This window comes from Paenibacillus xylanexedens (assembly GCF_007676705.1).
Classification (GTDB): domain Bacteria; phylum Bacillota; class Bacilli; order Paenibacillales; family Paenibacillaceae; genus Paenibacillus; species Paenibacillus xylanexedens_C.
Genome location: NZ_VEBF01000009.1, coordinates 115,343 through 163,047 on the forward strand (window position 1 = coordinate 115,343; position 47,705 = coordinate 163,047).

Genomic DNA, 47,705 nt, shown 5'->3' on the forward strand with positions numbered 1-47,705 from the left:
GATGCAATCCCGAAGCCGACTTTCTTCAGTTGCGGACTCAAAATCCAGCGGCGATGGCCGAGTGCAGCAATGTTGCTGGCATCCGAATCATCCATATATGCTTCAACACTTTTGACTGCAATGTTGCCGGCAGCAGTATAGGAAGCGTATAGATTGGAGCTGGAAGTCGACTTGGCTCCCAGATCAAAGAAGTCCTTCGGCATATCTGCCGGACGAGCCGGAAAGTGGGTCAATTCTCCGGTAGAAACAACAACCGCTCCATGTTGGGCTTGACGATTGAGCGCAGTGTCCAGGACAAGATCGCCCTCTAACCCGGAGAGATAACGATAGAAGTTCGCTGCACCTAGCGCCTGTTCCAATGTGGAATCACTTACTACACCAGCAACGTAAGGTGCCTTGGTCGAGGGGTTCTGTGTGAATGTGGCTGTCTGGTCCTTACCACTCATCCATTGCGTCCATTTCTGACTGATTTCCTGCTCACTTCGCTCAGGCAGCAGACTGTCGATAGGGGCTGCAGCGATCTGCTGGGTCCCGAGCAGCATGAATAACAGGCCTGCCAGAGGAAGAGAGAGTAACGAGCGGATGTACCTTTTTTGAATAACCATGTTCTGATCTCCTTTTAGTTAAAAATATTAATATTATGTATTCGATGTATATTATCGACATTAGAGGAATAATTCGTTAGATTTATGAATTGAATTGTTTGTTCGAATTCAGCGATTTTTCAGCCAGAGCCTTTATAATACTCACGGAATCCTGTATTCGAAAAGGAGTTTTGGCATGTCTAAGATGCTGCAAAAATCGTTTTATCTCATTCTGCTCGTGTTTGTTGCGGTGTTTATTGTTTCGTCCTTGTTGGTTCGGGCACAGTACAACTACGCTTTGTATGGGGACAATCCCATTCTGAGCATGCAGCAGTGGAGTATTTTTCTCCCGGTCATTCTTTTGCTTCTCGGTTCAGGTATCGGTCTGTATGCTCTGTGTTTGAAACTGAACCAATACAGTCCGAGGGTTATTATCCCGATCGTACTGCTATGTTCACTGGCGATTCAGATCATCATCATTTTCGTATTTCCGAGAGTGCCCACCGATGATTCACAGACCGTTCTCTCACTCGCCATGAACATGTTGTATGACCAAGACTACTCCACGTTTGAAACGGGTGGTTATCTGCACATGTTCCCGTTTAATTACTCGATCGTGTTGTACCTGAAGACATTGCTGTACCTGTTCCCGGACAATTATCTGGTCATTAAACTATGTAATATTTTGTTTTCAACGTTAACGACATTCATGATTTATCTTATCTACAAACAAGTGAATGACAGATCCACGGAACGTGATTACGGTGTGTTGATTTTTGCAGCAACGTATCTACCTTCCCTGTTCCTGAACAACCTGATCTATAACGATGTAATTGCCACAGCATTTCTGACATCATGCCTATACTTCTTCATTCGTTTTGTACGTGAAAAGTCTTGGAAAACCATCATCATTGCCGCCATATTTCTTGCCATGGGCAACTACTTCCGAAGTATCGGCGTGATCGTGCTGATTGCTGCCATGATCTATATCCTGCTGAATATGCGTAGCATCGGAGCGAAGAAAGTTATCGTTTCCATCGGTGTGGTGGCTATGTTGTTTAATGTACCAACCTGGACTCAGAATGCGGTTCTTCAATCCTCCGGAGCAGTGAGCGAAAACGTTGGAGAGAATGCGGCACCTGTCTATATGTGGCTGAACATGGGGATTAATCTGGAGCGTTTTGGCTTCTGGGACAATATGGAGAGTTATCAGATCTATCAGAGGCAGGCCAACTACAATAAGGCCGAGAGCGCAGAATTGTTCAAACAAGAGATTGGCAATAAACTGTCCGAAGCAAGTGCAAGTGACTTGGTGCAGATGTATTACAAAAAGATTATATGGACCTGGACCGAAGGGACGTACCAGATGGACCGATACGGAATTGGCAATGAAAGTTCCTTGGGTGCAGGAAGAGGAAGGGGAGGCGGAATCGCAGGCTCCTACAGCTATACCAATGCGATAACACAACTGTTTCAGGGGGATTCGGCTTATCGGACAGGTTTGCTCTGGATCGTATATGTGATGAATTTCTTGATGTACTGTTTTATTTTCATCCGGTTGGTCGGTGGAATTCGTCGTAAACGGTATGATGAAGTCTCATTGATTCTGGTCATTCTCGGATTCATCGGATTTTATATTCTGTGGGAGATTAAGTCCAGATACATCTACCCTGTATATCCACTGTTGGTTGTGCTGTCCTACATGGGATTCAAAGATACGTATGATTTCATATTCCATCGTAAAGGCATCTTGGAGAGGTATTCCCTGAGAAAAAGGTGATCATATGCGCAAAAATAGATATTTCACATCGGTTACGCTGCTCCTGCTGCTGGGATACTCGGTGATGCTGACGGCTTGCGATGTTATTACCGCCCAAAATATTACCAACACCGGTTCTGCACAAGGCATGCCGAATGGCGGTGGCCAGGGGATGAACGGAGGAACATCAAGAGGTGGAAGAGGCGCCGCGGGCATGAATGACCGTACAGGAAGTCCGGACATGATGCAGGGGATGATGAATGCTGATATTACAGGTAGGGTCATCTCCGTGACTGGAAACACAGTCACTCTGGCGTTACTTGAGGTGCAGGATACCTCATCTCCAAGCATGGAATGGATGGATACGGGAATGGAAATGAAATTGAATATAACTGATGATGTTGCTATCACTGAAGGCATGGGAACGCCGCGTTCGGGTAATTCCAGCCCAAATGCGAATTCATCCATTCAAGTGTCTGATCTTCAAGAAGAAGGCATCGTTATGGTGTGGTATAAGGACAACACCGAGACGGTCGAACGGATGGCGGTTGTCCAGTAAAAGATGCTGGGAATTTCGTTATTTTGTAATTGCTTACATTCGGTCTATGGGTTATTATGGAAACAGCTGTTTTTGAAGGGAGTGAGCGTCATGAAACGACGGTCTAAGAAGGTATGTTCTATTACTACAATGAAGGTAAGAACGAACTGAATAATTCCGGCAGACCATCAGATGCAGGGTGGAACACATCCAGTTTCCCAGTCGATCTGAGATCTGTCGATATAATAGGGATATAACTGCTCATTTTTTTCTGGCGTATGCGAGGTTTATTTGCTTGTGCAAATTTCTCATACACTCAGAATTTTTTTGAAGCCGCAGGCATAGCCTGCGGCTTTTTGCGCGCAAAAATAGGTATTCGAAGGCTACAAGCAATGCACATGAACGATTAAAAAGGAGAAATGCCCATGTTAACATTAAAATATTTATTTCAAAATAACGACCTTGCCGAGATGATCCTGAAGAATTGGAGTTATGATCCCGAGTCGCTGGACATGTTTCAGTATTATCGCATATCCTCCAATGCCGTGTATCCGTTCAGAGATCAGGGGGAAGTGCGATTGCTTCGTTTTGCCCCGGTAGAGGAAAAAAATCAAATCAATCTTATAGCGGAACTGGAGTTCCTCCGATATCTTCGAACGAATCATTATGGAGCTATGGAGGCTATGCCTTCTCTTTCAGGAACAGAACTCGTAGAAGCTCACACGCCATGGGGAACGTACTATGCTTCTGTATTCAAGCGAGTACCCGGATCACAGTTAGGAGGCATAGAATTGAATGATGCCATTTTGTACTGCTATGGTCAGGCATTGGGTGAGCTGCACCAGCTATCGCGTAGGTTCACACCTGAGCAGGAGGAGAAGCGACGCTGGACCTATACGGATGTGTTGAATTGGATGCAGGAGAACCTGAGGGATTTTCCAACAGAGACGTCAGCTCTGAACGAGGTGGAGTTCCTCCGAACATATTTTGCGACTTGGCCGATGACCCAGCAAAATTTCGGACTCATCCACTACGATTTTGAACCGGACAATGTCTTCTATGACGAAGGAAGCATGTCTTGTTATGCCATTGATTTTGATGACTCGATGTATCACTGGTACGCGATGGATGTGGAGCAGAGTCTGGAGAGCTTACGTGAGGAGATCGAGCCTGAGCAATGGGAAGTGAAGAAGCAACAGTTTCTGAACGGGTACTGGTCCAAGGCAGGAGAACGTTATGATCTGGAGGATATGTTCCCCGCTTGTCGTCGTTTTGCCAACTTGTACGGATATGTGCGTATGCTTCGATCTGTTGCAGAGCAGTGGTCACATGAACCGGAGTGGATGAGCGGACTAAGAGCGAGGTTGGAGAGGAAGATGACAGAAAAGGCAGAGCAATTCGGAAAGACAATAGAATGCTGAGGTTGTCCCCATTTAGCCTAGGCTAGTCGTAATTCATAAGCACAGAAGTTAGAAATAATTCATGTTAATCCAGTTCCGTGATTAGATGCAGATCCTCTGGATCTATCACGGGACTTTTCAGTTTGTTCGAACTTTACCGAACAATGAAACGAAGGTGGATAACTTGTAGAAAGATTGGTTGGGACTTTCATTATTTTCATATGGAATGGGTGATATTGATGTCGGAATATCTACATTTTTGTTAAAAAAACAACTAAAATAGTTATTGATTAAATTGGGATGGGATGATAAGTTGTAATTAACTTATTTTAGGATAAATTATATATAAAGGAGAATTAGATGGGAAATGTATGCGTCGATCTGCATCCTTTAACAGAGCATCAACAACGAATATGGTATATGGAGATGTTATATCCGAATTCAGATGTATGGATGATTACAGCAAAGATAAGCATACCGGAACCGATCAATTTCATCTTGCTAGAGCGGTCCATTAACCGGGTTTTGAAGAATAAGGAACTGCTTCGAACCCGAATTATACTGGATCAAGGCGAGAAGAAACAGTACATCCAACCTTATAAGTACAGATCACTCAAGCATATTCATGAAGGGCCAGCCTTGACGGATATGACATGGACTCAGTATGTAGATAACCATCCGATCCATGTACACAGTGAAGATCTATGCCAGATATATACGTACGAAGGTCATGGACAATACGGATATATCATTCAGATCCACCATATTATCTGTGATGGGTTGGGTTTAGTCCAGTTGACGAATGAGATTACAGAGACCTATCATGCCGAATTGAAGGATGGCAACACAGGCACAGTGGAATCTACGACTCACGATTATGAAAACTATGTACATAGTGAACAGCAATATTTCACTTCGAAACGCTATGCGAAAGATCAGGCCTTTTGGAGAGAGAAGTTTCATACGATTCCCGAATTTATGGAACTGAAACCGCACAATCCCCTTTTAACTCACACCGCAGCCAGAAGAAAAACGATGAATATGGATCACTCCATGTATGTACGTTTGAAAGAGTTCTGTCGTCAGAAGAATGTCAGCGTATTCACCTTTTTTCTCTCAAATCTAGCAATTCTGCTGAATAAACTCACTCACCATACCGATTTGGTCGTTGGAACCAACTACGCGAACCGCACTAGTAAAACAGATAAAGACATGATTGGCATGTTTGTCACAACCATACCTGTCAGGATCGGGGTAGAACCTTCTGAATCTGTGTTAACCTTACTGCAACGTATTTCTAACGAACAAAAAGAAATGTTACGTCATCAGAAATATCCCTATAATCAGCTGATCCGTGAACTCAGAGAATCGCTCTCGCTACCAGAACTGAACAGACTGTTCGGCATATCTCTTGTCTACCGTCCGGAAAGCTTTAACAAGATGCAAGGACATCATATCGACCTGGACAACAAGTTTAACGGACACGAGACGAATGATCTGCTTATCAATATTATTGAAAAAATGAATGAGGATCGTATCATACTCCAGTTGGATTATCGGACAGAATTGTTCAGTGAAACGTATATGGATAATGTGCTCAATCAGTTTCTTGCGGTTACAGAGGCAATTCTGGAACAATCCGAACTAAGAATTGAACAGATTAGCATTGTTAGCGAAGCCGATAAACAATCGATGCTAACCGATTTTAATAATACCGAGGTAGTGTATCCGAGCAATAAAACCGTGATCCAGTTGTTTGAAGAACAGGCTGCTGCTACTCCTCAACATACAGCACTTATCCTGGGGGATAAGGAGATGAACTATGAACAGCTAAATGCCAAAGCTAACGACTTGGCCAGAGTACTAATCAATAGAGGAATTAAGCAGCGAGAACTAGTAGGCATTATTGTATCCCACAGTATGGAAATGGTTATTGCAATTCTGGCAGTTATGAAAGCCGGGTGTGCTTATATTCCGATTGATCCCGAGTATCCCGATGAGCGAATTCAACATATTTTAAAGGACTCTCAGGTAAGGTTTGTCCTGGTAAACCAACAAATAGAAATGCCGGACAGTGTAGATGTCATACATCTGCTTGAAGATCATGGCGGGCAGATCGTAACAGATAATCTGAACTTAACCATAGATATGAAGGATCTCGCTTATGTCATATATACATCAGGATCAACAGGAGCACCAAAGGGTGTATTAGTGGAGCATAAGGGGTTGACCAACTATATATGGTGGGCAAGTGAGACCTATGTTGCTGACAGGAAAACGACATTCTCACTGTATTCTTCCATCGCGTTCGACCTTACCGTCACCTCCGTCTTCACGCCGCTAATCACGGGCAATGCAGTGATTATCTATAACTCGTCCCATAACAAGGCGTTGATTGCGGAGGTTGTCTTGGATTCACGAGTGGATCTGATCAAGCTGACTCCTGCTCATCTGCAACTGATCCAGGATATGAACCTTATGGACAGATCCAATGTCAGAACATTTATTGTGGGGGGAGATAATCTAAGTACTTCACTGGCCGCAAACATTACCCGCCAAAGCAAGCATGAGGTTACCATTTTCAATGAATATGGACCGACAGAGACGGTGGTGGGCTGCATGATCTATACCTACAATCCTCATGTCGACCTAACCGAGTACGTACCCATCGGCAGGCCTATTCAGAACACCTCCATATATGTGCTTGATCAATCCCTTCGATACGTGCCTGTTGGCGTTCAGGGTGAACTGTTGGTTGGGGGAGACGGAGTAACCAGAGGCTATCTGAACCGACCCGAATTGACGGAGAGAAAATACGTTGAACACCCGGATCATCCAGGTGAGCGATTGTACCGCACGGGTGATCTATGCAGGTTAAGGGAAGACGGTCAGATGGAATACCTCGGAAGAATGGACGATCAGGTGAAGATTCGAGGGTATCGAATTGAATTGGGAGAGGTCAAGGCAGCTTTCTTGAAGATAAAAGGAGTCCGGGATGTTGCTGTGAGCGTCAAGACGGATCAGCATTCCCGTCAGCTATGTGCTTATTACGTGAGCGATGTACATGTAACACGGAGGATGATTCGGGATACCCTGGTATCTCTGTTGCCAGAGTATATGGTTCCCACACATCTGATCAAGGTATCGTCCATACCGCTTACAATTAACGGAAAGATTGATTATTTAGCGTTATCGATAGAGAAGCCCCAATTGGATGATCAAGATAATCCATATGTAGCCCCAAGTTCTATCATGGAACAGACGTTATCTGTCATATGGTCTGAGATTCTGGACCTAAAAGAGGTAGGGGTGACAGACCATTTTTACGAACATGGTGGAGATTCGCTCAAGTTGATTCAGATCTATACAAGACTTTCCGAGATAGGTTTTGATTTTTCGATTAACGATATGTTTAATTTCCCTACAATTCAATCCTTAAGTTCACATCTGGATCAAGTCATGGAAGGAAAGGCAGGCAAGATGAGTATGGAACAAAACACAATGAAGAGATCCAAAGTGGACGTATTGAACGGAATTATGGACAAGCCGATTTTCGTGTCAACGGATATTCCCAGAGTGGACCCGGCGCTCAAAGGTGTAATGTCATTCAATCAGGAATCCTTGTGGCTGGTTGAACAGTTCGAAGGGAAGAGCACCAAGTATAATATTCCTGGACATATTATTTTCGAAGGCACGTTTTCGGAAGACGCTTACATCTATGCATTGAATCAGATTGTACAGCGGCATGATGTATTGAGAACATATTTTGTTATAGAGAATAATATACCGGTGCAGCGAATCAGACCTTACGAGCCATTTAATATTGAGGTCCAGGTTTCACTGAGTGATGCTTCCGAAGCTAGTCTGAAGCGTGTGATTGAAGAAGAATCAAGACACCAGTTTAACTTGGAAAAAGGGCCTATGTACTATTTTAGATTGTATCGAATCCATGCACATCAATATTTTGCCTATTTTAATTTTCATCATATTATCTTTGATGGTTGGTCTCAGGATATTCTGATGGCTGAACTGGGGTCGTTCTATAATGCATATCTCAGGGGAGAAAATACAGCAACAGAGGATCTGACTATTCAATATTCCGACTATTCATATTGGCAAAAAGAGAAATGGATTGCTACCGAATTTCCCACGTTACTGGATTATTGGTGCAACCAGTTGGGAAGTACCATCAACCAAACGGTGAAAGTGTTGCCTTATGATCGGGAGCCGTCGCTGAACAACGGAGATACCGGGGATGTGCTCCTCGCGGAAATTCCAATTCAAACCATTGAAATGATCAAAAAGGCGGGTATGAAAAACAATGCCAGTCTGTACATCACTTTGCTCACCGCTTATAAAATGTTGCTGCACTTTTACTCGGGTGAAACCGAGATTGTCGTAGGGACCCCTGTTGCGAACCGGAATCGTGCCGAAGTCCAGAGATTGATTGGATATTTCTCCAACAGTCTTGCTTTGAAGACGGGGATGGACCCGCAACAGTCCATAGACGCCCAGATCGTTTCTGTTAGAAATACGGTATTTGAGGCATTTGATCATCAGGAGATGCCTTTCGGCAAACTGATTGAACTGTTGAACCCGGATCGTACTTCGGCGTTGACCCCCTTCTTTCAGACGTGGTTTGTACTTGATGTTAAAAATACGTACAACATCGAAGGGTTGAATATTTCCCAGAATGAAATTCTGTGGGGACACAGCGGCAAGAGCAAATGGGATCTGACATTGAATCTCATCGAGGCTGATCATGCAATGAATGCTGTGGTTGAATACAAGACGGAGTTGTTTGGTAAATCCACTATGAAGAGATTCCTGCATGACTATATAGCTGTAGTGAACCTGATTGCAGCCGACTCCTCGCGTAGTCTTCAGGCTGTACGTCATGATTGGGAGGTGGTGTCCCACGAGTACAAGATGGTATTGCTGAACAGCAGTAAAAGCAAGAAGAAATTCAACAAAATTAAATCTTAGGAGGAGTAACCATGAAAAAGAAATTTGATAAAGGCGCACAGATGGTCATTCAGAAAGAAATCGTAAAGCAATCGTTTCTGGAGGAAGGGCAGGAGCTGCCGCTGGTAATCAAACCGAATGTAGCCGGACTAGATCTGAATCAATGGTATCTCAACAATAAGGATATGGTGGAAGAGAAGATTTTGGAATACGGTGGAGTCCTCTTCAGAGGTTTTGATACCACTACACCAGAGAGCTTTTATGGGTTTATCGATGTAAGCTGCCCTGAGCCACTGAGCTATAAGGAAGGAGCGACACCAAGAACTCAAGTGCAGGGCAAGGTGTATACGTCAACGGAATTTCCCAATGAGGAGACTATTGCACCGCATAATGAGTTGTCCTACGTCATGACCTGGCCCAAAAAAATCTGGTTCTCCAGTATCGTTGTCGCTGAAGAAGGCGGAGAAACACCGATCGTGGATGTACGGAAAGTATATAACCTCATTGACCCTGACATTCGGGATGTGTTTGCAGAGAAAGGCTGGATGTTGGTTCGAAACTACGGAACCGGATTCGGACAGACTTGGCAGTACGTTTTCCACACGGAATCCAAGGAAGAAGTCGAGCAATATTGTCTGGACAACAACATGGACTGCTACTGGAATGAGGATGGAACGCTGACAACCAAACAGGTGAGACCAGCTATTACGATCCACCCGGATACGCAGGAGAATCTGTGGTTCAATCATATTGCCTTCTGGCATAGCAGCAGTCTGAACGAAGAAGTTCGCAATCTGATGCTCGAAGAATTCGGAGAAGGAGGCTTGCCATACCAGACGTATTATGGAGACGGAAGTTTAATTGATGCCGAAGTGGCTGCCCATATTCGCCAGGCTTATGCTGAGGCCGCGGTTGCCTTCCCATGGCAAGAGGGAGATATTCTTATGCTGGATAATATGCTGGTGGCACATGCTCGGAACCCGTATCAGGGCGATCGCAAAGTATTGGTAGCCATGGGAGAACCCGTGAGTCGTGAAGCCTCAATTCAATCGTAAGGTTATTCTGTCATCGAAGTGGCAAGTGTAACATTCTTTAGTTCACTTTATATAGAACTGAAAATACATTAGAAATGCAGGAGGATTGAACATGGAAAATGTAATGCTGGGTTATCCCCTTTCACCACAACAGAAACGACTGCATGAACTGAATAATAACGGATTAACATCACTGGTTCCCAATGTAATTGCTGTTAACATCGAAGGTGAGTGCTCAAATGGTCAGATTGAATTAGCCGTGAAGAGAATAGCCGAGAAATACAGCGCACTTCGCACTTCCATAGAAGCCGATCCCAACTATGGGATCCATCTTCAGAAGGTAGATTCGGAGACCAGAAGCCGATTCCGTACTGCATATTCAGATGAGTCGATTGTGGAAGAGGATATTCAAGGGTTGATCCGGAAAGAGTTGGGCACTTGGAGAGGCGATTATTCACTGGAAGCCATTAACGTGGATCTGTCTGAACGTTCCAAAGTGTTGATTCTCGCTTTTGATCCGCAGTTTTCAGATATTGAACCTGCCGTTATTCTTGAGGATTTGTCACAATTCATGGTGGCCGACGTAGACCAAGAACTTCTGGAAGAAGAGGTCCCATATTACGCTGTATCCGAGTGGTTGAATGACCTGTTGACTAATGATGAGCACGCGGAAGAGAGAAGTTTTTGGAACAATAAACGCTTCGATCATTATGACAAGCAATTGTCCATGTCATCCGGTAGTGGGTCCCCGAGAATGACGATGGCAAGTTTCTCTGTAGATTGGACACCAGAATTGTGGGCTGAACTTAAGAAGGTAGCGGATAAGGTTGGAAGTACAATAGATGATGTTACGCTTGCCTGCTGGAATCTGACTTTGCATCTGCTGGGCGAGGATAAGGAACTGACGGTTGGCGTACATACGCGTGGCCGACAAGATGAGGATCTGGAGAAGGTTGTTGGTACATTGAATCGATACGTACCGCTGTACTCTGTCCGGAAAGAGGACGATACGCTGGCTCAGTTTATCCAAAGAACGACGAGTGAAGCAAAAGATAGTGTGGAATATGCAGACTACTTTGACTTCAAAATGTTTGGCAGATCGGATTCGAGCCAATCTGTGTTCTCTTACGGATTCGAGAGTGGGGACGCATCATCCATGGTGAAAACGGGTGGATACACGTTCCAGGTCGTATATCAGTCGGAACAGATTGAACCGGTTCACTTAGGTTTGAACGTCCATCAATATCCAGATCGTAGGGATATCATGCTTAGATATAACGAGGAAGTGTACACGCCGACAGAGATTGGTTACGTGGCAGATATATTTACACATATTTGCAACCAAGCCTATGTGAATCTGGACGAATCGGTATGGTCCAACATCATGCCTGATCATCTTGCAGCCACATTGCAATCGATTCTTCAAGGAGAAGTTCGGGAATATGGAACGTCGACATTGGTGGAAATGCTGGATGAACAAGCCCTGAAGACACCAGATCAGATTGCGGTTGTGTCTGGTAACACGCTGCTTACGTTCCGGGAAATCCATGAGAAGTCCAAGCAGCTTGCCCACTATCTGCATCGGACAAGAAGCGTCAGACATGGAGATGTAGTCGGTGTCAGCGTGGAGAGATCTCCTGAACTGGTCATAGCCCTTCTATCGGTACTTCGAGCAGGTGCGGCTTATGTACCGCTGGATCCGGATTATCCGAATGAGCGATTGTCCTATATCCGTGATAATGCTCGCATTGAGACGGTGCTGTTGTTGAATAAAAACAATGAACGGCTCAACTCCCTTTTTGACAATCCTGTGTTCCTTGAAGAAGAAGGTGAGGCAATTGCGGCCGAGTCTACGGACGCAACGGCAATCGGAGTAGATGCCAGAGATACCGCCTATATCCTCTATACATCTGGTTCCACAGGCAGACCTAAAGGGGTCAAAGTGTCGCATCAGGCTATTAGCAACCATATGCATTGGATGAACAGTGAATTTCCACTGAGCGGGGAAGACGCTGTATTGCAGAAAACATCGATAAATTTCGATGCATCGGTATGGGAATTCTATGCACCGCTCACTACGGGCGCAAGATTAGTTCTTGCTGAACCGGACAAGCATGCTGATCCCGATTATCTGCTCGACATCATTCATAAAGAACAGATTACGACGTTACAGGTTGTGCCTACCATGCTTCAAGCTCTGGTGGAAAAGGAGAGCCTTTCTTCAGCACCGTTAAAAAGAGTGTTCAGTGGGGGAGAAAGGCTGGGAATTCCACTCCAAAAAGCTTTCTTTGCCGGATCCAATGCTCAGTTGATTAACTTGTACGGCCCAACCGAGGCGAGTATTGATACGACTTATCATATCTGTGACAAGGATAACGTTCATGAAACGATCGGCAGACCCATTCATAATACGAATCTGCTCGTGCTGGACTCGAACCTTAATCTTGTCCCGCCAGGTGTTGCCGGAGAGTTATATATCAGCGGAAAGGGCTTGGCAGATGGATATGTAGATGAACATTTAAATGACCAGGCTTTCCTGGCACATTTTTATGCGCCGGACAACGTGATGTACAAAACCGGAGACAGGGTCCGTTATTTCCCGGATGGTCATATCGAATACATTGGCAGGGTTGACCGGCAGGTGAAGTTAAGAGGTTACCGGATCGAACTCGGCGAGATCGAGAAGGTTCTGAACGAACACCCTCATGTGCGACTTGCAGCAGCAAAGCTGCTAGAGAAGACAGAACCTTTGCTGGCTGCCTATGTAGAACTGGATAGCGCTGGAGAGATTAAGGATGTCAAACAGTGGATTTCGTCCGCGCTTCCCGAATATATGATTCCTAACGCAATCCAAGTGCTAGACCCTTTACCGCTGCTGAGCAATGGAAAAATTGATTATCACGCTCTACCGGACGTAGATGTAAGTTCCGGGGCAGAATATGCCGCACCAACGACAACCGTTGAGCAGATTGTTGCTCAGATCTGGAGATCCGTATTGAAGCGGGAACAGATTAGCATAGATGAGAATTTCTTTGCGCTGGGAGGACATTCTCTGATTGCAACGCAGGTCATCTCTGGAATCAGACAGCAGGCAGGAGTCAATCTGCCGCTACGTAAAATATTCGATGCGCCAACCATTCGTGAATTATCCGCTGTGATTGAGAATCTATTATTGGAAGCGAATGGATATTCTTCGGAGGGTAATTAAGTGAAAAAATCTGGTGTAGTGATGAACAAAAGTGAACTAATTGATCGAATATTAAGTCAGATGAATGTTTCCAATACAATAGAACGCACTTCTCGGGAAATCAACCGATTTCCCTTATCTTTTGCTCAGAAGAGATTGTGGCTTCAGCAACAGATTGAGCCGGGAAGTACGGCATACAACATGGTTTTTGCCAATGAGATTAGGGGAGAGTTCGATGAGTCGGCATTTGAGCAAGCCATCGGACTGATGGTGGACAGGCAAGAGTTACTGCAGATTCGGATTGATTCCGAAGAGGGTGTACCGTATCAGTATATTTTGAAAGACCAACCGGATTATCAATGGGTTGATCTATCGATGTATCCGGAAGATCAGGCCGAAAGTCAGATTGTCGATGGAATTGAAAGGGCCGATGGCCCTTTTGATTTTACTCGGGACAGACTGTGCAGATTCAAATGTTTTAAGCTTAGTGATCACCGCCACATTTTTGTCCTGATGATGCATCATATCATCTCGGATGGTCAGTCAATCGAGATCATACGAAGAGATCTATTATCTTATTATGAACATTTCCGTGGAGTAGGCCCTTTGCAGGTATACAGCTCTTCCGCGACCCAATATATAGACTACTCGGTATGGCAGAATCAATTGTTGGAAAGTAAAGAGTTTGCTGCTCAGAAGAGGTACTGGCTTGATCAGCTGAAAGGACACTCCTATACGCTCACTTTGCCATATGACCATGAACGTCCGCAGAAACGGAGTGAAGAGGGAATATCCGTATACTTCACGATACCTGCATCTCTTACCAGCAGATTAAGGGAAATCTCGGAGAAGAATCATTCCACGCTATTTATGGTGATGTATACCTGTTTTGCGATTTTGTTACGTAAATATTCGGGTGAAACGGATCTGCTGATCGGTACACCTGTCTCCAATCGGCCACAGTCCGATTTGGAGAAGATCGTTGGTTTCTTTGTTAATACACTCGTACTGCGAAGCTGTATTGATGATCAGCAATCATTTCTGCAACACCTGGATGCTTCCAAAAATACGATTCTTGATGCATTTGACCATCAGGATGTACCGATTGATCTGTTGTTCGATGACCTGATCCAATCTAGAACCACAGGATATTCGCCATTGTTTCAGGTCATGTTCAGTCTGGGGAAAGAGGGCCATTTTGAACAGAAAGATCAACAGGCTGTGTTCAGGGAGATCAAGCTGAAGCAGATCAACACATCCAAATTCGATATGTCACTGGACTTGACGGAAGATGAGGATGTGATTAAAGGTACATTTGAATGTAGTCGGGATCTGTTCCACGTGAGTACGATTGAACGCTGGGCCAGTAATTTTATTGCGCTGCTTGAATATATTGTGGATCAACCAGGGAAGCCAATCACAAGGATTGGAGCCGTTAGTGATGAAGAACGACAGAAAGTTCTATATGAATGGAACGATACGGTTATGGATTACCCTGATCATATCTGTGTACAACATCTGTTTGAAGCATCTGTAGCCCGAGCCCCGGATCAGGTGGCTGTAGTGTATGGGGGAGAACAATTATCTTATCGAGATCTGGAACGTCAAGCGAATCAATTGGCTCATCTTCTGATCGAAAAGGGAATTGGACCTGACAAGGCGGTAGCCATTGGCATACAACGTTCACTGCATTTACCTATTGCCCTTCTTGCCGTGTTAAAAGCGGGAGGAGCCATCGTACCGCTGGATCTGGATGCACCTGTGGAGCGAAATCGTCACATGTTAACAGATTCGGGAGCATCCATCTGTCTCATCAATACGAATACGTTGCCGATCCCGGATGATGTTGCCCTTCTGATCGACGTATCTCAACCTGAAATGTATATGGACAAGCCCATAACAGTTCCCTCGACACAAGTGGGGCCTGATCATCTGGTAGCTATTTATTATACGTCAGGCACTACAGGGAAACCCAAAGGGGTATCTGTGCGGCACCAGGGATGGGTGAACCGTATCTGCTGGATGCAGCACCAATTCAAGCTGGAATCCCATGAAACGGTCCTTCAGAAAACAACCCTGACCTTTGATGATGTCGGTCTTGAATATTTCTGGACATGGATGGCAGGTGCCAGGGTTGCCCTGTTGGAACCCGGATTTCATCGTGATCCGTATGCGATCATTCAAGCTTTGAAGCAATATGAAGTGGCTATCGTCTTTTTTGTTCCGAGCATGTTGAAGATGATTTTGGAGCGAATTGGTGTGGCGGATCTGGAGCAGTTAGCGTCATTACGGGATGTATTCTCCAGTGGGGAGGCATTGAAACCCGAAATGGTTGCAGCGTTCCACAACAATCTTCCCGAGCGTAATCTGCATAACAGTTATGGGGTAACCGAGGTTTCCATTGATTCGACCATTCATATGAATGTGCAGTTGGAAGGTCTCCGCGCACGAAGAAATATATCCATTGGTCGGCCAATCGGAAACAATTTTATATATGTTCTGGATGAAATGCAGAATCCGGTGCCTATCGGAGTTCATGGTCATTTGTATATTGGGGGTGTTGGGCTGGCCAGAGGGTACTACGGAGATCCCGTTAAGACCGAACAGGCTTTCTTCGCGAACCCGTTTACCGATGGACGAATGTACAGGACGGGCGACATTGCTTATTACGACGCTACTGGCAAGTTATACATTGTCGGTCGAATAGACAACCAATTGAAGATCAGAGGCATGCGTGTAGAATTGGGGGAAATCACCGATGTAATCTCCAGACACCCTGATATTCAAGAGTGTGCGATGCTGGCTGAGAGATGGGGAGATGATGAAGAACTGTCACTGAGTGCTTACATTCAACTGGCGCCATCTTCTGAGATTCTCAGTACGGACCTTCGCAACTTTTGCCGAACCCTGCTGCCGAGTCACATGATTCCCTCACGCTTCATTACGATTGATCGTATTCCTCTAAACAGTAATGGCAAGTTGGACAAGGCAGCGCTGAAGCATCTGGACCGTGGCACATTGAAGGATTATGTCGCTGCTCCGCAGGATGAACTGGAAGAAAAGGTTATGCGGACTTTCATGGATATCCTTGGTGTGGACACTATCCATCTTCATGAAAGCTTTTTCGATCAGGGTGGGCATTCCATCAAAGCCGTCCGTTTAATGGATGTTCTGAACAGAACATTCCAGACCCAACTGTCCGTGATTACTTTGTTTGATTACTCCACTGTCACTGAGATCGCGCGAATCATTCGGGAAGGGAATCTTCCCCAAGATCAATCGATTGTTGTATTGAAAGAAGGAGGACGTGCGGATGAAATACCGTTGTTCCTCATTCCTACGGGTGGCGGCAATCTTATCAATTATTATGAGTTGGTTAGCCAACTTGAAGGTCTGAATATATACGGATTTGTGCCAAGAGGATACGAAAATGACGAAGAACCTCTCTATACCGTCCAGGAACTGGCCGAGTATTATTACGATGTTCTTACGCAATTGCATCCGATAGGTCCGTACCGTTTGCTGGGTTGGTCATTTGGCGGCAATGTGGCATTTGAGATGGCACGGATCATTGAAGATGCAGGACAGAAGATGGAATGGCTGATTATTCTGGATGCGCCTGCCAGAAGTCATGAACGGGATATTCGTCCAATAAACAAGATGGAGGCTCTTGCCGAATTAGCACACAAAAATGGACATGAGTTTAAGCTTAGTGAAGACTATGACACCCAGTTACAAAAAGTCATGGATTACTTCCCCGGCGAAAGCACGCTTAGAAGTCTCAAAGTGCGTCTTGCCAATGAAGTAGCCTTTGATAACTACTATTCAGCAGATCCGATTCAATCCAATATTCATTTGTTATATGCAACGGCTCAGGATGAACATAGTCCAGTTCCGTTAACAGATGAACAGTCATGGCACGCCAAGACGACAGGTACATGTAATTCTACTCCCATTCCTGGTCATCATGAGAATCTGATCGACTACAATCATGCCGTGAATGTGGCCCAATATGTGAATCAAATGGTGAAGGGACGGATCAGATGACTTTTGAAAAGATGGAATCTAATGTGAGAAGTTATTGCAGACATTTCCCGGACGTATTTGATAAAGCGAAGGATGATCAACTCTTTACCGTGGACGGGTACCCATATATTGATTTTTTCGCAGGTGCGGGTGCGCTTAATTATGGACATAACAATGAATATATCAAAAACGAAATCTTGGCCTATATTGAATCAGACCGAATTATGCATGGGCTCGATATGTACACACAGGCCAAGCAGGATTTTATTGAATATTTCTCTGAATCCGTATTGAAGAAGAAAGGTCTGGAGTACAAGTTTCAATTCTGCGGTCCCACAGGGACGAATGCCGTAGAAGCAGCGTTGAAGCTGGCACGTAAATATACGGGACGTACAGGTGTTTTTTCTTTTATGGGTGGTTATCATGGTATGTCCCTGGGGAGCCTGGCGGTGACCAGTAATCGGGACAGCCGACAGGGTGCTGGCAGAGCATTAGACGGTGTAACCTTTATTCCATATCCGAATGAACACAATAACCATTTTGATAGTGCTGCCTACATCGAATATATACTGCAGGATACCCACTCGGGTATAGAGAAGCCGGCTGCCATCATTATGGAGACTGTTCAGGCAGAAGGCGGGGTCTATGTTGCAGAGACCTCGTGGTTAAAAAAGATCAGAGAGATCTGTGATCAATACGATATATTGTTAATTTGTGATGATGTGCAGGTGGGATGCGGTAGAACGGGTCCGTTCTTCTCCTTCGAGCGAGCGGAAATCGTACCCGATCTGGTTGTTCTCTCCAAATCGATTAGCGGGTACGGATTGCCCATGTCCTTACTATTAATGAAACCCCATCTCGATATCTGGAATCCGGGCGAACATAATGGAACGTTCCGTGGGAACCAGTTGGCCTTTATCGCAGCCAAAGCAGCCCTGGAATACAGAGAACAGGTCTCTCTGGAGGAGCAGGTGTACGCCAAAGAAACCATGTTGAAGCAGGTATGGAATGATGTGATATTGAAGCAGCATCCCGACATTGATATTCGGGGGACCGGTCTGATCTGGGGGTTGGATTTCTCCAAATTCGATACAAATATTGCAGCAGAGGTACAGAAGGCATGTTACGAGCGTGGACTTATTGTCGAGCGAGTAGGCAGACATGATAGCGTGGTTAAGGTCATGCCTCCATTGAATATTTCCAATCACAATCTGCGAAAGGGATGCGACATCCTGAGGGATAGCATTGCTTCAGTATTGATCTCGCAGGAGGAGAGGGTTGTGCAAAAGATTTAACTTTGCATTGCAGCACCCTCATGGATAGGGGATATAGCATTGGATTGAACCAGGCGAAGCAGGAATGACTTCGCTTGTCTTCATTCTTTAGCCAGCGAGGATGAATTGATGCAGGTCGACGTAGGCGGAGGTGAGCCATGGAGATTTTCAAAAATAAGAACTTCAGTTTGATGTTTTTTGGTAGAATCTTGACTAATATTGGGGATAGTTTGTACGCAGTATCCGCAATGTGGCTGGTTTACAATCTGGGAGGATCATCATTTTATACAGGACTCGCAGGGTTTCTGTCCATTTTGCCGAAAATTATTCAGCTGCTATCTGGACCAATGATAGATCGGATCCCGATTCGTGGAATTCTTGTATACAGTCAGTTAATACAAGCCGTATTGTTATTAATTGTCCCTATTGCAGCCTACTATGATTTTCTCAGCGTAGGATTGGTATTAGTGATCACCCCTATTCTGAACATCTGTAATACCTGGGTATATCCGGTTCAGATGTCAGCTCTGCCAAGAGTCCTGGAGAAGCATCAATTAACGCAAGGCAATTCTCTGTTCTCTATTGCCTATCAAGGTATTGATGTGGCTTGTAATGCCATATCGGGGATACTCATCGTTGCGCTAGGGGCGGTATCTCTGTATTTTTGGAATGCCATCGGTTTTTTTATAGGTGCGCTGTTATTCTCCCAATTACGGATTGCTCCTTATATCATGGAATCGAAAATGAAGAAGGAACAGGATACATACGATGAGATCATTGAACCGGTTAATAGGAGTAAGGCGGCAGGAATTCGTTTGTTTTTTAGAAATTACGCGGATGATTTAGTTAGTGGAATCAAGTTGCTGACACGAACGGCATTGGCCAAATTGCTCTTTGGCATTATGGTTATCAATGCTGCGGGAGGAGCAACATTCAGTGTGCTTCCCATATACAGTGATGAGATTGGCGGGGCAGATATCTATGGATTGATGTTAATGGCACAGGCACTCGGCAGCGTAATTGGCGCAACATGTGCACCATATCTCAGACTGGAAAATGTTCGTTTGGGTCTGTTGTACTCTGTGGCTTATATCATATCGGGGATCGCGTGGATCGGCTGTATATTCACCCCGTGGAGCTGGCTGAGTATTCTGGTATACGGACTGGCTTGGCTTCCCGGTGGAGCAGTTAACGTTATCATCAATACGGTTGTTCAGAAGGGCGTACCGCAGAGGTATTTGGGTTTGGTTTTCTCTGCGACGATGGCGTTAAGCGGTATAGCTATGCCAATCGGTAGTTTGATAGGAGGCACCTTAGGCGTATGGCTTCACAGTTCTACAGTGATTACTTTATGTGGAATTACCGTTGTTTTGGTAGGTGTGTACTGGATGTTCGATCGAGTATCCCGCAATCTTCCAAAGACGGAGCAACTGGATGAAGGATATTTCAATTTCACACCACGTGAAGCTACGGCTCGCTCGAATAACGAAGTGGGGGCTTAGTGCTGGCATATCTTAATGAGCGCGTCGTTCATCATTCATCCCCAAGTTTCTTTATCTGCAAAATTCAAAAAAAGGCACCTCAGAAAGAGCGTACGGATAACGAATGGTTATCCCGTGCCTGTTCCTTGAGGTGCCTTATTCAGATCCATTCATGTTGAACGCTACCTGAGTGCAATGGCAAGTTAATTGTAATTACTCGGTATAGTCACTAATCGCAGTTCGACCTGCCTCTACATTGATCCAGTAGGAATAATCTTCGCGCACGTCAACATAGAGGTTGAGTTCTTTCACATCAAGGCTACTGACCGTTAGTTTGAAATTGCCATAGGCATCTGTTGTAACCTGCTGGGTCTGAATGTGTTCTACAGCAGGCAAAGGTCCATGGATTTTAATGGGCATCGTCTGGTTAGCATACGCCGGGAACGTACCTTGAAGGACCAGCGTGTGATCAGCAGAATACACGGCTTTCATGGTCTGATCCGGAAGTCCGCCGTTCTTTTCATTCTCGCTAGCTTCGGTAGCATTCTTCGGTCTGCTCCATAGTTCGAAGCCTTTATCCTTCAGGTTCTGTAGGAAAACAACGGCCTCAGCCCGGGTCAAGGATTCTTGTCCCGCATAACCTTGTACCGTAGCTGCCGTTTTCCCGGAAGAGTATCCCATGTTCAGCAGATACCGGATGGCATCTTCATCCTGGGTATAGTTCTTACCGCCAAGCCCCGCCACGATCACAGCTACTTCTGTCCGGTTCAAGGCGTGATTGCGCAGCTTCGGATTCTGCTTGCTGGCTTCCAGATTCAGATTCAACGCGGAAGCATAGGTATAGTAACGATCACTCCAGATGTTTCCTTTAACTGATTGTCCCTCCGCAGCATCGATGCTCTGAATGACATGGGAGTTCGCATAAAGCTTGAACAACATGGAGAGAAATTCGGCTTCACTCACCTGATGATTAGGTTTGAACGTTCCATCCTCGTAGCCACTAACCATCTCTTGTTGCACAGCCCATTGAATGGCATCTTTCGCCCAGTGTGTGCGAATATCACTTAATTGGGGAATTCCTGTTACCATAACAGAGACAACAGCTTCTTTCCCCTCAAAACGTACGCGGATCTCAGCTTTCCCAGCCTGAAGTCCAAGTATTTTACCATCCTTGATGGCAATGCGATCTGACGTCGTGGTAAAGGAAACGTTCGATTGTGGAACATAGGATGTTCCGTTATCATTCACAGCAGTAATTGAAGGCAGATCAATCTGTTCTCCTGCTCGGACGTTCAGGCTCTGTTGTCCTGGTATTATCCGGGTAAGCGTTGCATCCTGAACACCGTCAACATGGAAGAAACGTGTGGAGTATGAGATGTCCGCTGCTGTACCGTTCTTCTTTTGCAGACCTGTAATTCGAATGTTGAACGTATCACCGTTCTTTAACAATTGCACATCGTCAGGACGGAAGATGATGGCGTAGCCATATCCATATCCCCCTGTCTCTACATTGAAATAGGCTTGATTAAACCATTGTTTATCCGCAGGGTCCACATTGTAATATCCGGTGGGGAATCCGCTGTTCTGATTCTTGGCGTTGAAGGTCCACTTCCGTTGATCCGAAGTACGAACCATCTCGACCTCTACCTCAGCTAGTGATGGTTTCGTGAATACATCTGTATTCAGTTGAACAGACCAGGCCTGTGTACTGCCAAATGCTTCGATTGGAAAAGCGCCCTGATTCGGGAACAGGCTGTAGTTGAACGAAGTTCCCCCAGCTCTGCTTTTATCAAATACTTGCATGGCACTATAGTATTGATCATATGTCTTGCCTGCTTCACTGCGAGTGGCAAGTCCAAAACCGATTCGTTGCAGTTGTGGACTCAAAATCCAGCGCCGATGACCCAGTCGATCTATATTGGAGGCATCGGAATCATTCATATAAGCCTGAATGCTCTTCGTCAGGACATTATTCTTGGAACTGCTGGTAACGTACAGATTGGAGCTGCTGGCAGACTTTGAACCTGTATCGAAGAAATCCTTTGGCATATCTCCCGGCTGCTCGGGATAATGGGACAGGTATCCTCCGGTGGAGACCACGACAGCTCCATGCTGGGCTTGACGGTTCAGTGTCGGATCAAGGACAAGATCGCCCTGTAGCCCCGTGATAAAACGATAAAAATTGGCTGCGTTAAGACCCTGCTCCAGATAGGCGTCACTTACCACGCCAGTAGAGTAGGGAGCACTTGTCGAAGGTGTTTCTGTATACAGGGCAGATGATTCATTGTCATTCATCCACTGATTCCATTTCTGTACGATCTCCTGCTGACTTCGCTCAGGCAGCAAACTGTCGATCTGTTCTGCATGTGCTGCTTGGGCACCCCCTAATAGAAACAGCAGACCTGCCAAGGGCAGAACGAAGAGCGAATGCATTTTACTTTTCGGATAAACCATGTTTCCTACCCCTCTCATTTCTGAACGTACGAAGAACATATGCATGTACACATCATGCTATATTCATCGACATTACAGTTGGTTTTGCTTAGAGACGGGTATGCGGATCTTCCTACATATGTATCTATTCTTTTAGTCGAGACTCAGGTCAAAATCAGGCTCACACATATAATCTAAAGGGTACAGATCATCTCGGGACGAGATTAATGCACGGAAGTGCAGGTAAAGATTATCAGGCTGTACCACAACGCCACCAACACGATACGGAACAAGCTCAGCTACTACAAACACATCCTCCGCGCGATTACATTTAAAAAGAACATTCTTCGGATTAATGACTTCTTCCAGGTAGCTATATGTCATCACGTGAAAAGCTTGTCCACGCCAGTTCGTCTTAATTACTTTATAGGACTGCGTTCGCACCAGATCCAGATAACGTTCCAGCTGAAACGTATGCTCAAATTGCGTAATGTAGCCTTTTTTGTCCACATCTATCGTAAACTCCACATCATAGCTCACATGCATTTCATCTTTATAGGTCCCCTTCATGACCTTCATGCTGTCAAAGTGTGATCCGAATTCCGGATCTTCCACATAGGGAATGGTAACAAGTTCAGGATCAACATGATCTGTGATCTTGCTGTTCATGGAGGGGGCGGTGTAATACTTCGATGGTTGAAGATCAATCGATCCAATCATGCTTCCTGGGAAACCGGGGCTGCAAGTTATTCGCATAGTCATCTCCTTAAGATTTAATCAGTAGTTAGACGAATGACTTAGGAGAAAGTTGCACCAGAATAAGGAAATGGAGGATGGGATGGAACTAGTATATTCTATTTCCCAGCAACGATGTACCCAAGTTATGCTGTGGTACCCATGGTCATTCCTGCTGCTGGGTTGTGTGTTGTTCCCGATATTGCTGCGGCGTAATGCCGAAGTGATTCTGAAACTTTTTGTAAAAGAAGCTCATGTTACTATGTCCCGTACTGCTGGCAATATCATAGATCGGGCGATCGGTATTGGCGAGCAGGAACGAGCAGTAGTTGAGTTTTTCACTCTGAACCAGATCCTTGAAGGTCTGACCGGTTGTTTTTTTGATCAAGGTGGACAAGTAGTTGGCATTGAAATTGAAATGATCCGCGGTGGATGTGAGGGTGCAGTCCATATAATGATTCTCAATATATTTCAAAATTTCGATGATCGTCACCTTGTTCTGAGTCAGTGTACGAGGACGATTCGTGTCGTACTGGAATACACGCAGCAGTTCGTAAAAGATCAGCAGCATATAGGAATCCATCATCTCGGATGAGCCGAGTGACGGATCATAATATTCACAGAGCAGTTGTCTCATCAGGATAGGAATGTTGGTGTTATTCTCGGAGTGAAAAATAATGTACCGATTATGATTTTGACGATCCGAGATGGCATTCGCCAGAAAGTGAGACAGAATACCATTGTTGGCCAGTTTGCTCAGGAACGAAGAGGAAAAGTAACTCTGACGAATCAGAATATTAATGATCACATCTTCTTCTGATGTGGGTAGAATGGCATGGGGCACGCCTGTATCTACAATGCAGATCTGTCCTCGCTTTAACGTGACCTTTTTTCCATTAATAATCTGGGTGCACTGACCGGAATATACGAAGCTGAGTTCAATAAAAGTATGAATATGAAGTGGGACCTCGGCAAACCGAGTGTGCTTGGAAATGGTGATGTTGTCTTTCTCTCCAATCATGTCCGCAAAAACATAAACATCCTGTCCTTCATGGACGACTCTCTTCAATGAATCGTACGTAACGGAGCGTGTAGAAGGATGAGCCTGATAATGCAGATCCCTGTCCGTAAGCTTACGAAGCTTTGCATCCAATTGATCGTGATCCATGCTCACTGTCTCCATTCGGCTAAAGTTTGAAGTAACCTTAACATCTGAATTTATGACAGTCAATATGTACTGTTTTGATATTTCGACCTTCATTTGAAAGCGCTATATTAAAAGTGTGAAGTGATTAAACATCTTTGTTTATATTTATATCCGTCTGTTTACGCTCGATTAATGGAATTCAATATATTGATTTATGTTTTGGTTCATATGGAAATTTCATTCTATAATATGTAATTTTGATACTTGATAGATAGGGGAGAGAAGTAGACAACGAAGTTGTTCATTTAGCAGAAGGGAAGGATTTTTGATGAGAAAGATGACCGAAGTGTTGGAAAACCGGGAGAACAATTATATTTTGCCTTTCTTCTGGCAGCATGGTGAGGAAGAACAGGTACTGCGTGAGCATATGCAGATTATTGATGAGAGTGGCATCAAGGCGGTTTGTGTGGAATCCCGCCCGCATCCGGATTTTGTGGGACCCCAATGGTGGGCAGATCTGGATATCATCATGGATGAGGCACGTAACCGGAAGATGAAAGTATGGATCCTCGATGATTCTCATTTTCCTACAGGATATGCCGCAGGCAGAATCAAGACGGATTATCCCCAGTACCAGAAGCAGTTTCTGAAAGTACATCAACAGGATTTCGTCGGACCACAGCTTCAGGCGGGAATCCTGGTGAAATGGGCGCTGCAACGCCCTGGTCAGCGAGGTATTAGTGTTGGAGTCGAGCAAGTGAAATCGGATCAGGAGGGAGAACAAAAGCAAGTTTTTTCGGATAAAGATCGGATTGTTGGTGTAGTTGCCGCCCAAAAAATGGGACCTGATGAGATTGATCCCGATTCCCTGGTTGATCTGACCTCACAACTGCATGAAGGAACGGTGCACTGGGATCTGCCTGAGGGGCGTTGGAGAATCTTTACGCTGGTTCTTACCTATGATGGAGGGGAAAAAGCCACCGACGGTTATTTGAATCCAATTGTGCCTGAAGCCACACAGGTACTGATCGATACGGTGTACGAGGCACATTATGATCGATACAAAAATGATTTTGGAGCTACACTGGCAGGTTTTTTCTCGGATGAGCCGAGGTTCGGCAATGTAAAAGGGCCACTGGCTTCCATCGGACGCCTGGACATGATTCTTCCGTGGCGTGATGATTTACCGGACATGTTGAAGCAGGAAGGATTCGGTGATGACGTTATTCGTTTACTCCCTTTGTTGTGGGCGAATGCAGGTGTGAAAGGGCATGAGATGCGCTATCGCTACATGGATCTGGTCACTCGACTATACGCAGAACATTTCACGGACAGATTGGGAGATTGGTGTCGCGCCCACCGTGTAGAGTACATTGGGCATGTCATTGAAGACAATAACGCTCATGCGAGACTCGGTTATGGTGCAGGGCATTTCTATCGCAGTCTATGGGGACAGGATATGTCTGGCATTGACGTGGTGCTGCATCAAATTCTGCCTGGCATGGATGACGGCTATTACAAATCATTCACATCCACTGGATGGGACGGTGAGTTCTTCCATTATGGAATGGCGAAGATGGGAACCTCCCTCGGACACCTGGACCCGAAGAAGCAAGGTCGTACCATGTGTGAAGTGTACGGTGCATATGGGTTTGGAGAAGGGTTGAAGCTTATGAAATGGCTAACGGACCACATGCTTGTAAGGGGTGTGAACCATTTTGTACCACATGCGTTCTCGCCGAAAAAGTATCCTGATCCGGATTGTCCACCTCATCTCTACGCGAATGGATATGATCCGCAGTATCGGTATTTGCCGATACTAACTCATTATATGAACAGAGTAAGTCATCTGTTATCAAATGGTGTGCATGTTGCACCAGCAGCCATTTTGTATCACGCAGAAGCTGAGTGGGCTGGAGAGTATATGTTGTTCCAGAAACCAGCGAGAGAGCTTACGCAGAACCAGATTGATTTTGACATCGTTCCATCGGAGCTGGTGATTTCGACGCAGGTGAAAGACGGGAAACTCCAGATGAACCGTGAACAGTTCTCTGCCCTGATTATCCCTTATGCCGAAGCGCTACCGAGTCAGCTAATTGCTCAACTGGTTACCCATGCAGAAGCCGGTTTACGGGTCTTTTTTGTGGATGGACTTCCTGCTCGAAGCAGTGAAGGAGAGGATTGCACGAGCGAGTTGATAGACCTGATGAAGCATGAATCTGTGAGTATTGTTGCTCTAGATGAACTGGCGACGCGCCTGCGGAGTGACAATGTGTATGAGATCTCGGTTAGGGAATACCAGCCCTACTTGCGTTATTACCACTACCGTCATGACGATGGTGATGTATATATGTTTTTCAATGAAGATCCGGCCAAAGTGATCGAGACCAACATTACCATTCCGGCTCTGGAGGGCGTAGATGAGATTTACATCTATAATGCTTTTGCCAATACACTCTCACCACTTCAGATCAGCATACATGAAAACAAGCAATCATTCTCCTTGAGGCTCGAAAAATACGAATCTGTGTTGATTGTGCAGGGTGTTGAACTAGGGGAGGAGATTGCAGAAGTCTCAACTGTACATCCTTCATACGCCAACATTCATGAGATTACAGGAGAGTGGAAGCTCTCTTTGGCAACGGCCATGCAATACCCGGAATTCTCTGCATATGGGACAAATGCTGAACTTACTTCACTCGCCGTACCGACGATGTTACCCGAGTTCTCGGGGACCGTGCGATATGAGACAGAGTTCGATATGCATGAAGTACCTGAAGCAGCGAGGCTTGTCATTCATGAGCCGTACGAAGTAGCTCAAGTGTGGCTGAATGGTCATGATATCGGAACGCGAATCTGTCCACCTTACGCGTATGAAGCAAATGGATGTTTACAACCAAAGGGCAACAGACTTGTAATTGAAGTAACGAATACGCTTGTAAAAGAACAGCAAGATTTCCTGTCCCAGTTCCTGATTCAGGAACCGACAGGTATTGTAGGTAACGTCTATTTACAATACTGAGAATAGATATGGAATGAACATTGGATTTACACGAGTTTATTCGTTCATTCCATATCTCACCCATGAAGGAGTGAGCAGGCATGGATCATCGTCAACTGGCAACGGATGTGTTACGCAGTGTCGGAGGCAAAGAGAACATCAATAAGGTTACACATTGTGTAACCCGGTTGAGATTTGAACTGAAAAATAGCAGAATCCCCAATGCCGAAGAAATCAAAGCGATGGATGGCGTTCTGACCGTTATTCAGCAAGGAGGACAATATCAGGTGGTCATTGGGAATCAGGTTGTTCCCGTATTTAACGAGCTATCTTCCCTCCTGGGAGACATGAGCAATACTGAATCTTCAAATGATGTACAAGGTGAGAAAAAAAGTCTCTTCGACCGCTTCACATCCATGATTTCCGGTGTATTCATGCCTGTTATGGGAGCGCTTGCAGCGAGTGGTGTTATCAAAGGATTACTGGCCTGTCTATCTGCATTTGGTGCTCTGACGGCAACGGATGGAACGTATATTGTGCTGAATGCCATCGGTGATGCACTGTTCTATTTCTTCCCGATTTTCCTGGGTAGCTCTGCCGCCAAATACTTTGGCTTGAATCAATATGTGGGAATGATTATTGGTGGTTCCATGGTCTACCCCGCGCTGGTGAGTTTTGTAGGATCTGAACAGCAGTTGACCTTCCTCAGTCTGCCGATGAATATGATGAATTACACGTCATCTGTATTTCCCGCAATTGTTGCAGTATGGTTTGCATCCATGTTAAATGGTGTAATTGAGAAGCGTATCGCACAAGGTTTCAGATATTTCTTGGCCCCATTTATCGTACTCTTGGTTACGGTACCGCTGACTCTGTTCATCATCGGTCCGGTCATCACATACCTCAGTAACGGTCTTGCTGATATCACAACGGCTATCTACAATTTCAATCCAATTCTCGCTGGCCTTGTATTGGGTGGCCCATGGATTCTCATCGTTATGTTTGGTTTGCACTGGGCCTTTATTCCAATCTTTATTAACAACATGGCAACCGTAGGTTACGATTCCGTAATGGGATTGCTGGCAGCAAATCAGTTTGCGATGGCAGGCGCAGCCTTGGCCTTTGGACTGAGAGCACGGGACAAACAGATGAAAACGCTGGGTATTTCAACTGGAGGGACAGCATTGCTGGGTGTGAGTGAACCTGCACTTTACGGTGTACTGCTTCCTCAGAAAAAACCGCTTATTATGGCAATAATCGGTGGTAGTATTGGTGGGTTGATCGGTGGGGCCTTTTTGTCCAAAGTCTATGCGTTTGCTCCATCCGGCGTATTCGGTATTCCCGGTGCAGTCAATCCTCAAGGAATTGATTCCGGCTTCTACGGTTATGTGTTACAAATGGCAGTGGGTCTGGTGGTTGGTTTCATTCTGACCTATCTGTGGGGACATCAAACCCGCACGAAATCCGGCGACATAACAACGCAAGGGACAATGAATTCCGTATCCGTGTCTAATATTGAAGGAACGGATAAAGATTCGAGTTTATCCGTTGCGCCAGCAGAGATGACTGTGTATAGCCCCGTGTCTGGAGAGGTTGTTGATCTTGCAAGTGTTGCAGATGAGGCGTTTTCCAGTGAAGCGATGGGCAAAGGAATTGCGATTATCCCTGCAAGTGGAACGATCGTATCTCCTGTTGAAGGTGTAGTAACCACGATAACCAGATCGAGACATGCGATTGCGGTCATTGGCAACGATGGTGTGGAGGTTCTGATCCATGTTGGCCTTGATACGGTCAAACTGAAAGGGGAGGGCTTCTCTCTCAAAGTACAGGAAGGCGATAGGGTGAATGTCGGTGATGTCCTAATGGAAGTGGATTTGGCGAAAATCAGTGAAAAAGGATTACACGTAATCACGCCTGTGATCATCACCAATAGTGGAAGTTATTCATCCATCCGTGGGATTGCGACTCCACAAATTTCAGCTGGTGCGCCATTGATTTCAATAAAAGTGTAGATTCGTCCGCTTAATATTTAATATGCTGAAGTAGTCTGGGTTAACCTTTTCAAGTCCGCGTAATCGCGGGCTTTTTTTATTTGCAGGAGTACGGGTGCTATTTCCAATCGTCTTGCTCTTTTGATACAGTATCTGTAGGACATGGAGGTTATATCATATATGGAACAAGTACTTCAGATACTGATGCGTAATGCGCGTGCAGAAGAGCACACCTATTTGTATATGCTGAATGAGGAGGCACATTTCGATCAGGAACGTATCTTTTTACGGCTCCGGATGCCAGCAGCGCCCACCAATTATTTCATGAATGGGTAATGGAGAATCATGCCACATATCGCACTCGGAGAGGAGTTAATCTAATGAATATGAATGATAATGTGATCGAACAGCAATCCCTTACCTTTGTGGGAATTAAACGAACGTTCTCTTGTGTGGATGGCGAGAATTTAAGAGAAATTCCAAAGATGTGGCAAGCTGCTTTGGCAGACGGGATTGAGGAACGTTTAAACGGGTTCAATAACGGAGCCATTTCCGGTTTGGTAGGCATCTGTGTAGATCAGCGAGAGTTGCAAGACAATCAAATGGAATACTGGATTACCACGTCTTACTCAGGTGAAGTCCTGAAGGTTTGTTTTCAATCGAACTCCCCGCGGCCCATTGGGTGGTATTTGAAGCTGAAGTAATCGAACCGGAAGCGATACAACAGTTGTGGCACTATATTATGACAGAGTGGTTTCCTTCCACTTCATATCAGCATGCAGGGATTCCGGAACTTGAAGTGTACAGAGGTCATAGTGCACCTCCCCAGGTCTGGATATGAGCAAAATTGAATTAGGAGGCCTACAATGTTATCCAATAAAGTGATTGATCATTGCCAGGAGCAAGGCTGGTGGCATGAAGATGTTCCCGCAGCATATGAAGAAGCATTGCAAAAGCTTGAGATTGATCTTCAGTCGGATTTTGCACAATTTTATTTACATGCAGAGGATGGACCGACTTTCTACAGCAGACATCAGGAGTTGTATCAGATCTGCTGGTTTATGGAGAACACCGTATATATGGAAGACATGAATGTAGCACAGCTCACATTGGGGCTACCCGAGGCGTATATTCCAATGGACAGTTTTGAAGGTGAAGGTGGATTTTTCTACAACCGTCAGACGGGAGAAGTGGTGCTGGTGGAACTGGGTGAGTCCATCGAGCGGTTTCTCAATGGCGAGAGTAAGCCGCAGTGGGCTGATTTCAATGCTTTTCTGGAGTGGTATTTCGTTCTGGAGGAGGAGACGGTGCAATGAAAGATCTAACACCGGAACATGCCGAACTGGAGCGACAAATTGTTGAGACGGTTGAAGCCGGTAATGTGCTGGATGAGACGCAACAACATGAACAAGCACTTATCTATTATGATCAGGCATGGGGCATGCTGCCCGAGCCGAAGATGGAATGGGAGATTGCAAGCTGGATCGCATCCTGCCACGCGAATGCACATATCGATCTGAAGCAATATGGACTGGCGAAGCCGTGGGCTGAGATATCGTTACATACGCGGAGTACGGATAGAAATACGAGTCCGTTGATCGATCTCGGCATGATCTGCATGAGACTTGAACAGCACGACGAGGCGTATTCGTATCTGCATCAAGCGTATGAGTTCGGCAAAGAACGTGCATTTCAGGGAAGCCCAAGAGACGTATTGAGTTATTACAAGGAAGAGCGGGCTAAGCGCAAGTAGAGTAATTCGAACCATAGGATGAAACGAAAAGGGTACCCCCGTTGGCTAATTATTGACCATAGGCGTACCCTTTCGAGTTGAATATTCGTTTATTACGGGATCTCCGCTTGAATCTAATCCGAAATGTTGCGCGTATAATATTCAATAATATCCTTACGACGGATAATACCGAGGAAGACACGATCGACATCTACTACGGGCACAAAATTTTGGTCTGCTGCAAGTGTCAGCATATCCTCCATTTCAGCCTCAATGTAGACACATTCATTATATACCCGATTGTTAATCTCATGGACTTGAACCTGATCCATATTATCAAAAGTTAAGCCGGGTGTATTTCGCATTTTCCATAACAAATCGCCTTCGGACAGAGTAGCAACATATTTTCCATCCTGGTCAATCACGGGAATGGCGGTGTAGTGCTGCGATTCCAACTGCTCAATAGCATCTTTCATGGAAGCGGTAGACTTGATATAGGCCACTTCGGCTTTGGGGAGTAAAAAATAGCTGATTTCCATCATCGGGCTCCTTTTCAGCCTTTTGCATAGCAAAAAAGCTTTAGTATGTAATCTCACTCTCCTTATTTAAACATATTATGTGAGCTTTCGGCTATTTTTAATGATAAATTCGTCAGATTTGTTTCATTGTTTAAATGGCTCTAGAAATCTATAGTGTATATTAGAGGTGATGTGACCATGAAATCCAAACGTAAGTTAATGTACGGACTGCTACCCATCTTATTTGCAGGTGGCATCGGAATGTATCTATACATGCAGAATAACAAAGAAGCAGAAGCGAAGCCCCAGACTACCGTGAATCAGTACATAGAGCATCTGCAAAAAAAAGAGTTCGATCAGCTATATACCTTGATGACACCTGCTTCGCTGCAAGAGTCGGGCATGAACAAGGAACAATTTGTTGAGAAATATAATGCGATCTATTCGGGTATGGAAGTATCCACCGTCAAGGCGGAGGTTAAGCCTGTAGATGTTCCCGAAACGGCCGCCGATGGCAGTAAGACAGATGCTGAGGATAAAAACACGGATACGTATGAGGTGGACTATAACCTGCAACTGACAACCTTTTTGGGAGAAGTCAGCGAGACGCATACACTGAAACTGGTCCGACAAGAGCTTGAGGATGGGAGCAAGAACTGGCAAATTAACTGGCAGCCTTCGCTGATCCTGAGTGACATGATTAAGGGCAGTAAGGTACGAGTAAGGACATTGTTCCCGGATCGAGGAAACATTGTGGATCGTGATGGTTTGCCGCTGGCTACCAAGGGCACGATGAATGAATGGGGCATTGTACCCGAGAAACTCGGTGATAACCCGGACCAGATGATTGCCCAAATCGCGAACCATTATCAGGTTTCGGAAGACGCCATTCACAAGGCGCTTGCGCAGACATGGGTGAAGCCGGAATATTTTGTCCCGATTGCATCCACAGAGGAGTTTGACGTGCCGACGTCTTTAAGCGGGGTTACAATGCAAAGTAAGGAAATCCGTTATTATCCACTTGGCGAGGCAGCTGCGCATCTGATTGGTTATGTACGTAAAGCCACCAAAGAAGATCTGGATAAGGATACGGAAGGGTATTATCGCGCAGAGGATTGGATCGGCAAAGCAGGTTTGGAGCAGTCCATGGAGAAGCAGCTGCGCGGTGAACGTGGTGGTCTGATTGAAATCACCGATGAATCCGGTAACTCGCGTTCTGAGCTTATTCGTAAAGATGCTGTAGATGGACAGAATGTTCAACTGACAATTAGCTCCAAGCAGCAAAAGAAATTGTATCAGACATTATCCAGCGGAGGGGACGCCGGAGCGATGGTTCTTATGAATCCGACGGACGGCAACCTGCTGGCGTTGGTCAGTGCCCCTTCCTATAATCCGAATAAGATGGTTACAGGACTTACACAGGCAGAGTGGGATGCTTACTCGGCGAATGAGAAGCTTCCTTTTATCAACAGAGTCACTACCCGGTATGCACCAGGATCAACCTTCAAAGCCATTACAGCCGCAGCGGGACTAATGGAAAAGGTGACCACAGCGGACAAAACACATGATATCTCAGGCTTGCAATGGCGTAAAGACGATAGTTGGGGCGGTTACTATGTCAAGCGTGTGAAGAGTTTGTCCCCGGTGAATATGGTCGATGCACTGGTGTATTCGGACAATATTTACTTTGCAATGGAAGCCATAGAGATGGGCAGCACCAAGTTTATTGAGGGGATTCAGAAGTTTGGTTTTGGCGATAACTTTGGACTGGATGAACTGTACCTGAAGCCGAGCCAGTATGCTAACGAAGCGAATCTGGATCTGTCATCCGAGGTGTTGCTCGCTGACACGTCCTACGGACAAGGAGAGATGTTGATGTCGCCGATTCATCTGGCGTCGTCATTTACACCTTTTATTAATGAAGGAAAACTGGTGAAACCTGTCCTGATCGAGGGAAAAGAAACTTCAGCCCCAGAGGTGATCATTACTCCCGAAGTTGCGGATACGGTTAAGGATGCTTTGGGAGAAGTTGTCTCCCGACAGGGAGGCACGGCCCATACCTTAAACTCAATACCTGGAGGACTCGCTGGTAAGACAGGAACAGCCGAACTGAAAGCGAAGAAGGGCGAGAAGGGGCAAGAGAACGGATTTTTCGTCGTATTTGATACCGAGTCGCGGGACTTTCTGTTATCCGCTGTGATTGAAGAAGTCAACGGCCGGGGCGGAAGCCACTATGTCGTGGATAAATTGAAGCCTTTTCTGGAGAAGTTGGAGATTAGGCAGTAGTCTGATGTAATCAATAGAATAGTTGTGCAATTATAATAAACAGCCCGGTCACCATCATGTTATGGTTCTTACATGTGACCGGGCTTTTTTGTATTATTTTAAAGATATGAAATCATTTATTTCCTTGCAGTAATCATAAAGCGTGCCGAGTTGGTACGAATGCCTTTCTCGTCGTGATGTTCTTTCACAAACTGCTGGAATCGCTCAAAGTCAGCTTCTATTTCCCCGAAATCAGGAATAATGGGTGCATGGGTCAGGAGAAACATCAAGTCTTCGGGTGTAGCGTAATGCTCCACTACATTATATTCACGGGCTTGTATGTCATGGAAACCTGCTTTTTGAAGTTCATGCTTGTATCGTTCCATCAATGTGCCGGATCGAATGCCAAGGCTTTGTCCACGGCCAAAAGCTTCTGCTATGTTGGATTTATCGTGTTCACTAACCTGTTGGGTTAGAAATATCCCGCCTTCAGCAAGAACTCTGAAGACTTCTGAAGCAGAGAATCCGGCGTGTCTGGAGGATACCACATTAAAGAAGTTTTGGGGAAATGCCAGTTTCTCTGCATCCATATGCACAAAGCGTACATTGGGATGAGGACCCGCAGCCTGAAGATTATGCTGTGCCGTTTCAATCATTCCCTGAGAGAGATCGATTCCCACTAATAACAAGGCTTCTTTGGCAATGGAGAGAATAGCTTCTCCACCACCCGTCCCAATATCCAACAACAGATCGGACGAACGAGTATGGCGAACAACTTCCTCATAGAAGTTCCATCCGACTTTTTCCGAAACCACGTTCATGGAGCTGAAGTTCCAGCCATTCTTGCGGCCTACTCGTTCATAAAAATCAGCATAGTTTATTTTGTTCTTCATTTTTAGTATTCCTCCAATGAGAGTTTTTTGAACAGGACAGGAGAGTTGTGCGATACCATTCGAGTGTAGAGGGCCGAATAGGATCAAAAGGACAGACGTATCCCTTGATAGCTGGTACGCGTTTTGACCCAGCCCGACGACTACTTACTTCGAACAATTCGGAACAACATCCGTGTCACCTCACAGGTTGGAATATCACTAATTATATTCAATTGACAGCGTATACGCGAGGTGTTATTTTGAGGTGGAATCTATTCTATAAGTTCGAGGTGATCGATGGTGGCTATTCGTGCTAAGCAGATTTTTGTCAATTTACCTGTCCAAGATTTGAAGAAATCCGTTGATTTTTTTACTAAGGTGGGTTTTGAGTTTGACGCCAATTTTACGGATGAGTCCGCTACCTGTATGATCATCGGAGATAACATTTACGCCATGCTTCTGGTGGAGGAACGGTTCCAATCCTTCATCTCGAAAAAAATCTCTAATGCTGCCGATACAACCGAAGTCATCGTGGCCCTGTCTGTGGATAGCCGTGAGCAGGTGGATGTGATTGTACAAGCTGCCCTCGATGCAGGAGCGAAGCCATACAACGAACCACAGGATCACGGGTTCATGTATGGATGGAGTTTTCAGGATCTGGATGATCACCTGTGGGAAGTCTCCTATATGGATCTAAGTGCTTTTCCTTCAGAGTGACCAAATGAAATTAAGTAGAGCCTTCCTACAGTAATAGGAAGGTTCTTTTGCATCCAGTATGACTCGTTCAAACGTGATATCTATAGAACATATGGTGTATTTTACCTTTTTGCTATATGATAAATGTCGATTCACGTTGGCGATTTGAATCGAAGCATGCAACATGCTGAAGTATCAGAGAGCGAAGTATACATATGTTTTTTAGATGGAGGGATCAGGGTGTATTGTCACGTATGTGGGACTAAAAACGGCCCGGGGGATAAAACATGCAGAAAGTGTAGCACCAAATTGAAAGAAGCAGTACCAGCCGAATCACTATCCCGGCAACAACAGCCTGCACCAAGACAAGAAAGTGCCAATCAAGGTCGTACATTTAGCTGGATCATTCCCCTACTGTTGGCAGCGGTAATGGGGGCTCTGTTGACGTACTATTATAATCAGGAGAGCGGTATAAACGCAGAGGTAAAAGCACTGCATCTGCAAGCAGAACAAGCTGCGCTGGACGGGAAATATAAAGAAGCATTGCAACTCCTGGATGCAGCTCTCGCGTTACGCCCGGATGTGGATGCACTTATACAGGATCGCCAAATCACGGCGAAAGCGTTCAATTTGATGAATCAGTTGAACGATGCTGCCACAAGTCTGAAAACAGGAAAATTGTCCGCAGGGGACAAGACTATTCAGGCTGTATCCAAAGCGTTGAAGGAGCGAGAGGAACCGATTTTTGCCAAAGTCCGTGCCGCATTAAGTAACAGAAAGGTCACGCTGGCTGTACTGAAGGTAAAAAAAGAGATTGATAGTTTAACAACGGTTGAAGGTCTGGCAGATAAACTCAAAACGGTATCCAACTTGAATGGCAAGGAAGCCGAAGCAGTAGAGAAGCAAATTGTAGATAAGTTGACCGGGATTAGTTATAAGCAGGCTGAGCAGCAAGTGAAGAAAAAAAATTTTACAGCGGCACTGCAAACCGTTGATCAAGGGTTGTCTTATGCACCTGAGGAAGTGAAACTGACAACGTATCGAGAAGAGATACTACGTGAGAAGAAGGCATTTGAGAAAGCGGAAGAAGAACGTATTTTGTTAGCAGAACAGCAAGCAGCTGAGGAAGAATTGAGAAATCGGACAGGAGCAGTAAGTGTAGTGGAGCTGACAGCAGAACTGGACATTTATGGTGATCTACATATTAGTGGGATGGTAGCTAACAAGGGTACACGTCCGATTTGGTCGATTGCACTGATAATCAATATTAATAGCACTGATGGTGATTATATCGGTGAGACAGATGCATATGTCTATCCGGTCACATTGGATACCGGAGAACAGGGTTATTTTGAAACCTATTATTATGGAGTGTACGAAGCCGCAGACGTATCTGTTACGAATGCAACATGGTATCTGGAGTAGGGGGAGTTAAAATGTCCAAAAGAACATGGAGTACAATCATATCCAGTGCAATCATTATCGGGGCTGGGGCAGGAGGCGTGTTATGGATACATCAGCACTCGGCTGATGAGCTGGAGGTTGGTCCCAGACTGGCTGTTGTTACTGCAAAGGAGATTGAAACCCCGAAGGCGAAGTCTGCCTCCAAGACAACCTTGAAGAAAACGCGTAAACAGATTATTGAAGAGAGTCAGAAAAAAGTGGTTACAATTGAGAGTAGCAGTGGATTGGGCTCCGGTTTTCTTTACAATGATCAGGGAGATGTTGTGACTAACGCGCATGTGGTGGAAGGATCAAAGGAAGTGATCATCCGTACGTTGAATCATGAGGAATATAAAGGTACCGTTATCGGGATTGGGGAAGAAACAGACGTTGCTGTCATAAGGGTACCTGATTTGAAAGAATTGAAGCCGTTGCCCATTGCGAAGTCTAAAGCGGAGGTTGGAGATGAGATCCTGGCACTGGGTAGCCCGTTAGGCTTCGAAAACACGGTAACAACGGGAATCATAAGCGGTGTCGAACGCAGTTTTGAGATTTCGCCGTACATCTATACGAATATGTACCAAATCTCCGCGCCGATCACCAACGGTAATAGCGGTGGCCCATTGATCAATGCAGAGACGGGTGAAGTGCTTGGCATTAATTCAACAGGGGTGAAACAGGAAGCCGGACTCGGATTCAGTATCCCGATTACCAGTGTGCTGAAGCAGGTGCAGGCATGGTCCAACCATTCGTCCAACACAAAAGCTGTCCAAATGGTTGGTGAAGGTACTTCGAGGATATCTGCTTCTTCCCTGGAAGCTGAGGCATTGGTTACTGACTTCTATAGTTATCTGAACCTGAGTGACTACGTCGAATCCTATGCATTACTCGGAAGTGACTGGCAAGGCGGCACAACTTATGCCAAGTTCCGTGAGGGGTATCTCGACACCGGTTATGTGACGATCGGGGAGATTACGTCTTCTGACAAGGGTAATGATGAGATAGAAGTCACCGCTGTAATTACAGCGGATGAACGTAGGGATGGTGAATATGTAACGGCAAAGTACAAGGTTACGTATCAGATTGGTTACGAGAATGGTCAACTGAAAATATTACATGGTCAGGGTAAAAAGATGAAATGAATTAGGTAAGGAGAGTTGGCTTATGGCTAATTCTCCTTTATTTGATTGCATATATTGAGTGCATCTGTTAAAATACAGAACGAATGTTCAGTATGGATGGAACGGAGTGAAACGAATGAATATGAATAAAAAACAACTTCAGACTGAGCAGACCAAGAAAAAACTTGCGGATGCTTCCAAAGCCCTTTTTGTACAAAAAGGCTATAAAGCAACGTCTATTGAGGATATTGTAGCTGCGACGGGCAGCAGCAAGGGCAATATATATTACCATTTCAAAAGCAAAGAAGGCCTGTTCCTCTATCTAATCGATGAGTGGGATCGGGAGTGGGAAGAGAGTTGGGCCGCTAAAGAACATCTTTACCGCACCTCCACGGAGAAGATTTACGGCTTGGCGGAACAACTGATATTGGATGACATGAATCATCCTTTGACCAAAGCAGCCGATGAGTTCTTCACTGGGGAGAAGAAAGAAAATGATATCGAGGAACGAATCGCCTTGATGTTCAAGCGGCATCTTCAATTTAACAAACAAATGATAGAACAAGGGATTGAGAGCGGTGAGTTCAAAGCAGACAATGTAGATCATCTCGCACTGATTTTAGAAAGTACCATTATTGGTCTTAGTCAGATGTCACGCGGGATGGAGTCTGATCAGGCTCTCGCTTTGTACCGTCAAGCTGCCAGTGTATTCTTACACGGGATTGCAAAAGATAAAGATTAAGCAACATTTTGACAACTATGGAGGATGGAATCATGGCATTACTAACACGGAACAGGGGCGCATTGCTGCTGTTGATGTTTAATATTTTTCTCGTTTTTACGGGTATTGGTCTGGTTGTGCCGATCATGCCTGCGTATATGGATCTACTGCATATCACGGGGTTCACGGTTGGTTTGCTAGTAGCGGCGTTCTCCTTCACCCAGTTTCTGTTCTCGCCTCTTGCAGGACGTTGGTCGGATACGTGGGGACGTAAGAAAATTATAGTCGGCGGCATGTTGATCTTTGCCGTATCGGAGTTCATGTTTGGTGCAGTTAATGCACCGGTGTTGCTCTTCGCAGCCCGGATGCTGGGTGGTATTGGAGCCGCGATGATCTTCCCGGCAGTTATGGCATACACCGCGGATATTACGACAGAGGAAGAACGCGGCAAAGGTATGGGATTGATTAATGCAGCCATAACAACCGGATTTATCATTGGTCCCGGAATTGGTGGATACATTGCAGACTTTGGCATTCGAATTCCATTCTATGCAGCAGGGGTTGCCGGTTTATTGGCAGCGATCATTACAATGATTATTTTGCCTGAATCGGCAAGAAGCACAGGAGAGCAAAGTAAACCTGTCGCTGGCGCAGCGAAGGTTAAAGCTCCGGGTATGGTAACCCAATTGCTGAATTCGTACCGTGAACCGTACTTTTTCAGCTTGATTATCGTGTTTGTTATGGCATTTGGTCTGGCGAACTATGAGACAGTATTTTCACTGTTTGTGGATCACAAGTTTGGTTTCACGACGAAAGACATTGCATTTATTATTACATTTGGTTCCATCGCGGGTGCGGTTGTTCAAGTATCATTGATCGGTTGGTTGCTCAACCGGTTTGGTGAAAAGATGGTCATTTCGGTCTGTCTGTTATTCGTAGCGGTATTTGTACTGTTGACCTTGTTCGTGCATACGTACTGGCTCATTCTTGTTGTAACTTTTATCGTTTTCTTGGGAATGGATATCTTACGTCCGGCGATCAGTACACAGATGTCCAAATTGGCACAAGAACAACAGGGCTTTGTGGCCGGACTGAACTCGGCTTACACAAGTTTGGGGAATATCGCAGGTCCAATCGTAGCTGGAGCACTATTTGATGTGAATATTAATTATCCTTACGTTTCGGCAGCTGCCGTTCTGGCAATCTGTTTCCTGTTATCCCTGCGGGTACTCAGAGGGGTCAAAACGGTAAAACAACCGAAGGCTGAAATGTAATTTCATTTGGGAAAAGAAAGCATTAACAAAAAAGTCGACTACACATGGAAAACTGTGCAGTCGACTTTTTTTGATATTACGGTATTAACGGATTTCTCCATTCGTTTCAATCAGTTTTTGATACCAGTGGAAACTCTGTTTGCGGATACGTCTCAATTCCTTGATATCGAATTCCTCACGATCCACATAGATGAATCCATAACGTTTGCTTGATCCCTGATGTGTGCTGACCAGGTCGATCGCAGACCAAGGGCAGAAGCCAAATACATCCACGCCGTCCGTAATCGCCAGTTGAATCTGTTCGATATGTTTATTGAAGAATTCAATACGGTAAGGATCGTTGACGACGTCACCTTCCTCCAGTTTATCGAAGGCACCCAGACCGTTTTCCGTAACAATCAATGGCAGATGATAACGGGAGTAAATCTGACGAAGGGTAGAGCGGAAGCCGACCGGATCAATTTCCCAACCAAACTCCGTTTTTTGCAGATTCGGATTCACAGATCCTCTATATGCGCCCGGTTCACCTACGATTTCGTGCTGATCTCCTGTATGGGAGAAGTCATTACCATCGTTCAGACTTTCACCAACGGTTTGGGAAGTATAGTAGTTGAACGCAATAAAGTCAGGATTTCCTTGAGCAAGGATGTCCATATCCCCGTCCTCAATGACAGGCGTATATCCTTTCTCTTCGAGATAGCTCCAGGCTATATGATTATATCGTCCGTATACCGCCATATCGAGATAGAGCCAGTTGCGAATGGCAGCATAGTTATCCGCAGCAAGTGTGTCTTCCGGTTTGGAACTCGCCGGGTAAATTACACCGATGTTGGGCGCTGGGCCAATTTTGGCTTCAGGCAGCATTTGATGACATAGTACCATGGCTTTAGCTTGAGCAACCAGCATGTGGTGATTTTGCTGATATAGTGTTTTTTGCGGATCAACAAGCGTTGTATCCAGTGTACCCAGAGAGCCGGGATGCAGGATCAGCATATTTTGTTCGTTGATGGTCAGCCAATATTTAACCCGGTCACCGTAGTTCTCATAAAGGGTCTTGGCATATTGTTCAAAAGCCTCAATCGTAGCACGGTTGGACCAGCCACCTTTTTCTTCAAGTGCATAAGGAAGATCGAAGTGATACATGGTCACAATGGGTTCAATACCGTATTTAATTAACTCGTCAATTAAGGAATCGTAAAAGGCGAGTCCCTTCGGATTTACTTCACCTGCTCCTTGAGGATAGATGCGTGTCCATGCGATGGAGAAACGGTAGGCTTTAAAGCCCATTTCAGCGAGCAATGCCACATCTTCTTTGTACATATGATAGTGATTACTTGTTACCTTGAAGTCAGTTACGCCTTCCACATGATTTCCCATGTCAATGACTGAAGGGCCTTTACCATCTTCATTCCAGGCTCCCTCAATCTGATAGGCGGAGGTTGAACCTCCCCAGAAGAAATCTTTAGGAAATGGTTTAAGTTGAGTATGTTTCATGGTTAGTTCCTCCTAAGTTGAATTCATATGTTATAGGTTGGGTCAGACGACCAAAGTCAAAAGGACATCGTTTTTCTGTACATGCTCTTCAGTTGTTTCGAACACATCCACTTCGTGCTGCGTAAGAGTAACAATGACAGGTGTTACGGTCTCGTATCCGGCTTCCTTGATCTTATCGAGTTCAAACTGGATCAACAGATCGCCCTGTCTGACGATATCGCCTTCCTGAACGACAGGATTGAAATGTTTTCCTTTCAGCGCTACTGTGTTGATGCCAATGTGAATCAGGATTTCTGTTCCTGCGTTGGTTGTTAATCCAATGGCATGTCCAGTCGGGAAGAGGGAGGTGACAACACCATCCACAGGAGCGACAACTTCGCCAATCTCAGGAACAATCGCCACACCTTTGCCCATAGCACCTGTTGAGAAGGCTGGGTCGTTAATGGTGCTCAGTGCTACGGCCGTACCTGTGAGTGGGCTATATATTTGTTCTTTCTTGATCTCCGTTGTTTTGGTCTCAGGTATGACAGGAAGTTCTGCCGGCGTACTTTCAACCGATGTGTTGGAGACAGATCCATCTTTCACGGGCGCTGTGTCTTTGGTTTTGCTCTCATAACCGAACATCACGGTTAATACCGCAGCTACCGCAAAGGAGCAGGCAATCGCAATCACGTAGACAACCGTTGGTCTATAGACAGGAATGGCAAATATATTGTGGAACACATAAGCAGTCATTTTAACACCAAAGTGACCATTAATGGCACCGCCGATCGCACCTGCGATGACCACGATAGGAATTACACGTTTATAACGCAGGATTATACCGTATACGATGGGTTCAGTTACACCTGCAAGTAAACCGGTAAGGCTGGTCGAACCAGCAAGAGTCCGCAGGGTTTTATTCTTTTTGGCTTTTAGGAAAATACCGAAGGCTACACCGATTTGTGCAAACACGGCAGCAGCAGCCATGGCTTCAATCGGATCGCCGCCAACTCCGATATTCTGTATCGTGATTGGAGTAAAGCCCCAGTGGAGTCCGAAGACAACCATGAAGGTCATGAATCCACCCAGTACAACCCCTGATAATATACCGCTGACACCAATGAGCCAAGTTACGCCGGAAGAGATCCAGTCACCTACCGTGGTACCGAACGGTCCGAAGGCCATTGCGGACAGAGGAACCATAATCATCAAAGCAATCATCGGTACAAGGAACAATTGCAGGTCTTTCAAAATGATTTTCTTGAGTAACTTATCGAGAACGGCGTAGATGCTGATCGATATGAAGATTGGGAATACGCTGGCTGAATAATTCATCATGACAACCGGTATACCAAGGAACGACACATCTGAGCCTTTATCCATGAGCCCAGTGAAACTCGGTTCCATCAGAGCGGCACCAATTACGCCAGCTACATAAGGATTGGCTTTCAGCTTCATACCCAGTGTGATGCCGAGGAAAATGGGCAAGAAATAAAATACAGCGTTGCCGGCAGCAGATAGAATCAGGTATGTGTCACTTGTATCAGACATCCATCCAAGCATGGTCAGGACAGTCAGCAAAGCTTTTAACATACCTGATCCTGCCATGGCCGGGATTAACGGCGAGAAACTTCCGGATATAATTTCAAAAACTTTGGATAATAGCGAGGTTTTTTCCCCTGTGGACTCAGTCGATGAGGAGGAATCTCCTCCGAAATCCCGGTTTTTCATGATCTCTGCATATACATGAGCTACGTTGCTACCGATGACAACCTGGAACTGGCCGCCGCTTTCCACAACGGTAATAATGCCCTCATGCTTCTCCAACGTTTCACGTTCGGCTTTTTTTGAATCTTTCAGGTCAAATCTCAGCCGGGTCGCACAGTGGACAAGACCGTTGATATTGGCTTCTCCGCCGACGAGACGAACGATGTCATCCCCCATTTTTTTATGATCCATGTTCATTCTCCTTTGTTGTTAAGATTGCCTGAAAACAAAAAAATACCTAAACGAATGGCTATAATCATCGGAAAGATGACCTGTTGCCAATCATTTAGGTATCGCCTGCTTGAGCAGTAACAATCCTTGTCGTTAAGTTGTGAGACCTACTATATATGACGCCGAAATCGTTTGCAAGTTTTTTTTATTCTGTGTCCACTAACTCGTTACGGGAAGTGACCCGTTGAATGTGGATCGTCAAATACACCTTCTCATCAATGGACATCGCACTTTCAAATTTGCCTTCAAGGTACTGATTGATCCGTTGTGTGCACTCAAAAGCAGTGCTATATTTGTCCTTCACTTGCTCATACAGAAAGTTATCTCCTGAAGCAAATTGCTCCTGTTCATTACTCAACATTCGCTGCACAAAGTATTGTAGATGGGTTATAAACCGGGAATAATTAAATGAATTTTCATCCAGAGCGATGTGATAATGGTTGGTCACAATGTTGAAGATATCATCAATAACTTCCGTAATTTCAACGGTTTGTTTCATACCCTGAACATCTTGACGAGCGTTTACAAAATGCATCGCAATAAAGCTGGCCTCATGCTCTTCCATTTGGATGCCGAATTGTTCCTGGATCAGCTCCACCGCGTTCATGCCAATCCCAAATTCCTTCTTGTAGAACTTTTTGATCTGCCACAAAAGGGAATTTTTCAGCCCGACGGATTTACGGTACCGGGTAATGGCAAACTGAATATGATCGATCAAGGATATATAGATATTATCACTAAAAATATCGCCCATTTCCTGTTTGGCATGGCCCACAATTTCGTCTGCCAACTTCAAATATTCAACCGATGTTTCCCCGATCAGATCGATTAGTTTTTGTGGTATTTTATCCGATTTCAGCACAAAGGTTTTTTCAATTTTATCCTCATCCACAGGCTGTCCATTTTTCTTTTTGAAGCCAAGACCGTTGCCAATGACAACAAATTCGTGACCAACCTGGTTCTCAGCCCGGATGACATTGTTGTTAAAAATCTGACGGATGATCATATATGTGTTTCACCTCAATTGGTCGTAATAATAACAAAAAACCCAAACTAAGGCTTAATAGACAGCCTTGGTTTGGGTATCGCCTGCTTACCAGTAACAATCCCGAAGAAGACGCAGCTTCCTCTTTCAATTATGTCCACTATACCGCTTTCATAGCAGAATAACAATACAATGATTTCTGGAAATGGACGTAAAGACGTGGATTTTTGGTATAATAAGAAATGCTGGAAGTGAATTAGATGGGCTGGGTTGCATAATAAGTTACCGAGGACGGTCATTTTTAAGCATATACAGGATTATTGGAGTGATAACATGAGCAATGCAAAAGGAAAAGGCGGCACCGGCCGCGGTACGGGCAAAAAAGGCTGGAACCGTTGGCAAGCAGCTGCAAACCGGGCGAAAAGTGCCCCGAAGCCTTATAAAAGTAAAGGCACGAAGAAGAAGGATGATACCGAAACTTCAAGTGGCAAGCCCGAGTAAGTGTGGCTTGACGATGCCAGAGGAGAGAGCTGCCTGACTATCGGGTGGGTCTCTTTTTGTTTGGAAAAATAAAAATTAAATTGACAGTAGTGTAAATATGGTAATAATATAGAGCTTACGCAAATTAGATGGTAGTGCTACTATATAGAGAAAGGAGCATCAACATGCCTGTAAATATGGATGAAAATCCACTTGGGCTGATTTTGTCACGTACGTATCTGGCATACAAAAAAACAACAACCAGAAATCTGAGTGAACAGGATATTACGCCGGAACAATTTGCAGTTTTGAATGAATTGAGCAAGGCGGGAAGTCATATATCACAGAAGAAACTGGCTGAATTAACCGTTCGGGACCAGACAACTGTGGGGAAAATTATAGACAAGTTGATTCGCAAAGGTCTGGTGACCCGAGAAGAAGATCCGCAGGATCGCAGAGCAGTTTTGCTTTGTTTGACGGCGGAAGGACTGGAAATGAATAACGTTCTGACACCCAAGGCAAAACAGCAAGAGCAAGAGGCACTCGCCGAATGTTCCCCTGAAGAGCTTGAAGCATTCATGAATGTGATGAATCGTATCTATGAGAAGATGAAATAAATTTTTTTTGGACAAATATGTGCATGTGCATATATATGTAGTGCAATTATTTTAATTTTAACCATTGGGAGTCGTGAAGAATGAAAAGCTTCAAAGAATTTTTGAAAGTACCACAGACGAAAATAGGATTGGTTTTTGCACTAATTGTTCCGTTGTTATTTGTTGTGATCTGGATGACGGGTTATCATCAAGCTACGGAGAGAGTAGATCAGCTTCAAGTAGCGCTGGTGAACGAAGATGGGACACAGGGAAAAGAAGTGCAAAAGCAGATTGAGACGCTCGCGCCGTTCCAGGTTAATGTGCTGGATTCTGCGAAGGAAGCCGAGCAACAGATGAATGCAGGTAACTATGCGATGGTTATTGTGATTCCGGAAGGGTTTGCTGACCAGATTGGTAGCGGTACAGAGGCGAGCTTGTCCTTTTATATCAATCAGGGAAATGCGGATGTAGCCAAATCCATTGTGGAACATGCTGCGACCGGGATGACCGCACAAATGGGTCAAGGGATTCTGGAATCCAAGGTAGAATTGACACTCAATAACGATAGTATAAACAGCGAAGACTTAAGTGCAGCCATTGGACAAGCGATGGCGAAGATGAATGAAGGGCCTGTAAAGGCTGAAATTAATAAAACGAATAGTGTGAGTGATTTTGCAACATCGATGCTGCCCATGATTCTGGGTTTTATCACCTACATTGCTTCAATGACCATGAATATTCAGTTCAATATTACATCGAATATCATGAAGCGTAACCATTCCAAATGGGAAATCTTCTGGGGACGGCAAATGCTGTTATTATGTATAGCTGTGATTGTTCCCCTAATTGTGGATACAGTAGCTCTTCAGTTCACGGATGTTGCGAGCTCCTTCGGCGCGTTGTATCTGTATCATGTGCTTGTAAGTCTGGCTTGTATCTGTTTTACACAAATGAGTTTTGCCCTGTTTGGCAATGCAGGCCCTCTATTTAATGTAGCGATGGTTCCGCTCCAGTTGATGACAGCAGGAAATATCATTCCAGCCGAGATGCTGGCGCCATTCTATCGTTATATTGGAAACTTTCTGCCTGCTTCCAATGGGGTACAGGGATTTATGCGTTTGATCTATAGTGGAGAAGCAGTGGGTGGATACATGGTTCATCTTCTGTTGATCTCGGTTATAACGTGGGGAATTACGTTGCTGAGAGTTGGCATGCAAAAAGCAGGTAATGGACAAATGACAATGACGCCTCCAGCAACTGCACAGGCACAGCATTAAAGGGCGCTTCCTATATATAATGTGATAAACACAAAAAAAGTGGTTCGCGTATAGTTATATACGTGCATCACTTTTTTGTGTTTATCTTCTATATAATGTTGCTACTTATACACGTGGTAACTATCAAAGCACCCCGTAAATCTCACTTGACGTCGATAAAAGGACAAGCATATTTGAGCATATTAATGAAGCTAAAATATATCAGAGAGATTTAGTCCTGATAATTCTAGAAACAATTAGAACTGTATTGCGTTGTATGAATGGAAAGAATGTCATTTAGGCAATAATAAATTTTACAACGAAGATAGAGGAGAGCATCATAGTAAAAAGGTAGTCAATTTTCAAAAAAAATTATTAAATTAAATGTTGTAATTAATATCTATACGTGATATATTATTAATCCGGCCAAGAAAACACGGTTTACACGGTGCGGCAAGCGAAACAGATAAGCTTCGAAAGAAACTTAAAAAAAGAGCTTGCAAAGTTGGTTCGGACATGATATTATATAAGAGTTGCTGAAGAGAACGGCGTTCGGTAACAAAACAAGTTTGATCTTTGAAAACTGAACAACGAGTGAGTGAACATTCTGCTTGCAGAATGAAACGCGAAAGTTGGAAACAAGCCTTGGCTTGAATCGACTGGAGCACAAATGAGATTTTTAATCTCGTCAGATTCAAAATGAGCTTATCGCTCTTT

General features: G+C 44.9%; 35 protein-coding genes (1 of these 35 cut by a window edge). 25 read left to right on the forward strand and 10 right to left on the reverse strand.

Annotated elements, in window-relative coordinates:
• Positions 1-605: the 5' end (the start) of a CAP domain-containing protein gene (locus FS628_RS27635; RefSeq protein ID WP_145326283.1), read on the reverse strand. 826 nt of this gene lie to the left of the window's left edge; 605 of the gene's 1,431 nt are visible here — the first part of the coding sequence; its start codon is at positions 603-605; the stop codon falls past the left edge of the window.
• 175 nt (positions 606-780) lie between these two features.
• On the opposite strand from FS628_RS27635, the gene FS628_RS27640 reads away from it, so the two are divergent.
• From FS628_RS27640 to FS628_RS27680, 9 genes are all read left to right on the forward strand, one after another.
• Positions 781-2,364 carry a glycosyltransferase family 39 protein gene (locus FS628_RS27640; RefSeq protein ID WP_145326284.1) on the forward strand — a complete coding sequence of 528 codons (1,584 nt, stop codon included), beginning with the start codon at positions 781-783 and terminating at the stop codon, positions 2,362-2,364.
• A 4-nt stretch (positions 2,365-2,368) separates the two neighbouring features.
• Positions 2,369-2,902, forward strand: a complete 534-nt coding sequence (locus tag FS628_RS27645) for a hypothetical protein (protein WP_145326285.1) — start codon at positions 2,369-2,371, stop codon at positions 2,900-2,902.
• Between the two features lie 404 nt (positions 2,903-3,306).
• Positions 3,307-4,302 carry a phosphotransferase enzyme family protein gene (locus tag FS628_RS27650; protein ID WP_145326286.1) on the forward strand — a complete coding sequence of 332 codons (996 nt, stop codon included), beginning with the start codon at positions 3,307-3,309 and terminating at the stop codon, positions 4,300-4,302.
• Positions 4,303-4,641: 339 nt separating this feature from the next.
• Positions 4,642-9,267, forward strand: coding sequence for a non-ribosomal peptide synthetase (locus FS628_RS27655; protein WP_145326287.1), 4,626 nt, complete (start codon positions 4,642-4,644; stop codon positions 9,265-9,267).
• Positions 9,268-9,278: 11 nt separating this feature from the next.
• Positions 9,279-10,301, forward strand: a complete 1,023-nt coding sequence (locus FS628_RS27660; RefSeq protein WP_145326288.1) for a TauD/TfdA family dioxygenase — start codon at positions 9,279-9,281, stop codon at positions 10,299-10,301.
• A 91-nt stretch (positions 10,302-10,392) separates the two neighbouring features.
• Positions 10,393-13,488: an amino acid adenylation domain-containing protein gene (locus FS628_RS27665; RefSeq protein WP_145326289.1), complete on the forward strand. Its 3,096-nt coding sequence runs from the start codon at positions 10,393-10,395 to the stop codon at positions 13,486-13,488.
• The gene (locus FS628_RS27670) at positions 13,489-17,514 is read left to right on the forward strand and encodes a non-ribosomal peptide synthetase (protein WP_145326290.1); all 4,026 of its coding nucleotides are present in this window, start codon (positions 13,489-13,491) and stop codon (positions 17,512-17,514) included.
• An 11-nt stretch (positions 17,515-17,525) separates the two neighbouring features.
• Positions 17,526-18,788, forward strand: coding sequence for a diaminobutyrate--2-oxoglutarate transaminase (ectB, locus tag FS628_RS27675; RefSeq protein ID WP_260871222.1), 1,263 nt, complete (start codon positions 17,526-17,528; stop codon positions 18,786-18,788).
• 137 nt (positions 18,789-18,925) lie between these two features.
• Positions 18,926-20,269, forward strand: coding sequence for an MFS transporter (locus FS628_RS27680; protein ID WP_145326292.1), 1,344 nt, complete (start codon positions 18,926-18,928; stop codon positions 20,267-20,269).
• 192 nt (positions 20,270-20,461) lie between these two features.
• Here the strand turns inward: FS628_RS27680 and FS628_RS27685 are convergent, their stop codons facing one another.
• The 3 genes from FS628_RS27685 to FS628_RS27695 all read right to left on the reverse strand — a co-directional run bounded on the left by FS628_RS27685 (position 20,462) and on the right by FS628_RS27695 (position 24,584).
• Positions 20,462-22,702, reverse strand: coding sequence for an S-layer homology domain-containing protein (locus tag FS628_RS27685; protein WP_186327996.1), 2,241 nt, complete (start codon positions 22,700-22,702; stop codon positions 20,462-20,464).
• A gap of 132 nt (positions 22,703-22,834) precedes the next feature.
• Complete coding sequence (locus tag FS628_RS27690; RefSeq protein ID WP_145326294.1) at positions 22,835-23,437, reverse strand: hypothetical protein; 603 nt, start codon at positions 23,435-23,437, stop codon at positions 22,835-22,837.
• 145 nt (positions 23,438-23,582) lie between these two features.
• Entirely contained in the window at positions 23,583-24,584 is a 1,002-nt protein-coding gene (locus FS628_RS27695) for an AraC family transcriptional regulator (protein WP_145326295.1), read from the reverse strand.
• Between the two features lie 307 nt (positions 24,585-24,891).
• On the opposite strand from FS628_RS27695, the gene FS628_RS27700 reads away from it, so the two are divergent.
• The 7 genes from FS628_RS27700 (at position 24,892) to FS628_RS27720 (ending at position 31,308) form a co-directional block, all read left to right on the forward strand.
• Positions 24,892-27,585 (forward strand): glycosyl hydrolase, encoded by a 2,694-nt coding sequence (locus FS628_RS27700; protein WP_145326296.1) that lies wholly within the window; start codon positions 24,892-24,894, stop codon positions 27,583-27,585.
• An 80-nt stretch (positions 27,586-27,665) separates the two neighbouring features.
• Positions 27,666-29,576 (forward strand): beta-glucoside-specific PTS transporter subunit IIABC, encoded by a 1,911-nt coding sequence (locus tag FS628_RS27705; RefSeq protein WP_145326297.1) that lies wholly within the window; start codon positions 27,666-27,668, stop codon positions 29,574-29,576.
• Between the two features lie 159 nt (positions 29,577-29,735).
• A complete protein-coding gene (locus FS628_RS31540; protein ID WP_186327997.1) occupies positions 29,736-29,891 on the forward strand; it encodes a hypothetical protein in 156 nt (51 codons plus the stop codon).
• Between the two features lie 44 nt (positions 29,892-29,935).
• Positions 29,936-30,259, forward strand: coding sequence for a GyrI-like domain-containing protein (locus FS628_RS27710; protein ID WP_260871223.1), 324 nt, complete (start codon positions 29,936-29,938; stop codon positions 30,257-30,259).
• Complete coding sequence (locus FS628_RS32840) at positions 30,238-30,396, forward strand: GyrI-like domain-containing protein (protein ID WP_260871224.1); 159 nt, start codon at positions 30,238-30,240, stop codon at positions 30,394-30,396. The genes FS628_RS27710 and FS628_RS32840 overlap by 22 nt, the downstream gene beginning before the upstream one ends.
• Before the next feature lie 25 nt (positions 30,397-30,421).
• Complete coding sequence (locus FS628_RS27715; RefSeq protein WP_145326298.1) at positions 30,422-30,871, forward strand: hypothetical protein; 450 nt, start codon at positions 30,422-30,424, stop codon at positions 30,869-30,871.
• Positions 30,868-31,308: a hypothetical protein gene (locus FS628_RS27720; protein ID WP_145326299.1), complete on the forward strand. Its 441-nt coding sequence runs from the start codon at positions 30,868-30,870 to the stop codon at positions 31,306-31,308. The genes FS628_RS27715 and FS628_RS27720 overlap by 4 nt, the downstream gene beginning before the upstream one ends.
• Positions 31,309-31,421: 113 nt before the next feature.
• Here the strand turns inward: FS628_RS27720 and FS628_RS27725 are convergent, their stop codons facing one another.
• Positions 31,422-31,826: a CBS domain-containing protein gene (locus FS628_RS27725; RefSeq protein ID WP_145326300.1), complete on the reverse strand. Its 405-nt coding sequence runs from the start codon at positions 31,824-31,826 to the stop codon at positions 31,422-31,424.
• A gap of 177 nt (positions 31,827-32,003) precedes the next feature.
• On the opposite strand from FS628_RS27725, the gene pbp4 reads away from it, so the two are divergent.
• On the forward strand, positions 32,004-34,091 hold the full coding sequence (gene pbp4, locus FS628_RS27730; RefSeq protein ID WP_145326301.1) for a penicillin-binding protein PBP4(5): 2,088 nt from the start codon (positions 32,004-32,006) through the stop codon (positions 34,089-34,091).
• A gap of 116 nt (positions 34,092-34,207) precedes the next feature.
• Here the strand turns inward: pbp4 and FS628_RS27735 are convergent, their stop codons facing one another.
• Positions 34,208-34,963, reverse strand: a complete 756-nt coding sequence (locus FS628_RS27735; RefSeq protein ID WP_145326302.1) for a class I SAM-dependent methyltransferase — start codon at positions 34,961-34,963, stop codon at positions 34,208-34,210.
• 279 nt (positions 34,964-35,242) lie between these two features.
• Here FS628_RS27735 and FS628_RS27740 point away from each other — a divergent pair, with 279 nt between their 5' ends.
• From FS628_RS27740 to FS628_RS27760, 5 genes are all read left to right on the forward strand, one after another.
• Positions 35,243-35,659, forward strand: coding sequence for a VOC family protein (locus FS628_RS27740; RefSeq protein WP_145326303.1), 417 nt, complete (start codon positions 35,243-35,245; stop codon positions 35,657-35,659).
• Positions 35,660-35,947: 288 nt separating this feature from the next.
• Positions 35,948-37,063, forward strand: a complete 1,116-nt coding sequence (locus FS628_RS27745) for a hypothetical protein (protein WP_145326304.1) — start codon at positions 35,948-35,950, stop codon at positions 37,061-37,063.
• 11 nt (positions 37,064-37,074) lie between these two features.
• Complete coding sequence (locus FS628_RS27750; protein ID WP_145326305.1) at positions 37,075-38,223, forward strand: S1C family serine protease; 1,149 nt, start codon at positions 37,075-37,077, stop codon at positions 38,221-38,223.
• Between the two features lie 121 nt (positions 38,224-38,344).
• On the forward strand, positions 38,345-38,944 hold the full coding sequence (locus FS628_RS27755) for a TetR/AcrR family transcriptional regulator (protein ID WP_145326317.1): 600 nt from the start codon (positions 38,345-38,347) through the stop codon (positions 38,942-38,944).
• A 32-nt stretch (positions 38,945-38,976) separates the two neighbouring features.
• The gene (locus FS628_RS27760; RefSeq protein WP_145326306.1) at positions 38,977-40,197 is read left to right on the forward strand and encodes an MFS transporter; all 1,221 of its coding nucleotides are present in this window, start codon (positions 38,977-38,979) and stop codon (positions 40,195-40,197) included.
• An 84-nt stretch (positions 40,198-40,281) separates the two neighbouring features.
• Here the strand turns inward: FS628_RS27760 and FS628_RS27765 are convergent, their stop codons facing one another.
• The 3 genes from FS628_RS27765 to licT all read right to left on the reverse strand — a co-directional run bounded on the left by FS628_RS27765 (position 40,282) and on the right by licT (position 44,677).
• Entirely contained in the window at positions 40,282-41,691 is a 1,410-nt protein-coding gene (locus FS628_RS27765) for a glycoside hydrolase family 1 protein (protein WP_145326307.1), read from the reverse strand.
• A gap of 42 nt (positions 41,692-41,733) precedes the next feature.
• Positions 41,734-43,632, reverse strand: coding sequence for a beta-glucoside-specific PTS transporter subunit IIABC (locus FS628_RS27770; protein WP_145326308.1), 1,899 nt, complete (start codon positions 43,630-43,632; stop codon positions 41,734-41,736).
• A 184-nt stretch (positions 43,633-43,816) separates the two neighbouring features.
• A complete protein-coding gene (gene licT, locus FS628_RS27775; RefSeq protein WP_145326309.1) occupies positions 43,817-44,677 on the reverse strand; it encodes a BglG family transcription antiterminator LicT in 861 nt (286 codons plus the stop codon).
• A gap of 312 nt (positions 44,678-44,989) precedes the next feature.
• On the opposite strand from licT, the gene FS628_RS27780 reads away from it, so the two are divergent.
• The 3 genes from FS628_RS27780 to FS628_RS27790 all read left to right on the forward strand — a co-directional run bounded on the left by FS628_RS27780 (position 44,990) and on the right by FS628_RS27790 (position 47,009).
• Positions 44,990-45,157, forward strand: a complete 168-nt coding sequence (locus FS628_RS27780) for a DUF3934 family protein (RefSeq protein ID WP_074093608.1) — start codon at positions 44,990-44,992, stop codon at positions 45,155-45,157.
• 164 nt (positions 45,158-45,321) lie between these two features.
• Positions 45,322-45,753, forward strand: a complete 432-nt coding sequence (locus tag FS628_RS27785) for a MarR family winged helix-turn-helix transcriptional regulator (RefSeq protein ID WP_036605963.1) — start codon at positions 45,322-45,324, stop codon at positions 45,751-45,753.
• Positions 45,754-45,833: 80 nt separating this feature from the next.
• A complete protein-coding gene (locus tag FS628_RS27790) occupies positions 45,834-47,009 on the forward strand; it encodes a YhgE/Pip domain-containing protein (protein WP_145326311.1) in 1,176 nt (391 codons plus the stop codon).
• Between the two features lie 359 nt (positions 47,010-47,368).
• Here the strand turns inward: FS628_RS27790 and FS628_RS32105 are convergent.
• Positions 47,369-47,705, reverse strand: a 337-nt coding sequence (locus tag FS628_RS32105) for a hypothetical protein (RefSeq protein WP_222125298.1), incomplete at its 5' end; no start/stop codon positions are given.

Excerpts from the sequence above, each read along its gene's own strand:
- FS628_RS27640 (WP_145326284.1), top strand. The coding sequence starts at position 781 with ATGTCTAAGATGCTGCAAAAATCGTTTTATCTCATTCTGCTCGTGTTT.
- FS628_RS27645 (WP_145326285.1), top strand. The coding sequence starts at position 2,369 with ATGCGCAAAAATAGATATTTCACATCGGTTACGCTGCTCCTGCTGCTG.
- FS628_RS27650 (WP_145326286.1), top strand. The coding sequence starts at position 3,307 with ATGTTAACATTAAAATATTTATTTCAAAATAACGACCTTGCCGAGATG.
- FS628_RS27655 (WP_145326287.1), top strand. The coding sequence starts at position 4,642 with ATGGGAAATGTATGCGTCGATCTGCATCCTTTAACAGAGCATCAACAA.
- FS628_RS27660 (WP_145326288.1), top strand. The coding sequence starts at position 9,279 with ATGAAAAAGAAATTTGATAAAGGCGCACAGATGGTCATTCAGAAAGAA.
- FS628_RS27665 (WP_145326289.1), top strand. The coding sequence starts at position 10,393 with ATGGAAAATGTAATGCTGGGTTATCCCCTTTCACCACAACAGAAACGA.
- ectB (WP_260871222.1), top strand. The coding sequence starts at position 17,526 with ATGGAATCTAATGTGAGAAGTTATTGCAGACATTTCCCGGACGTATTT.
- FS628_RS27680 (WP_145326292.1), top strand. The coding sequence starts at position 18,926 with ATGGAGATTTTCAAAAATAAGAACTTCAGTTTGATGTTTTTTGGTAGA.
- FS628_RS27685 (WP_186327996.1), bottom strand. The coding sequence starts at position 22,702 with ATGGTTTATCCGAAAAGTAAAATGCATTCGCTCTTCGTTCTGCCCTTG.
- FS628_RS27690 (WP_145326294.1), bottom strand. The coding sequence starts at position 23,437 with ATGCGAATAACTTGCAGCCCCGGTTTCCCAGGAAGCATGATTGGATCG.
- FS628_RS27695 (WP_145326295.1), bottom strand. The coding sequence starts at position 24,584 with ATGGATCACGATCAATTGGATGCAAAGCTTCGTAAGCTTACGGACAGG.
- FS628_RS27700 (WP_145326296.1), top strand. The coding sequence starts at position 24,892 with ATGAGAAAGATGACCGAAGTGTTGGAAAACCGGGAGAACAATTATATT.
- FS628_RS27705 (WP_145326297.1), top strand. The coding sequence starts at position 27,666 with ATGGATCATCGTCAACTGGCAACGGATGTGTTACGCAGTGTCGGAGGC.
- FS628_RS31540 (WP_186327997.1), top strand. The coding sequence starts at position 29,736 with ATGGAACAAGTACTTCAGATACTGATGCGTAATGCGCGTGCAGAAGAG.
- FS628_RS27710 (WP_260871223.1), top strand. The coding sequence starts at position 29,936 with ATGAATATGAATGATAATGTGATCGAACAGCAATCCCTTACCTTTGTG.
- FS628_RS27715 (WP_145326298.1), top strand. The coding sequence starts at position 30,422 with ATGTTATCCAATAAAGTGATTGATCATTGCCAGGAGCAAGGCTGGTGG.
- FS628_RS27720 (WP_145326299.1), top strand. The coding sequence starts at position 30,868 with ATGAAAGATCTAACACCGGAACATGCCGAACTGGAGCGACAAATTGTT.
- FS628_RS27725 (WP_145326300.1), bottom strand. The coding sequence starts at position 31,826 with ATGGAAATCAGCTATTTTTTACTCCCCAAAGCCGAAGTGGCCTATATC.
- pbp4 (WP_145326301.1), top strand. The coding sequence starts at position 32,004 with ATGAAATCCAAACGTAAGTTAATGTACGGACTGCTACCCATCTTATTT.
- FS628_RS27735 (WP_145326302.1), bottom strand. The coding sequence starts at position 34,963 with ATGAAGAACAAAATAAACTATGCTGATTTTTATGAACGAGTAGGCCGC.
- FS628_RS27750 (WP_145326305.1), top strand. The coding sequence starts at position 37,075 with ATGTCCAAAAGAACATGGAGTACAATCATATCCAGTGCAATCATTATC.
- FS628_RS27755 (WP_145326317.1), top strand. The coding sequence starts at position 38,345 with ATGAATAAAAAACAACTTCAGACTGAGCAGACCAAGAAAAAACTTGCG.
- FS628_RS27760 (WP_145326306.1), top strand. The coding sequence starts at position 38,977 with ATGGCATTACTAACACGGAACAGGGGCGCATTGCTGCTGTTGATGTTT.
- FS628_RS27765 (WP_145326307.1), bottom strand. The coding sequence starts at position 41,691 with ATGAAACATACTCAACTTAAACCATTTCCTAAAGATTTCTTCTGGGGA.
- FS628_RS27770 (WP_145326308.1), bottom strand. The coding sequence starts at position 43,632 with ATGGATCATAAAAAAATGGGGGATGACATCGTTCGTCTCGTCGGCGGA.
- licT (WP_145326309.1), bottom strand. The coding sequence starts at position 44,677 with ATGATCATCCGTCAGATTTTTAACAACAATGTCATCCGGGCTGAGAAC.
- FS628_RS27780 (WP_074093608.1), top strand. The coding sequence starts at position 44,990 with ATGAGCAATGCAAAAGGAAAAGGCGGCACCGGCCGCGGTACGGGCAAA.
- FS628_RS27785 (WP_036605963.1), top strand. The coding sequence starts at position 45,322 with ATGCCTGTAAATATGGATGAAAATCCACTTGGGCTGATTTTGTCACGT.
- FS628_RS27790 (WP_145326311.1), top strand. The coding sequence starts at position 45,834 with ATGAAAAGCTTCAAAGAATTTTTGAAAGTACCACAGACGAAAATAGGA.